The following is a 57,671-nucleotide window of genomic DNA, read 5'->3' as shown; positions in this document are numbered from 1 at the left end:
AGACGGCGAAGTTTGCGGATCAGCCATCGAAGCCCCCATGGAAATCCAATTACGCTTCAAACTTCACAAAGGAAAAACCATACAAGAACCACAATTCATCACACCAGGCCCACTAACACCAGGCTTAGACGAAAAAGGATACTACGTCACCACAGGCTACGGCGAAGACTTAATGAGCGCCGCCAAAAATTCCGTCCGCTACATGATCGAACACCTCGAAAAAACATACGGCCTCACACCCCAAGAAGCCTACGCCCTATCAAGCATCGCCGTCGACCTCAAAATCAGCGAAATCGTCGACGTCCCCCACTACCTCATCTCCGCCTATTTGCCACAAAGCATATTCAAATAAACACATCACAACCGTGGTGTGTTTTTCCTTTTAAGAAGAAGACAAGCCTTTCCGATCGATTGAGACTCGTTTTCACTTTCAGTACAATAAGTACAGACACGCAAAAAACAACGCCGAAAAAGGAGATATTATGAGTACATACATCGTCATCGGCGCCGGGATCCTCGGCGCAACAACCGCTTATCAACTCGCAAAAGCAGGAGAGACCGTCACACTTATCGACCGTTTTGATGACGGACAAGCAACGGAAGCCGCAGCTGGTATCATTTGTCCATGGCTATCGCAACGCCGCAACAAAGCTTGGTACCGACTCGCTAAAGGCGGCGCAAAATACTATCCAGAACTGATTGCTGAACTGGAAGCAGACGGAGAAACGGATACAGGATATCAAAAAGTCGGCGCGATTAGCCTTCATACCGACGAAAAAAAGCTCGATCAAATGGAGGAACGAGCTTACACCCGTCGTGAAGACGCACCAGAAATCGGGACGATCACTCGCTTGTCGCCAGAAGAAACACGCGCACAATTTCCCGCGTTAGCGGAAGAGTATGGCGCTGTTCACGTCAGCGGTGGCGCCCGTGTCAAAGGTGATGCGCTTCGTACATCACTCGTTCGCTCAGTGCAAAAGCATGGCGCCAAAGTCATCGATGGTGACGCCACACTCGCGTTTGAAGGCAACCGCGTAACTGGCGCAAAGGTAAACGGTGAAACGCTCCACGCCGATGAAACGATCGTCACAACAGGCGCTTGGGCGAAACCTTTGTTTAAACCACTCGGCGTCGATTTCAAGATCGAACCGCAAAAAGCGCAAATTGTTCACTTGAACATGCCTGATACGGACACGGGTGCCTGGCCTGTCGTGATGCCACCGACAAATAAATATATCTTAACTTTCGAAGCTGGCCGCGTCGTCGTCGGTGCGACACACGAAGATGACCTCGGGTTCGACGGGCGCATCACAGCAGGTGGGGTGCACGAGATTTTAGATAAAGTACTCGCAGTGGCGCCAGGGCTAGCTGATGCGACGATTGAAGAAACGCGCGTCGGCTTTCGCCCTGTTGCACCTGGGTTTCTCCCTGTTATCGGACGTTTGCCAGAGTTTGAAGGGATTATTGCCGCCAACGGACTCGGTTCTTCTGGTTTAACGGCCGGCCCGTTTCTCGGAAGCGAGCTCGCAAGGCTCGCTCGTGGCAAAGAAACGACACTCGACCTCAACGACTACGACATCTCAGGTGCCGTTGAGATGCTTTAGCGAAGTGAAGGGTAGGTGCTACCGAAGTAGCACCTACCCTTTTTCGTGCTAAAGTGAAAATGTGAAGGAGAGTCGGTCGTTTCGAGTAAATTTGTCTTATTACACAAAAACTAACCGCGAACGCTATGACGAAAGGAGATCGTGTATGGATCAAAGCATTTTGTCAGGGGAGGTTGACGCGCAGTCGAAAGAGTATGTGCTCAGGCGCGTGAAGCATTGCGAGACCCAATCCGTCCTTGATGCCGAGCAATTAGAGCACCTCAATCATCACATTGGGCAAGCGGTCGAAGCAGATGAGGAATACATTTTAACCGTCAATGACCAAATCCCGGTCCGTTTAAACCGAGAAGAAATGCAACAACTGCTTTTAGAAATAAGACAAATCGCCGAACACATCCAGTAATCCGTTGATTGTTCCACACTAAAGTGGTGAAGGGTAGGTGCTACCGAAGTAGCACCTACCCTTTTACCAACTAAAGCAAAGAGTACATAAAAATGCCATTGAACGGAAAATTTTATGTTACAATTAACTTGTTTAGGTTTGGACAAATTTGCTATTTTTAGATGAACGAAACATAGAGGGGGAAGAACGATGAAAACGTACTTATTGACGGCTTTGCTCGCTATCGGTTTGTTTCTGACAGGGTGTGCGCAACAGGATCTTGTCATGGAGGTATACGATAACGATTCGGCTGATGTTGAGATGAACGTTACCTTTGACACATCGTCACTTCCATTTGGCGTTGAAGAGATGCGTGAAGATCTCGAGCGGGAAATGGAAATGGCAGAGGAAGAAGGTGTAGAGGCTGAAATCATTGATGATGAAGAAGCTGAAAGGTTAGGTATCTCAATAAAAAAGCATATTACGGATGTAACGAGAGAAATGGAACCGCTTTTCGAAGATGACGATTTCGTTACAACATATAATGACGATACACTTGTGAGTAGGGTCAGTGATTCAACCCGAGTTATCGACATGCTCGTATCTCCACAGGAAGAGGCCGTCGACATGGGGATGGATATGGATATGATTGATGTTACGTTTACAGGGCATTTTCCGACAGAACCTGTGGACCATAATGCAGATTCCGTTGATGGAAACACGTTGACGTGGGATATCGATTATTCACAAGGTAGTGAAGTGTACGCTGAATATGAAGTTGATGGAGGAAGTGACGCGGTTGTTGCTTACGCGCTCGCGCTCATTATGGTGGCCGTAGTCGGTATATTTATCGCCGTGGTCGTTAGTCGTAAACGTTTAAAAGGTGATAAAGGTTCTGAATAAGCGTAACCTCTCAAAAATAAGCCAGTCGTGATCGCGTTTGCTGTCACGGCTGGCTTTCTTTTCGTTAACGACAAAAAAGAGCAGCTCAACATCGTTGAAGCAGCTCTTTTTAAATGAAGCACGTTAGATATTTTTACTAGATGGCTTGTCTATTTTGATTGCCTATGATTGCTCTACGGCTCGTTTTGCATCATATGAGGGGTGTGAAAGCGGCAACGGCGAAAGGGTACAAGGGGGAGTATATTTTGGTGTCGCGCTTTAGTGAGGTGAAGGGTAGGTGCTACTTCGGTAGCCACTACCCTTCAATACGCTAAAACGACAAAATGTAAAAAACTTCACGATTTACTGTTGAAAACAGTGCAAACGAGCGTTACAATAATTTGAACATATCTAATTTTCAGACAACTAAGGGAGTCAGAAGGGAGTTCATTTTATGCAAGCGTTAGAGAAAGTAAGTCAAGTTTTTAGTAAGTATTTTGCTCTTATCGTTATTCTTGTCTCGTTTGTCGCATTTGCAGCGCCTGAAGGGTTCACGTGGATTGGCGCGTACATCACATTATTGCTCGGGATTATCATGTTTGGCATGGGGACGACGATGAAGCTATCCGATTTTTCTGTTGTTGCAAAAAAGCCAGTCCCAGTGATCATCGGGCTTTTGGCTCAGTTTCTGATCATGCCGCTAGCGGCCTTTGTGATTGCTTATGCGATGGGGTTGCCACCAGAACTTGCAGCTGGTCTCGTTCTCGTCGGTGCGTGCCCAGGTGGAACAGCATCCAACGTGATGGTGTACTTATCGCGTGGTGATGTACCAGTATCGGTTGCGATGACATCGGTATCAACGATGCTCGCACCTATACTCACACCACTTATCGTGCTTTTGCTAGCTGGTCAATGGCTACCTGTCGGTGTTGGTGACATGTTCATGTCGATCGTGCAAGTGATCATTATTCCAATTGCCCTCGGGATTATTGTGAGTAGATTCTTCCCTAAAGCCGTCGAAAAAGGGAAGTCGGCACTCCCACTTGTATCGGTGCTGGCGATTATGTTGATCGTTGCAGCTGTTGTGGCGCTAAATGCTGACAATTTGGCTACAACGGGCGTGGCTGTATTTACCGCTGTCATCTTGCACAACGCATTTGGCCTTGGTCTCGGTTATTTGACAGCTAAATTTGCAGGCCTTGATGAAACCAAGAGACGCGCGATCTCCATGGAAGTCGGCATGCAAAATTCGGGGCTCGGTGCGGCACTAGCAGCCGCTCACTTCGCGCCACTTGCCGCATTACCAAGCGCTGTTTTCTCCGTTTGGCACAATATTTCTGGACCAATTCTCGTTTCAATATGGAACCGAGGTGGAGGAGAAGGAACATCAGCGTCTGAAAACGAATCCTCTTCCAAAGTACCGGTGGAAAACTGAAATGACACTTTAGTCAAGTAAAGGGTAGGTGCTACTTCGGTAGCACCTACCCTTTCGCACTTCACATCACTAAAACCCTCCCGCAAAATTTCATATTCAATTCCCGACACACATACAATGTTTTTAGCGCCTCGAAATGTTGCGAATAAGTGGTGATAAAATGAACGGATTTCAAATCATTCAACCGGTATTGATCATGGCAACGATCGTCGTTTTAGGATACATCATGACGTTTAAAATTCAAGCGACTCATCACGTAAAGGAATTTATCGCATTCGTCGTAATCAACTTAGCGTTACCAGGCGTCGTCGTTTATAGCATTTTTCAAGTTAATTTTGACGCGCAAATGTGGAGACAACTGGCCATCGTATTAGCATGCGCACTAGCGTTAAACGTCATCGGTATGGCTCTCGGCTACGGAACAGGAAAAACACTCAAATATACCGACAACGAAGCGAGACAACTGGCAATCATGTCAGGCATTGGCAACACCGGATTTATCGGCGTGCCGCTCATCATCATGTTATTCGGACCCGCCGCAGGGGTGTTTGCTGCAATTTATGATGCAGGCACCGTACTAACCGTGTTCAGCATCGGCGTCATCCTATTACAACAAGAAAAATTCCGTCTCCGCCAACTAAAAGCAATGATCAACCCACCACTTGTCACGTTAATCGTGAGTATAATGATCGTTTCACTTGGAGGAACAATCCCTACATACATCTTTGAATTGAGTGAAATTTTATCTAGTTTAGCCGCACCAATGGCGATGATTTACATCGGCATGCTCATCAGCGAATGGACCCCCGATCTAGCCGAAAAACTTAAACACGACTACTGGCGCTTTATCACAGCAGCGGTCACGATTAAAGCCATCCTCGCTCCAACGATCGCGTTTACATTCCTACTATTTATCGACCTTCCCTCACAAGTAAAACAGGTCATCGTCATTCAAGCATGTATGCCGACATTCATCACCGCAGCCGTTATCATCGCCCGTTACACCGCAAACGCCAAACTCGCCATGGTCACCATCATCACAACCGCAGCCGCCAGCCTATTCATCATCCCACTCGTCATTTATAGCTCCTTTTTACTTTAAACTTTAGGAAAACGTAAATTTGGACCCTTTACTATAGTAAAGGGTAGGTGCTACTTCGGTAGCACCTACTCTTCGTTACTTTAAAACAACAAAGCGCGAACCTATTGACATAAATGTCACCTCCTGTATAATACAGGAAATCGAAAAAAGAGGGTGAAGCCGGTGAAAGTAGCCTTGTTTCAAATGGACATTGAATTCGGAGACCCGAAAACGAACGTTGAAAAAATGGACCGACAGTTTGAGCAATTAACGAACATGCCAGATGTCGTCGTCCTTCCTGAACTTTGGACAACGGGCTATGACCTATCCCGTTTAGATGAAATTGCAGATAGGAACGCAGATCAAGTCTTTCAAACATTGTCGCAATGGGCGAAAAAGTACCAACTCCATATCATCGCGGGCTCAGTCGCAAAACAAACAGACGCAGGCGTCACAAACACGATGCTCGTCGTTGATGCACACGGTAACCTCGTTAAAGACTATGACAAAGTTCATTTGTTCCGTTTAATGAATGAAGAGAAATACTTGCTTTCTGGAAATAAAACAGGAACTTTTCAACTCGACCAGCAACCGTTATCAGGCGTCATCTGTTACGATATTCGTTTTCCTGAATGGACACGCACACAAATGTTAGATGGCGCGAAAGTATTGTTTGTCGTTGCACAATGGCCGAAGCCACGCATCGACCATTGGCGCGCGCTGCTCATGAGTCGCGCGATCGAAAACCAGTGCTTCGTGATCGCATGTAACCGGGTTGGATCAGACCCAAACAACACATTTGGTGGACAATCAATCATCGTCAATCCGTGGGGCGAAGTCATTTCCGAAGCAGGAGAAGAAGAAACAGTACTTTACGGAGACATAGACCTTTCAGAAGTCGACGATATTCGCAAACAGATCCCCGTTTTCACAGACCGACGGCCTTCATTATATAAATAAGAAAACTTTATCACAGTAAAGGGTAGGTGCTACCGAAGTAGCACCTACCCTTTAATACGGTAAAGCAAGAAATAAAAAGTTGACAGCGAATCAAATGCGATTTACCATATACCCTACACCGTATAAAAGAGAGTGTGTAGCAAGTCATTTTTTTGAACTTTATATACCTGTATACGTAGGAACGTGACGCTCATTTGCAAGTAAACAAAATAAATGTAGTGGAAATGTTGACATCCTACAGCAGTTGATTTATTATATACCTAACAGGGTATACAGACCTTAAATTTTACTTGCTCATAAAACCAATACGAAAACGCGATTATTTTTTTACACCTTTATATACCCCTACTTGTATATGTAACAGAAAAAAACAAAAACCTTTAAGGAGGAGTTCCGATGACGATCAACGTCAATTTGCAAGTTGATGCAAAAGGCCTCGCATGTCCGATGCCAATTGTGAAAACGAAAAAAGCGATCGACCAAATCGAAGCAGGAGAAGTATTAGAGATCGAAGCCACAGACCGTGGTTCACTCGCTGATATGAAAGGGTGGGCTGACAGCACCGGTCACCAATATATCGGCACGAAAGAAGAAGGCGAACTTCTCATTCACTACATTCGCAAAGCGGATCCGAGTGAAACGAAAGAGGTCACAGCATTTGAACCAGAAATCGACAATGACCAATTAAAAGAAGCGCTCAACGATGAGGAAACACTTGTCGTCGATGTACGCGAACCTGCGGAATACGCCTTTGGTCATATACCCGGGGCAGTTTCAATTCCGCTAGAAGATCTGGAAGAACGCATGAAAGAACTTGACGTAGCAAAAACGATCAACGTCGTTTGTCGCACAGGAAACCGAAGTAGCATGGCGGCGCAAAAACTGGCTGACCGCGGGTTTTCAAAAGTGCAAAACGTCGTTCCTGGCATGAGCCAGTGGGACGGAGATATTCAGTCCAAATAACGAAAACTTCACGTTTTCAATAAAAGTTAAAAAAAATAGAGGGGGAAACCAAAAATGGCATTACACATGATGGAAGCTTCAGAAGTTGCGAAAAAAGTGATCAACCAAGAAGAGTTATTCATTCTCGATGTTCGGAATGAAGCAGATTTCAACGACTGGAAAATTGAAGGGGAAACGATTGAAAGCATGAACACACCGTATTTCGATTTGATTGACGGGGTAGATGAGGTTTTACCGCAGTTACCCGAAGACAAAGACATTCTCGTTGTTTGTGCGAAAGAAGGTTCATCCGTATTTGTCGCTGATCAAATCGTGGAAGCGACTGGTCGCGACGTCTCCGCCCTCAAAGGTGGGATGAAGTCGTGGAGTGAGCATCTCGAGCCGGTGAAAATTGCTGACCTTGGTGACAACAGTGCACTGTATCAATTCGTCCGTCTCGGTAAAGGTTGCTTGTCGTACATGATCGTCTCTGGAAATGAAGCGGCGATGATCGATCCACTCCGTATGACTGATCAGTATCAAGCGTTTGCTGACAAAATCGGTGTAAACACGATTCACCTGATTGATACGCACTTGCATGCTGACCACATTTCTGGTGGCCGACGCCTTGCAGCGAACAACGAAGGTACGTACTACTTGCCTTCTAAAGACGCAGGTGAAGTGCAATTCGATTTCACACCCGTTGAAGACGGTCAAGAAATCGTCTTCGGGCAAGATGAAGTGACAATTCGCGCTGTATACAGTCCAGGGCATACGATCGGCAGCACTTCGTTTATTTTAAACGACACGTACTTGTTCACAGGCGACATTTTGTTCCTCGATTCCATCGGGCGCCCAGACTTGGCGGGTCTCGCAGAAGATTGGGTTGCCGATCTGCGCGAAACATTGTACGTGCGCTACAAAAAACTCGACCAAAACTTACAAGTCTTACCCGCGCACTTTGCGAAGTTGCATGAGCTAGCAAACGACGGCCGTGTCGTCGCGCGCCTTGGCGACCTTTACGAACACAACGAAGGGCTCAACGTCGACGACGAAGACGCGTTCCGCAAAATGGTGACTGAAAACCTACCACCACAGCCAAACGCGTACCAAGAAATTCGCGAGACGAACATGGGTAAATTGAACCCAGATCAAGAAGAAGAAACCGAAATGGAAATTGGACCAAACCGTTGTGCTGTCTCGTAAACAAGGTTACAGCACCACATTCATGGAAAGTCTGTTGAAAGAGGAACCATTCATTCATTAATAAAAAAAGGAGAGGTTAAACATGAACAGTGATAAATTATTAGATGCAAAGGGATTAGCTTGTCCGATGCCGGTTGTTAAGACGAAAAAAGAGGTGGATCAATTAGAGAGCGGGCAGGTGCTTGAGATTCACGCGACGGATAAAGGCTCAGAGTCCGATATGGTCGCATGGGCGAAGACTTCTGGCCATGAGCTGTTAGCGCAAGAGCAAGATGGGGAAACATTCAAGTTTTGGATAAGAAAAGCGTAGGTCGTTGACATGTGTTGATGTGAGCCGGCTTTCCGTTGAATGCTAGCTCGTTGAAATGGTGTAAAAGGAGCGAAGATGATGGCGAAAGGGTTAACAGGCTTTGAGGCGATGCGACAGGCGAATAGGCAAGACTTGAAGCAAGATGTGGTTGCGGGTTTAATCGTGGCGATTATGCTCGTGCCACAAGGGATGGCGTATGCGATGCTCGCGGGGATGCCACCTGTTACGGGTTTGTACGCGGCGACGATTCCGTTGTTGATTTATGCGTTGCTCGGGACGTCTCGCCAATTGGCGGTTGGCCCGGTGGCGATCGTCTCGCTCCTTGTATTTAGTGGGGTCTCCGAATTGGCAGAGCCGGGCTCGGCTGAATATGTCGGACTCGTGTTGCTGCTGGCACTGATGGTTGGGGTGATCCAACTCGTGTTAGGTTTTCTGCGCCTTGGTGCGGTGACGCGGTTGATGTCACATGCAGTGATCAGTGGGTTTACGTCAGCGGCGGCGGTGATCATTGCGTTTAGCCAGTTGAAGCACTTGCTAGGGTATGAATTTGTCCATGATGCAAGTCCAGTGTTGATGGCTGGTGAGGCCGTGACGCGTTTGGATGACATTCATGTATTGACGTTGTTATTGGGTGTCGCCGGTGTCGTTTTATTATTGTTGTTTAAACGAATACCGAAAATCCCGGGTCCACTCGTTGCCGTCGTGTTTGGAATTTTAACGGTTGCGAGTTTACAGTTGGCCGACAGTGGCGTGGATATTGTCGGTGATGTGCCGGCGGGTTTACCGCCAATAAGTTTTCCGACGCTTACGATGAGTGCGGTCGTTTCTTTGCTGCCAACAGCGGTAGTGATTGCGATTATCGGTTACGCTGAGTCTTATGCGATGGCAAAAATCATCGCTGCGCGAGAAAAGTATGCACTTGATGCGAACAGAGAATTGATCGGACTCGGTTCTGCAAATTTGGCGACGACGTTTTTTTCTGGATTTCCGGTTACAGGTGGTTTTTCTCGTTCGGCGGTGAATTACGAGTCGGGGGCGAAAACGCCGTTTGCTGGTATCGTCAGTGCTTTGTTTGTTTTGCTCGCGTTGTTGTTTTTCACATCGTGGTTTTATTATTTGCCACAGGCGATATTGGGCGCAATTATTATCGTCGCCGTTGTGAAATTGATCGACGTGAAAGAAGCGGTTCATTTATGGCGCATTCGTCGTAGTGATGCGGTCACACTCATGTTGACGTTTGTGACGACGCTTGTGTTAGGGATTGAGCTGGGGTTAGTGACAGGTATTATTTTTTCATTGTTGTTATTTGTTTGGAGAAATGCGTTTCCGGATATCGTGGAACTCGGTTACCGTGCCGAAGAGGGTGTGTACCGCAATCCAGAGCGATATCCAGATGTAGACATTGACCCGGAAGTGCTCGTTTGTCGCATGGATGCACCGCTATATTTTACGAATGTACCAGAGTTAGAAGAACAGTTGCAGAAACGGTTGGACGCCCGTCGGGAAATTCGTGGAATTGTGCTTGATTTCAGTGGGATCAATGATATGGACGCGGTAGCAGCTGATGAACTTAAGGCGTGGATGAAAGAACGAGTGGAGCAAGGTTATCAGATCGCGATTGCACGTGCGAAGGGACCGGTTCGTGACGTCATGAAGCGAGCGAGCTTTTCCGATGTGATCGGGGATGAGGCGATTGCGCATGTCACCGTCGACAGTGCCAAAGCTGAGCTCAAAGCGAAAGGAGGGGTTTAAGATGGGAGCGAGTCATGATGAAAAGATGAAAGGGCGCCTGCGTCGCGTTGAAGGACAAATTCGCGGTGTCATGAAGATGATGGATGAAGAAAAAGAATGTCGCGACCTGATCTATCAACTTTCCGCTGCGCGCTCGGCTCTAGATAAAACGATGGCACTCATCGTCGCACAAAACTTAGAACAATGCGTCCGCGACCGTATCGTTGACGGCGAAGACACAGATGACGTTATGGAAGAAGCTGTGAAACTACTCGTGAAGAGTCGGTAGAAAGAAGCGGGGCGCTTTAGCTAGGTGAAGGGTAGGTGCTACTTCGGTAGCACCTACCGTGCACCACTTTAAATCGTTAAAGTGGTGATCCGGTAAGAAACTGAACGTATTGAAAGGGTGGAGAGAAGATGACAACAGAAGTAGACAAAAATCAAAAGTTAACGATGATCGTCTTTGACGGTGATTTAGATAAAGCGATGGCTAGCTTCATTATCGCAACAGGAGCGGCTGCGATGGGCAAACAAGTGACGATGTTCTTTACATTTTGGGGACTAAACGTCCTGCGTAAAGACGAATCAGCCAATGTGAAGAAGCCATTTTTAGAAAAAATGTTTGAGCGCATGATGCCGCGCGGACCGAAAAAGCTCGGTCTCTCAAACATGAACATGGCTGGTATGGGGCCGAAAGTGATGAAAAAAATGATGAAGGAAAAGAACGTGTCCAGTTTAGATGAACTCATTGAAATGGCTCAAGACTTGGATGTGAAAATGGTTGCTTGCACGATGTCGATGGACGTTATGGGGCTTACACAAGAGGAATTGATCGATGACCTCGACTATGCTGGTGTGGCGTCGTACTTGTCCGAAGCAGATGAAGCAAATACGAATCTATTTATCTAGGAAAATATGCTTTAGTAAGGTAAAGGGTAGGTGCTACTTCGGTAGCACCTACCCTTCATTACGTTACACCGCAAAAGCAACTAGGTATACGCTCAAAAATTTTCGTAGGTTGTCAGAATGTCTCATGTGCCTATACCGTATACACACCCTTTTTGTCCTTTGCGAATAATTTACATAAGAAGGATAAAAGAAGAGGTGAAAGTTATGAAAGATGAACAGCAGAAGATGATGAGTCTTATGGTAAGAAAGATCCTCCAACGGCATAATGTTGACTCAACTAGTCAACTTGATGATTCGGAAAAAGAACAGTTGCAAGACATTGTGACAAAAATTCAAGGGCAAGTAGAACGTTTTCTTGAAGAACATGAGAAAAAGATAACGGAACAAGACTTCCCAGAGGAAAATCAAAGTTCAAACAATACAACTAGTCGCGGTGTTGAAATTACAGACGGTGATGATGAGGCGGAAGGAGAGAGTCAAGTAAATGTACAACAATCCCCGCCAAATAATGAGATCGTCAATCAACAAACGAGGAGCGGTGGGGCGCGATTTCAAGCACCTAACGACGTGAGCCAAGTGAAAATGTGGAAAGAAAGCAAGAAAAGAAGCAAAAGAAGAAGAAAAAAATAGATTGTTCTTGCTTTATCGTAGTAAAGGGTAGGTGCTACCAAAGTAGCACCTACCCTTTACCACACTAAACCACAAAATCACGCCTTTATTAAAAATAGACTCCTAACTTCAGCACTTTCCTATACGTTGTCCCCCTCATACACATATTGTGATATAGAACGATATGGAAAGGGGGATTCAAGGTGAATCAAGAAATGTATTATTCACCAAAAGATAAAAAGAAGCGTTGGTCAGCACTTGACCCGGATGCATGCCACCCAACAAAAAGAGTTGAAGATACCCAAGAAGCAAACCAACAAAACAAAACAATGCAGCTATCAGAGGAATATATCTATATTAAAGACTCTTGCGATGTAGCGATCAACTCAACGGACACAAAAGCAGCACTTTCATTACAAGCGTCACTTCAAGCAGCGATTGCTGTGATTATTAGCATTGCCGTTGCAGACAGTAATGAAGCTGAAGAAGTAACACAAGAGTTACTTCAAACATCAAAAATTAAACAAAAAACGTTCCAAAAAACTGTTGTTGAAAACTCTCGTAAAGTAGACGTAACAACAACAGACACGCAAGTAGCTGCAAATATCCAAATTCTTTTACAACTATTGGTCGCGCTCGTTGTAGAACTAGAAATTCTTTAATTTCTAGCTAAAAAGGAGGCGAACCTGTAGAAGGAATGCCTTCTACGAGGTAAGCCTCCTCTTTCGCAGACGAGCGTCCTGAAGATATCGACAATGAGGAAATCCTTGATGGAAAACAATTTGTCGGTGATTTATACGACCCAACTGTACGAGTTCGTTTGAAGTAGAAGAAGGGAATGGGAAGCGTTATTACGTTTCCATGATGGATGATGCAGTCTTAGAGGGACAACATGCGAGTATGAACCCTCACACATTAACGGTTGAAGCAAACGAAAACGTCAAGAAAAGTTACGAATCACAGATGCCTCTACGTGAAAACGTAGGGGCTTTTTATATCAGAAAAATTTGTAAAAAAACCGACGCATATCTTTATGCGCCGAGTCTTTGTTGAGTGAAACGAACTGATAGTTCGTGTTGACACTTTGTAATTTGAGTTTTACGATCACGTTCACAAGCGATTTAGTCGATCATTTTAAAACGGTCATCGAGCACTCTAGCAAGGAAGAGGGCAAGTTCACCGCGTGTTACTTCTTGGTTAGGAAAGAAATGTTCTCCAGCCTGTGTCGTGATGGCATTTTTGGATAAAATGTTGATATCCGTGTAAGCCCAATGATCCACCGAAACATCTTCAAAGCTGGCAAAACCATATGCTGGAGCTAGGTCATATGTACGGTTTAGAAGAGCGGCAACTTCACTTCTTGTCATCCCGTCATCTGGGCGCAAAGATTGGTGATCTCCTTGAAGCATATTATTGATGACAAGTGTTGCTAAAGCATTATAAGCCCAGTGCTCTTGATTTAAGTCATTAAAATCGTTTGCTAAATCAATCTCCGCACCTTGCTCGTAAAAGTTATCCCAATTTCTTTCTGTTACAATCATGTGTGCAACTTCTGCACGTGAAACGGGTGTATCTTTTTGAAAGGTGTTATGATCATATCCTTCAATGATTTCTCGTTCATATAGAAATTGAATTTCTTCATAAGCTTCATCATCTCGATTGATGTCTGTAAATGGCAGTTTATCTTCGTCAATTTCTTCTAAATCTTGGCTTGCTTCTTGTTCCTTATCAAGTTCAGTGTCGTTTTCACCATTTACTTCTTCAATTTTATCGCTAATTTCATCAACCTCATCGATTTCATCAATTTCATCAATTTCATCAATTTCATCGACGACTTCAACCTCGTCCTCAGCGTCTTGATCGTTATCCTCGGCGAACACAGGGGGGGTGATGAAGAAAGTCGAAAATAAAATCGTTACGCCTAACGCTATTTTTATTGCCTGCGTGTGCATGTGGAAACGAACCTCCTTAAAAGGGGGGGATAATCAATTTTCTCTTCTTTTACTATATAACATGAAAAGAAAGAATGATAGACGTGCTGACTAATATGTGTAAATGGCCGTTCGTCATAGCCCGAGATTACGAAATAGTACAAAAGTATAGGAAATTTGCAGATTCATATCTAACATTCCAGAAATCCGTCTCATCTTGTATAATAGTTTTGGAGATAAAGAGAGACGGAAAAGGTTCTGAAAAGCGATGAATGAATAAGTGATTCGCTAGAAAAGGAGAGTATCGCTCGTGAAAAAGACAGTATCGTTATTAATCGGAACGGCTTTTGTTATGTTTCCAATACAGACAATAAGTGCGGATACACCTAAGGACATAAAAGGTCATGTTTTGGAAGCGGAATTAGAAGAAGTGATTGATTTAGAGATTATGAAGGGCTATGGAGACGGACGCTTTGGTCCAGATGATGATGTTACTCGTGCACAGTTTGCCACCTTTTTAGCAAGAGGAATGGACCTTCCAGAAGTGACTGACCTTGATGAACGTTTTCCAGATGTCGACAGTCGATACGAGGAAGATAATGAACTTAAGCTGGGGATTTACAGTGCTCACGGGGCCGAGCTCATTCAAGGTTATCCATCAGGCGATTACCGTCCTGAAGAGAATATTTCTCGTCAAGAAATGGCCTTGATGATTGACCGTGCGTTAACGTATGAAGGTGTAGAAAGGGAAACGGCTTCTTTACAATTCATAGACCAAGGAGACATTCAAGAGGACTTTCTAGAAGCGGTCTCAACCAATGCGCATCATGAGATTATTTTAGGGCATGAGCTTAGTGATGGCAGCTTTGAGTTTGCGCCACAAGATGATGCGACACGGTCTCACGCTTCAGCTTTTATCGTCAGGATGCTTGATGTTGTCGAAAAGCATGGCTCAGCGGATGAAGAAGATGTTAAAGATGAGCATGAGTCTGATGAAGATGTTAAAGATGAGCATGAGTCTGATGAAGAGGAACTACATGAAGATGCCGTTTTTCAAATTGCCACTTTGAATGGTGATGGAGAGTATGTAAGAGGCAAAGAAATGTACGACACTTATGATACGGTGATGGAATATTATTCTGGCGATGATGAAGTGATTTACATAGGTTCAAAGATTGTCACAATGCCAGGAGGGTTAGTCACATCCGCGCCTTCGTCTGGAAACTTTATAACCGTCATCTACGGAGATGAACAATTGAATAATCAGCAAACGTACGTATCGTCAGGATCTGAAATGAAGTATTTAGAAGGAAATGATGAATGGATTCGTGTTCAGTATGGAACGGATGATTTCGTCGGCTATGTTCACCCTACAGAAGTAGAGCTCATCCCTGAACCAATCGTAAATGGAGAATCAACTTACGTGGTCGTAGATGGGATGATCCAACATCATGGCTATGACCATCGAGAAAACCGTACATGGCGTTATGAGGTCGGGCCCAAAGCTTCTGAAATGGAAAATGGAGAAACTTATAAAAGTTGGGATGGTTTCCATTTTGTCGGTATAGATAATGATAATGTTATTGACTATCCGTCTTACTTCAATGTCTTGCCTGTTCACGTTCCGACAAACTATACTGCCGATGACTTAGATCAGTACGTTGCCGAGGAAAAGTCGGAGGACAATCCGTTATATGGTCTTGGGGAAACATTTATTGAGACGCAAGAAAAATACGGCGTCAATGCATTATATATGTTTGCGAAAGCGATACACGAAGCTGATTGGGGAGAAAGTGAAATCGCTCAAGAAAACAATAACTTATTTGGTTTAAATGCCGTTGATAGTGACCCACGTGGGCAAGCAGATGAGTTTGAGAGTTTAGAAGATAACATCGATTACCTTGGAGACTTTATATCATCTCATTACATTGCGCATGGGAATGGTCGCTATAATGGCGCAATGCTCGGTAATAAAGGCGTAGGAATGAACGTTAATTATGCTTCAGACCCTTATTGGGGCAAAAAGATCGCTGGTCATATGTTCCGCGCGGACAAAGCGCTCGGCGAAAAAGATTACGGACAACAGCTCATCGGAATGACGACAGGAAGTAACTTAAATGTTCGTTCTGAGCCAAATGGAACGATCCAATTTCAATATGAACAAGCCGGAAAGTTCGTTGCAATTATTGATGAGGTAGAAGCAGGCGGCGATGTTTGGTATCAAGTGCATTCCGATGATGGAGAAGAAGAAAAAGCTTATATTCATGGAGACTTTGTTGAAACTTTTGAATATTAATCACATGAATGAATTTCATAAAAGATGATGTAAAGATCATTTCCGAACATGGATTGTGATTTTCACTGCAGGCGGACGCTTTCCCAAGGGCTTGTCTTCAGCTAAATTCAGCGCCAAAAACCGTCGCTGAATTGGATCTTTAGACTGCGCTTATCCTTTGGGCGTCGCCGCCTTTCGTTTCAATCACTCTTTTCCAAAACGAACGTTAACCTTTGCGATAACTATTACATTCGTGATGTTTGTTAAAAGCCTTCATTATGAAATTGGTTCACTAGAAAAATAAATAGAACGAAAAAAGATCGTCACTTTCTCATTTGCGTCACATTTGTTCTCGCACAAATTAACGTAAATGGGAAGTGACTTTTTTATTGAAGGAAGTTAGTAAGCGCATGTTTACATTCCTATTTAACATTCAGTACATCACGCTCCTGAGTAGGATCCTATAGGATCAATTTATTGATATATTTCAAATCAATTTCATCATTCAAAATAGGATATTGAAATCGGAACGAATAATGAAAGGGGCCTCCACTTCAGACGTACGCTTTCCCGGGGGCTTGTCTTCAGCTAACTTATGCTCGGTCAGGCCTTGCATAAGTGGATCTTCAGACTGCGCTCTATCCTCTGGGCGTCGCCGTCTTTCGTTTCAGACACCTGTTATGATCCGTATATGAAATGAAAATCAATAGATATTATTCGTTTTATTTCTCATAAATCGGCATGATCAAATTGATTCATTTCGATGAATAATTTCATTTTTCATTCATTTGTTGCATTTTTTCGACCTAAAGCACATGGAATTCTTAAAATATGATATATTTTTTATACGTACAATAACGATAATGGAAGTAGATCCATATTTTAGTTATTTCATAATCGTATATTAAAGGAGGTCTAAGCTTGAGAAAGCTTCGGGTTGTTTTAGCAACAGGAACGCTCACTTTTATTATGTTTTCTTCTTCAATCACCGCGGTTAGCGCACATGAAGAAGGGATGATCACAGGAAACAACGTTAATATTCGGGAAGCACCTTCTCTGGAAAGTCAAGTCATCGGTCAACTCCATGAGGATGACAAACTAGATGTTTATGAGGATGAGGATACTTGGGTTAAAGTTTCTTTTGAAGGCGAAGAAGCCTATGTACACGGGGACTACATAGCCGTTGAGGAAAGCGAAGAAGCAGAGCAAGATTCCAGCGATGAAGCTGACTCTTCGGAATCAGAACGAGAAGATGTTCCGGTTATTGTTAATGACGAACGCTTATCGCTTCAGAGAGAACCGGTATTTGATAACAATCGACTCGTTGTTCCGTTTAGAGCAATCAGTGAAGAACTGGGTGTAGATGTCGGATGGAAAGACGAGGAACGAGAAGTCCATGCCGAAAATGGCGACATGCATGTCGTATTTGATATTGATGAAGAAAAGACGTTCGTTAATGGTGAAGAAGATAAGAGTGTCGACCCACCACCACAGATCATCGATGATTATACGATGATTCCACTTCGCTTCTTTTCAGAAACATTCGGTGCCGATGTTAGTTGGGATGAGGACGAACGAATAGCAGAAATCACTTCTCCTGATTTCATTGATGAAGAAGAGGTGAAGTCGGCTGAAGAATGGGCATACGATGTTGAGGAAATGGTTGGTGAAGTCACGGCTACAGTGTTGAATGTCCGTGAAGGACCGTCACAGTCAGAGGAAGTCGTCGACAAAGTGGAAGAAGGTCAAGAAGTTGATGTATTGGCATTAGAAAATACTTGGGCGAAAGTCGATACTGATGAGGAAATCGGTTATGTACATACGAATTACCTAAATTTAGAAGAAGGTGATGAATCGGTTCGTATGTTAGGTGGCCTTGACATTAAAGAAAATGATGACAGATCCGTCCTTTCCTGGTTCAAAATAGGCGGCTTAGATATCGATGTTGAAGAAAAAGGTCAACAGTTATACATAGAGACAGATGCAACGGACGTACATGAAAGTACTTTCGACGGTGATCATATTAAAGATTTACGTGTTGATGAACATTCAGATGGAACGGACATCGTCGTCGAAGTAGAGGACAATCATTCGTTTGTATATAGAGAAACGTTAGGTGAACTGGTTGTCACCGTATTACCACCAGGTTTAGAAGGCAAACGAATCGTGATTGACGCTGGACACGGTGGCAGTGATCCAGGAGCGATCGCAAATGGCCTAGAGGAAAAAGAAATCGCCAAAGACGTTAGCCTTCGAATTGAAGATTTATTAGAAGATGAAGATGTTGATGTTATTATGACGCGAGATGATGATACGTTTGTCGAATTAAATGAACGGGCAAATATTGCCAACGATGAATTTGCCGATGCATTCGTTAGCATACATGCCAACTCAGCAGCTAATGAAAGTGCCCGAGGGTCGGAAACTTTTTGGAATTCACATTACAGTTCCCTCCAAAGTGAAGCGTTGGCAGCAGGGATTCAGCAACAATTAATCGACACTGTTGGAACAGCTAATCGTGGTGTTTTCGAAAGAAACTTCCACGTGGTTCGCTATTCGATGATGCCTAGTACATTAGTCGAATTAGGTTTTATGACAAACCCAGCTGATGCAGAAAAACTAGCAAGTGATTCTGATCGTCAAAAAATGGCTGAAGCGGTTGTTGAAGGCTTAGAAGAGTATTATGAATAAGTACGGTACGAAAAAAGGTCAGATCTTCCAACCTAGTAAATAGGTGAAGATCTGACCTTTTCTATGAAATGAGTGGTAGCAAACGGACATAGGTTCCGCTATTTGCTATAAAACTTACGAAATGAGAGGCAAAATGAGCGAATAACGGAACATAGGTCCGCTTCGCGCCTTATAATCTACGTTTTGACACAAATAACGGAATGAGTATCCGCACCCGCACCAGAAACCGAACTCTCCGCAAGGCTATGCTTTCTTTTGCGGAGGGTACACTTTCCAAGTACTTAAGTCTGGATCTTGTTTTTGAATTAATTCTGCAGGGAAGACAAATGTCCACGGTTTACTCGTATTCCCTTTAATACTAAATTCCTCAAGCTTGAAACCACCTTTAGCAATAACCTCACCAGATGCGTCTTCAACTAGTAAAGGGACTTGCTCAAGGTTGACGGTTTTCTGACTACCATTTCGAATTAATAGTGTAATATGCAAGGATCCTTCTTCTTGGAACTTTGCTTTTAATCCGAGGAAGTTTAATTCACCAGGCTTTGGTGGTTCCATCCCTTCGACCATCTCTTTCAACTTATCGAGGTCTTTCGTTGCAAGAGACTTTTCCCAACTATCTGCTAAGTCTAGGCTATGTTTACGAGAGGATGGTGTTTTTTGAAAGGCAAGCTTCCATCCTTCAGAAGGAACCTCGGTGCTGAACAATTCATCTTTCTTAAATTCAAATGTCCAAGGACGGCTACTCGTGGGTGGCAATTCACCTAAGTCTGTTAAGTCAAAGTTTTTGCGACCAAGCACTTCATCATTTTCACCAAGTAAAACGATCGTTGCATCCCAAAGCCTGATTGTTTTAGAAAGGCTTTGACGAATAAATACTGTAAACTGAAAGCTATCCTCTGTTTCTTCCGATTGAATCCCTGCAAGTGACAGTTGATTTGGTTTTAGATGGGGGCATTCCAAGTTGAGAAATTGGAATGCGTACACATCTTCTTTCGGCATTTGCCATTCAGGGTGAATGGAAAGATCAGTTTCAACGGCACCATTTTCATCCACGTTTGAATCGCTCTCTTCTACGAAATCCTCAGATGACACGGTGCTTTCTTTTCCCTCAAAGCGATGTTCGTTATCTTTGTTCTTTTTAAAAAATGGTAGCATTATTTTTCCCCCTTATCTGAGTCGAATAAAGGTCGAAGTACTTTCGTTAAGTGCATGCTGACGTCTTTTTCAAGGGACGCATACATTTTCTCAAAAAGCTCGTAACCTTCACGTTGATAAATGCGCATAGGGTCTTCTTGGCTGTAACTTCGTAAGCCGATACCTTCTTTTAGTCGCGTCATATCGTCTAAGTGACCGAGCCAACGCATGTCGATCGTCATGAGTAAGATCTGTTTTGTTTTTGCTTCAACTTTGCTGTTGATGTCCATGGCTTCGATTTGTGAAATATAACGCTCTGCACTTTCTTTTACCGTATTGACAACTTCTTTTCGTTCATCAACTTCTGTTGGCTCGATGTAAAACGACTCGTGAATGAACAAGTGGTTCAAGTCGCTATTTAAAGATGAAAGAGACCATTCTTCTGGGATTTGATAATCTGGGCAATATTGATCAACAATTTGCATTGCAGACGATTCAATCATTGGTTTTGCGATTGATAATGGTTCTTCTGATTCAAGCACTTTATTACGAAGTTCATAGATGACATGTCGTTGTGAGTTTACGATATCATCAAGTTTAAGCGTGTATTCACGAGCTGCGTAGTTCGCGTCCTCACAAAGACGTTGAATTCCCTCGACAAACTCACTTACTTCCTTATCTAAAATGAGGCCATTTTCATCAGACGTAAGTGATTTCTGCCATTCTTCGACTTCGTCGCGAGCGAAACGTTTCATCATATCGTCTTCGATCGATAAGAAAAATTGCGAAGAACCAGGGTCGCCTTGACGTCCAGACCGGCCTCTTAACTGGTTGTCGATCCGTCTGCTTTCATGTTTTTCTGTTCCTAAAACATGAAGTCCGCCGACTTCGCTCACACCTTCGCCAAGCATGATATCTGTACCGCGACCAGCCATGTTTGTCGCGATCGTAATTTGATTTTTTTGCCCAGCTAGTGAGATGAGTTTCACTTCATTTTCGATACTTTTTGCGTTTAAAATTTCATAAGGAAGTCGCATTTCATCAAGATAACGGGCAACAGTTTCCGATTGAATAATCGACGTTGTTCCAACGAGAACAGGTTGTCCGTATTCATGGCGTTTTGCGACTTCCTTGGCAACAGCAAGATACTTTTCGTCGACTGAGCGATAAATTTGGTCAGGGTAATCTTCACGGATTTTTGGTTTGTTCGTTGGAATTTGAATAACGTGCATGTTGTAAAGCATTTGAAACTCTTTTTCTTCCGTTTTCGCAGTACCTGTCATTCCTGAAAGGGCATTGTACATGCGGAAGAAGTTTTGAATCGTGATGGTCGCTTGCGTTTTGTTTTCTTCGGTAATCTCTAATCCTTCTTTTGCCTCAATCGCTTGGTGTAAGCCATCGCTGAGGGTACGACCTTCCATAATTCTACCTGTGTACATATCAACGAGCTTCACTTGTCCTTCATCGACGATGTAATCAACATCACGTTCAAACATCACACGCGCACGTAAACCTTGGAGAACAAAGTGGTAAAGCGTTTGGTGGTCAAGATCGTAAAGGTTATCGATGCCAAATGACCGCTCAATCTTTGTAATCCCTTGGTCCGTAAAGTTCACCGAACGCGCTTCACGGTCGTAAATATAATCCTCGTTTTCTTTGAAAGACTTCGCTACCTTTGCGCAAATATGGTAGAGCTTTGGGTTCACGGTCGTTTTACCAGCGATAATGAGCGGGGTTTTCGCTTCATCGATTAAAACACTGTCGATTTCATCAATAATCGCAAAGTTGTACGGGCGTTGACAGACGCGGTCGCCCAGTTTATAAACCATGTTATCGCGCAAGAAGTCGAACCCGAATTCGCTCCCAATTCCATAAGTAATATCGGCTAGGTAAGCTTGCTTTTTTTGAGCGGGTGAAAGGTTTGGTACATTCAAGCCAACAGTTAAACCGAGAAATTCATGCACTTTTCCGATCAAGTCTCGGTCACGTCGTGCTAAGTATTCGTTAACAGTAATGACGTGGACGCCTTTTTTCTCCAGGGCTCTTAAGTAACTTGGCAATGATGCAACTAGCGTTTTTCCTTCTCCTGTCGCCATTTCAGAGATGTTGTTGTCATTGATGGCAAGTCCACCGATCAGCTGTACATCATAATGGCGCAGACCTAATACACGCTCAGATGCTTCACGGACGACAGCGAAAGCTTCCGTTTTCAAGTCGTCAAGCGTTTCACCATTTTCTAAGCGCTCTTGAAATTGATTTGTTTTATTTTTTAGTTCATCATCAGAAAGCTTTTTCATGCTTGGTTCTAATTGATTAATTTCTTCTACAATACTTCGATATTTTTTTAACTTTCGGTCTTGCTCTTCACCGATGATTTTTTTCATAAAGCTTAGCATGCAAATTCGCTCCTTACTTCCAAATAAAAAGTAAACCTCTAGGCTCGCAGAGATCGTTATCATTTGCCGAATTCATTGACTTCGTTTTATAGATTGTTATTTTATGAATGTTGTCAAAGATATAGAAAGAATGCCGTTTTAAACCGACTCTATTTAATATGATTTCATCTTAATATCGTAATATACCATCGTCTAGTATAGCACGAATAAAAATAGATTTGGATAGGCGGAAAGAAAAGGAAGTGCAAAAATAAAACTCGTTTTGTCGTTTTTCTCTTGTTTCAATGATATTGAGGTATAAAATGGGAGGAGCAGTAGGTTTTTATGATGCCTGGGGTGAAGTAGCAACCCTTTATGTTAAAAAGGGCTGATTCCAATTGAAGTTGAATTTTGATATATTTAAGAAGTGAATGAATTTCATAATAGATGATGTAAAGATCATTTCCGAACATGGATGGTGATTTTCACTGCAGGCGGACGCTTTCCCAAGGGCTTGTCTTCAGCTAAATTCAGCTCCACAAACCGTCGCTGAATTGGATCTTCAGACTGCGCTTATCCTTCGGGAGTCGCCGCCTTTCGTTTCAATCACTCGTTTCAAAAAACGAATGTTAACCTTCATGATAACTGATTCCATTCGTGATGTTTGTTAAAACACTTCATTATGAAATTGGTTCAAGCGTAACAGTTAAAAGTTTGATTAAAAGTTGGTGAAAAGATGACAAAAGATCGCACAGTGTCGATTTTAGGTGTGAACTTTATACATATAAATTTACGTCAAATGATCGATCGATTGATGGAACATGTTAAAAATGAAGAAAAGAAGTTTGTCGTCACTGCAAATCCGGAGATTGTCCTCCATACATTAGAAGATGAAACATATAAGAAGAATGTTGAAAAAGCAGATTATGTTACCGCAGATGGGATCGGCGTTGTCAAAGCAGCACAGATGCTAGGACAACCTCTCCCTGAACGAGTGACGGGATTTGATATGTTTATGGGCATACTCGAAAAAGCTAATGAACAAGGGAGCTCCGTGTATTTGTTAGGGGCAAAAGACGAAGTACTCCAAAAAACGAAACAAAATATGAACAAACAATTCCCGAATGTTGAGATCGCAGGGAGTCACCATGGATTTTTTGATTGGGAAGACGATGCGATCATTCGCGATATTCAAGAAACGAAACCTGATTTCATTTTTGTCGCATTAGGTTTCCCTCGTCAAGAGCAGTGGATTGCCGAAAATATGCCCTATGCAGAAAAAGGGATATTCGTAGGGATTGGTGGAAGTTTTGACGTATTAGCAGGTGAAGTCAAAAGGGCGCCAGAAATTTGGCAAAAATTAAATTTGGAATGGTTTTACCGTCTTTCGAAACAACCAACACGTTGGAAACGAATGTTAGCTTTGCCGAGGTTTGTTGGTAAAGTGATGTACCAGAAAGTAAAGGGGTCAAAATGAGCAAAGGTTTTTTAAATGGTGCGATTATCATTAGTGTTGCAACACTTGTTTCTAAAATACTCGGTAGTGTGTTTCGAATCCCACTGCAAAATATCGCGGGAAATGAAGTATTTGGTATTTTCTCGCTCGTTTACCCTGTCTATATGGCTGTTCTCATTTTGTCTGTGGCAGGGATCCCGCTAGCGATTTCGAAACTCATTTCTGAAGCGCGTGTAAATGGTGATGAGAGGCAAATACGAGACATTTTCGTCACTGCAAGTATTTTAGGTGCTAGTTTCGGTTTGATTAGTTTTATTGTCATTTATGTTTTATCCGAACCGATTGCGGAGCTCCTAGGTGGTTCGTATGCGACACTATCGATCATCGTCGTTTCGGCTACGCTACTTGTTGCACCTTATATGGCCGTATATCGTGGTTTTTTTCAAGGGTACGATGATATGAACCCGACGGCCATTTCGCAAGTTTTAGAACAATTTGTTCGGGTCACCATGATCTTGGTGATTGCTTATGTCCTCGTCGCGCAAGGTTATTCTGAGGAAATCGTAGCAGCGGGTGTCATGATTGGATCGATTCTCGGGGCGTTATGTTCACTCATCTATTTAAGGTGGATTTTCCTTCGTTCAACGATTAAGCCAATCTCAAGCGAACCATACAAATTTCAAACGTTCCGCACGTGGGCAAAGAAGATTCTCGCTCTTTCACTACCCATTTGCGTGGGGGCGCTTGCGATGGCTTTGCTTAATTTCATCGATTCGATTACAGTTCCGCAACAATTGCAAGCGATTGGTTATCGCGAATTAGCGATTGCTGATTTATTCGGTATTTATGGTCGCGGAACGGCACTTGTACAAATTGCCGTTGTTTTCTCTAGTGCACTCATCTTACCGCTAATCCCTTTGATTACAGGTTCATTAGCCAAAGGTGAAATAGATCAGACGAGGTCGATGATCGAAAAAGCACTTAAATTTACGCACATGTTTTCTTGGCCAGCAGCGATGGGGTTATTTGCTTTAACATTACCGATTAACTTCGGCTTTTTCGGTGACTATGAAGGAAATCCCGTGATTGCGATCGTTCATTTTAGTGCCTTATTTACATCCTTTACAGTATTAACAACAGGCATCTTACAAGGAATGAACAAATCAAAACAAGCCGCATGGATTGTGACGATTGGTGCCGCTTTAAAAGTGATTTTAAACATTGTCCTTATACGTAACTTCGGTTTAATAGGCGTTGCGTGGTCTACACTTATTGTCTATGTCCTTGTATCAGTATTGAATATTTCCTGGATGTATAAAGGGATTCCTTTTAAAGTGTGGGCGAGAAGTCACACCGTTTTCGCGGTGTCATCGCTCATCATGGCGCTTGTGATTGTGGCACCGACATTTTTCATGGATCCAATGAATTGGTCCAGAGGTTTTGCGTTAGGATACGTTGTAATCATGGTTATGGTTGGTGCGCTTGTATATGGTGTGCTTATTTTAGCGTTAAAAGGGTTAGGTAAAGAAGAACTTCAATCATTACCTGTTGTCGGTAAATATTTTCGTTCAACAGTAGAGGAACAATAATAAATGAGATCGTCAAGGTTTTCATCTGAAAGGGAGATCAAACATGCTTAAAAAAGGATTATGGGGGATCGTGATCTTTGCCATCCTGATTTCCATTCCCTCTTTGTGGGAAAGGGTTCAAGTCGAATCGGCAAATGATCAGTATGAAGTCAGCATCCCGTATAACGATATTGATTCGATGATCCACGATGCGGGGCAAGATAAGGATCATGTTTATTCGCAGTTGCGATCTTCAGGGGTCGAGTCGATCAGTTTCGAACCATTAAGTTTAAGGGATTTAGAGAATAAATATTTACTACAATTTATTGATAAAAGAGATTTATTAACATCTCCTACAATTACAAACGATGATTTGTCAGACAAGCCTGGAGACTATATTGAGATTTTAGAAGAAGATCATCCATTGATAGCGCCTGTTGAGGACGTGATCAATGAAGAATTAGAAGAATATGATGAAGAGGTTGAGTGGTTAGAAGTAGAGGATCGTGAATTGCTGTTTGTCCCTTACGGTGTGAGTAGCAGATCAACCCCTGTCACTTACGATATGGTCGCGGTTGAACAGGCAATCGAGCATAGATTTTCCCTTGTTCCACGTTTGGAAAACAATTTTAACGATGCGAACGAAGACCACATCCTTTATCAACAGCTAGAAGAAATGAGCCCTTACGCTCATTACATGCTCTTTATTGACGATGAGGTTGTAGGGGTTCCAGGTGATACGCCAGAGAACCGGGTCGCATCCTTTGCCGAGAAGATGAATGACCTCAACCTCAGTGTACTCACGATTGAAGGTGTAGATCAACGTGGATTAACAACGCTAATTGAACATTTAGACAATGATCCTGTTCGTCTGCATAGTATGACTTTAGGTAAAGGTAGTGAAAACGAAGAGGATCTTCGAGCCGTTTTTCAAGGGGCAAGAGCGGTACATGAACGAAACATCGGCGTTTTATATATCAACCTTTTAAATAAGAGGAATAACGAAAATTATGAAAATCCGCTAGAAGCAGGAAATGCTTTAAATGCGTTTGCTGGTGATGATTCATTTATGGAAAGGCTTGAGCGAAGGGTAGGTGGTGAATTAGGTGCTGCCGAGCCATTCGAGCGTTTTGAGCAACCGTTGTGGCTAAAATTAGTTTCATTGGTCGCTGCTGTGTCATTTTTGGGTATTGTCGCGGATCGTTTACACCCGCGTCTTGCAATTCCTGTACTTGTTGTCGCAGGTTTAGGAACAGGAATGATCCTCCTTTCAGGTATCAACCTATTGTATAAGGCCATTGTACTAGGTTTAGCGGTCTTGGCACCGGCTTATGCAGTGTTATCAATAGGATCATTACATTCCCTCAAAGATGGAGCGATTGCACTAGCGAAGTCATTAGGGATTGCCTTAATTGGTGCATGGTTCGTTGTGACATTATTATATGGCTGGGAATTTGTCGTTCATATCGATAGCTTTACAGGTGTAAAGGCGTTAGCCGTTTTACCAATGTTGATTGTTGCAGCATTTATATTTAGCTATCACGTGTTAAAAGAAAAGGTTGCTTTTTGGCATTTAGTTGTTTTAACGGTTATCGCTGCGGTCGTTATGTTTTATGTCGGTCGGACTGGAAATGCGGGTATCGTCATTCCTTATGAATTAGAGGCTCGCCAGTGGCTAGAAAATACATTAGGGGTGCGCCCAAGAACGACAGAGTTTTTAATTGGCTACCCACTATTTACGTTAGGGATCTATTTAACGGCGGTGGGTCATCGTTATGGACGTTATTTATATATTTTCGGCGCGCTGGCATTTAGTTCAATGGTCGGAACGTTCACACACTTGCATACCCCGTTACTCATTTCCATGGAACGTACGGTTTATGGCGCAATGATTGGTGTCACGTTTGGGGTTATGCTTATTGTCGCTTGGTATCTACTGGAGCGTTGGGTGTTTCCGCAAGTGAAAGAGAAGGTGTTACGATGAAGGTCGTATTATCTGGTTATTACGGTTTTGACAATGTAGGCGATGAAGCGATTCTTTTTTCTTTGATCAGTGCGCTAAGAGAAGAAAATCAAGATATTCACATCACCGTGTTATCCAATGACCCTGAAAAGACCGCTCAACAATATGGTGTTGAAGCGGTCAATCGTTGGAAGTTAAAAGACGTAGCCAAAGCTATCCGGCAATCAGATGGGTTGATTAGCGGTGGTGGAAGTTTGCTACAAGATAAGACAGGCAACAAAAGTGTGATTTATTATAGCGGTGTGATGTGGATCGCTAAGCTCCTCGGAAAGCCGTTTGTCATTTATGCTCAAGGGATAGGTCCCATTAATCAACTGAAAAATCAACGAATTGTCAAGCATACGCTCAATCGAGCATCGCTGATTACAGTGCGCGATCGTGATTCCCAGGAGTTTTTAACATCGGTTGGTTTAAAGAAGGAATCTACAATTGTCCCTGATCCCGTTCTTGGAATGAACAAGCCGTCACTCGATGAGAGTCCTTGGCTCGCATCGGAAAATATACCTAGCGATTATATTGCGGTTTCAATGAGAGATTGGTCTGATGGGAGAGAGTACCTAGAAAAGACTGCTGCGGCGTTAGATGAATTACTGAAAAAAGGGGAAAAGATCGTCCTGTTGCCGATGCATGGAGAGCATGATTACAACACTTTAGAACAGCTGTTGTCGCTGATGGAAAAAAGAGACGGGGACATTTGGATGGCTCCATATGATGCGACGATACAGGAAAAAGTGGTGATTGTCGGACAAGCGAAATTGCTGTTAGGAATGAGACTTCATGCATTGATTTTTGCAGCAGTCATGAATGTTCCTTTTCATGCATTATCGTATGATCCTAAAATTGATTCTTTCGCTAACTTGTGTCAGCAACCGGTCGTAGGTCATGTGGAAAAAGATGATTGGTCTGCAGACGATATCGTGACCAAAGTCATCACGGCGGATTTGTCCGAACAAAACGATTACCTTCTTGAATATACGACAGAAGCGACGCAAAAAGCGAAACATACAGCACAGCAAACATTAGACATATTGGCAAAATAACGAAGTTAACAGACGATCATATCGATCGTCTGTTTCAGTTTATAAAGCTTTAGGTGCTCCGAAAACGAAAAAAAAATCCCTTCGACTGTCGATCAATCGAAGGGATTTGTACGATTCGTGATTTAAAAATCTGTTTCTAAAATGTGATCATAATAATGAGCGACAGGGCTTGTATCTTCAATTAAATTGCCTTCAATATACAAGCGTTGCGTCAAGTTCTGTAAATCGCTTAAAGGTTCTAACGTGTCAATTTGGTTATAACGCATGTTTAAATCTCTTAGAAGCGTTAAGTCTGCAAGTGGTGAAATATCTGAAATACTATTTTCACGAATGTTCAATTCACGTATGTTCGTTAATTCAGATAGGACAGAGATATCAGAAATACGGTTTCCGCGAACATTTAAGTCTTCAAGGTGTGTTAAATTTCCTAATGCACTGATATCGGAAATGCGGTTGTCACGTAAATCGAGGACCTCCAAATTTTCTAGTTCACCAATGAGTGTAATATCATCAATTTCATTCCCGCGCAGGTCGAGTTCAACGAGGTTTGTTAGTTTTTCAATCCCTTCGATTTGTTCTATACCTGCATCTCTGATTTCAAGAACGCGAATGTCTGCTAGATCATCCTTATGATATTGTTCGTTTGGAGCTAAATCTAACTCCTCGCGAATTGCATTTTCAAGTGAATGATCGGAAAGTGCTTCTCGTTCAGGTACGTATAAAAACGCCCCAACCCAAAGTAAACCTAATAGGAACAAAAGGATGATAATATTACGAAATTGTTTTGCTTTTTTCATTTAGACCCCTCCTGTGGATTCAGGAAAAAAAGTAACAAGAATATTTTAGATGATAAAACGCTATTTAGCAATCGAAGTTTGTAGTGGTGTAAATCATTTTGTCAAAAATGGGGACAATTGTAGTATACGGCAAAATCGGACAATGAATTCTACCTAAAATTGAGATTGCTTATCGAACAATTTAGGAATATAATGAAAAATGTTGTTATGATCTTTACCTACGATGTTTTTTTATTTTAACATAAACGTTAGACCTTTCTAAAATGAAGGGAAAGGGGGATAAACTGATGTCTAGAGAGATTTTTACACGTCGAGAATTAAAATATTTAATTCCATTTGACACGTACCAAGCGATCGTTGAAGACATGAAACCGTATATGCGCTACGACCGCTTTGGAGATGGCTTTGGGCGTTATAATATTGTTAGTCTGTATTTTGATTCACCAGATTATACCATTTATTATGAAACGAGAAATAAATTAAACTTTAGACAAAAATTACGTTTACGCGTATACGACAATGCTACTCAAGAAAGTACAGCATTTTTTGAAGTGAAACAAAAGTTTAACAATGTTGTCAATAAGAGGCGAACGATGTTGCCGTTAAAAGATGCTTACGAGTATGTGCAGTCAAACAAGATCAAAGAGCATTACAACCTGTCGAATAAACAAATTATGAATGAAGTTGATCATTTTAAGAACTTATATCACTTACACCCGGAAGTGGTTGTAAGTTATGATAGACAAGCCTTTCACGGTGTAGATGATGCTGATTTACGAGTAACATTTGATTATAATTTGCGTTGTCGAAATGATGACCTTTTTATTGAGAATGGACCACATGGGAATCATTTTGTTGATCAAAACTTAGTGGTCATGGAGGTCAAAGTAAACGACAGTGTACCACTGTGGTTAACTCGTTTGTTAAGTAACTATAAGTGTGAAAAGCGCGGTGTGTCCAAATATTGCACAAGTGTAGATACGGCAAATAACGCAAACAAGGCAGATAAACAATCAGTTCTTTTATAAGTATTAAATAATTCAAGGGGAAATGTATGATGCAAGAATTCTTACAGAATTATATGAGTTCGGGTAATGTAACGTCTGACTTCACAGTATTTGAAGCATTTATGGCAATCTTTCTAAGCTTTTTCTTAAGTGTTGTCATTACCCAAGTATATAAATTAACCCACCACGGGGTTCGTTATTCACAATCTTTTGTACAAACCGTGATTATTATGAGTGTGGTCGTTTCCATTATCATGATTGTTATCGGTAATAATATTGCCGTTGCATTCGGTTTGGTTGGTGCATTCTCGATCATTCGTTTTAGAAGTGCGATGGCTGATCCAAAAGATATCGCATTTATCTTTTTTGGTATGGCAGCAGGTATTGCTTCAGGTTTAGGCTTCTACTTATTAGCCGTTCTTTTCACTGCGTCTTTATCCGTTTTGATTTACATTCTTTATGTTGTCGATTATGGAAAGAGCAGTACAAACTATGAGAAGATCCTTAAAATCACAGTTCCTGAGAACATGAATTATGAAGGTATCTTTGATGACATTTTTGAAGAAAACATGAATTATTATAAGTTAACGAATGTTGAAACGACAAATCAGGGAACAATGTATCTTTTAGAGTATCGCGTGAGTACAAAAGAAGGTGTCCAAGATAAAGAAATTATGGACGCGATTCGTACGAAGAACGCTAATTTGAAAGTATCACTGAACTTATCACAAATGACTTATTAAAAATCAAGGCATCGAAGAAGTGATGTTGAAGCATATGATATGAGGACGAATTCGAAACGGGAATTCGTCCTTTTTTTATGATCGTGAACTTGATAGACATACTGTCCGCACACTGCACAAGAGAGCATAGAAAAAGCTACAGAGGGTTGAAGTGCCCCTGTAGCTTTTTTGTGTCTTAATGTGTAATGACGTACTGATTTTCACCTGTTAAAGATGTGTCGATGGTTAACTTGTTCGTGTAAGGATTAATGGTTGAATCTAAAGGCGTTGCTGTGGATCCGTCGTATTCAGCCAAGGTTAAATCCCATTGTTCGCCGATAGCGGTATTTTCCTTATACCAGTTACCGCCTGCAGGCCAACCGAGGTCATTTCGGTAGTAAATCGTTAAGGTCCCCTCGACTTCAGCATCCCCTGCGTTAACGGAGAAGGTTCGGTTCACGCCATCAATCTCTTGATTTTCCTCGACAGAGAAGGTAATGTCTCCTTCATTGACTACATTTGTAGGTTCAAATTTTGAAATCACCCAACCTTGGTCATCAGTAAAGTAAACAGGCCCTTCAGTGTCATCGTCAATCGTTTCTGTAGCTGTGAGCGTGCCTTCCGTGTCTAACGCACCAATTTGTGCTTTAATATACTGGTAACGAAGCTCGATAAAATCGAGGATCGCCTCAGATCGATATTCGTAATCACCTAACTCACCAAAATGGTTTTGTGGATGAAGGTCGAATGCGCCGCGATCACTTGGGTCTACCATGACGCTGTCGTAAATTCGGTCTTGATACGTATGGAACTTTTCTTCGAAGTAATCATAAGTAAACACGTCACCCATTAACTGGACGAGACGTTCGTCAAGTTTTTCTTTTAGTTCAGGTGTTTCTAGAAGTTTCATGAACAAATGGTTGTCCCAAGATCCAACGTCCATCGGGTACTCATAAGCAAAGTAATCATTTAAAACGCCGTAGTCTGAACGAGTATGAGAGCCGAACGTTAAGTTTTTATCCCAAGGGATGACCTCCCATTTCGCATCAGGGTCTTCGTGGTCTAAATAGAGCCAATAATCATCTCCGAAGGCATCAATGTCTCCGATTAAAAAGTGAACGGCGAGCCAATCAATAAAACGGTCGACATTCATTTCCTCTTGAAATTTTTCAGCAAATTCCGGTCCTGCAGGGGTTTGATAGACCCACTCTATTAAGGAAGTTAATTCGCCCCAATGAGGGTTTCCGCGATAACGGAAAATTTCTTCAAGAAAGTGAGGTTGGTCGTCAGCCCTTGTGATGTCAAAGCCGAAGGAAGAATAAACATCTATCGTGTCACCATTATAATGGCCGCGCATATCATCGCGAACTAAGGTTCCTTCCTCATTTAAGTCGTGGTTTGCTAATAAATCTTGATCGATACGCTCAATGTGAACGTAAAGCCCTTCAAAAACGTCATTGATGTATAAGTTAAAATACTCTGCACGCGGGGCAGGATGGTCTAATTCTGCGAACATATCCCAAGAAATTTTTTCGCGCATCATTGAAGGGTCCCGATACATCGCATTTAAATTCATTCGATTACTACCAAATAAAAAGTCTTGATCGTCTTCGAATCGAATATTAAATGATTTTTTATCAAGGCCACGCGCGGTGTTACCACGAAAACGAAGGCCATCTAGTTCAATGATTTCATCATCATCGGGGTCAAGTTTCATATGTCCATCTAATCGATCATCAGAATTGACATCTCTTGAGTAAAGTTCACTAACGTCAGTGTTGTCCATGTAAAGATAAAGATCTTGAACATCTTGTCCTTCAATCGCCTCATCTGATGGTTCTGTCAATTCTTCTTCAGGTTCCTGTTCGTTTTCCTCAACGTCAGGGTCGGCTGGATCTTCGGGTGAGCACGCCGCGGTGAAAACTAAAGCTAGTAAAGAAACTGGCAAAATGAAACGAAACTTCTTCATTTCTGATCCCTCCTATATGTCGAATTTAGCATCGAGGTATTCGAATTTTAATAAAGAGAGGGAGCAGTGTAAATCGTCCCTCTCCTTGATCAATGTTATTGATAATTTTTTAAAATTTGGGCTGCGATGTAATGGCCTTCTTTTCGTACTAATTCATCATCTTCAGGTATTCGATGGTAAACTTCTTCATCAATAAGGTTTAAATCTAACGCTTGTGCCCAAGGTTCGTCATCAATGGACGTATCTTCAAAGATCGAAATGATGTATTCGGCCATCTCATCTCGAGTGAACACGCCTTCGGCAAACTCGCTGTCATTAAATGGTGAACGAATCGCTTCGTGGAATTCGTGATAAGCATCTTCGTTCATTCGAGCAAGACCATTTGATAGTAAGTTAGCAAAGTGAGTGGTTGATAATGGTTCTTCTACTCTTAAATCATTATCATAACCTGCAACAACTAAACCGTAATCAATTAAGAATTGAATGGATTCATCAAACCATTTATTTTCATAAGGATAGGAGATGTCGAAATGTTCAACAAAAGCTCCTTGGTCGGCAAGGCGTTGACGTAATTCTTCAATGAGCTCCTCATCTTGAGAGAGTTCACGGAAGGTCATATCATTTTCAATCGCTAGTTGTGCCGCTAAGCCACCGGCTTCCCCTGCAGCCATTCCCGTCGGAATAATTCTAGCACTTCCGGAAGCTAATGAAGAGTAGCCAGCGGAACGACTGACGACGGAAATGTTTTCTACTTCTAGAGGAACTAATGAACGGAATGGAATCGCAAATTGTTCAGGGTCTGATAGGACATACCCGAAATCATTGACAGAAGTGGCTTGTACATCAACAGGGTATCCACCGTAACCAATGCTATCCCAGTGATCTGCATGCGCCCATACATCTGACATTGGTAACATGTATTCTGAGTATACGTGACGGGTTTCTCGGATGTATAACTCCTCAGGGTAGTCAATCACTTCTGCTTCCTCAAAACCAGGGAATTCCTCTCGCAAGTATTCCACAATGCGATCAGTTTCTCGTATTCCTTTTTCGATGGCTTCTTCAACTTCAGCTTCATCTAAACCGTCAACACCAAACAGTTGCAAAGCGTTAATGAAGAACTCTTCCTCTTGTCCTTCTTCGGCAATTCGAACAAGGTTTAAACCACGAAGGCGTGTATCTTCTTCGACAGTTTCGTATTCATAATGAAGATCGTTGAATCCCCAAGCAACGGTTTCGGTGACGCCTGCTTTATCAAAAATCTCTTCTTCTGCTGTTTGTCGGACACCATCCCAATCAACATTACGTAAGTGAATCATTAGTGTGACAGCTTGACGGCGGTCTTCTAAGTTTATATCGGCTCCTCCTACGAAGTATGGAGCGCCAGCCATGACAGCGAAGTCGGCATCTTGTGTTGCATCAACAAAACGTTGACCATATATGGTTTGTTCGCCGTCTTCATTTTCTAACGTCACACCAGTAACGGTTTGCTCATCTTCCACAACTGCATCGTTAATGTCTGTTTCTAATAAAAGCGTTAAGTTTTCTTCTTCTTCAACGAGCTCTAAAAAGGCTTGTTTTCCTACATCGATATCAAACGCATCATCTCGTCCGACCATATGATGCCATTCTTCAAAGATTCCACCAATCGCATGTTCGCCATCGATACCATAGACCATATCGATATAGTTTAGCATCCCGTATGTCATTAACCCACCGAGGCCATCTCGGCGTTCGACGAGTAGTGTTTCTGCACCATTACGAGCAGCGGAAACAGCGGCACTAACGCCTTCAGGTTCTCCGCCTAAAACAATGACGTCGTATTCCTGTTCTATATCGGGATTCTCTTCAGGTGGTTGATATGTGTCTGATGTTTCTTCCTCATTTTGTGTGATTTCATCATCGCCAGAAAAAAAGAAAACATTCACGGCCATGACAATCAGTACTAAAGGTACTAACACCATGAATAACTTTTTGTTCATCTTTTCAGCCCCTTTATCTTTTCATGATGCAAGTGATTTGCATAACTTATATTGTGACATAGAATGACAGACCAGGAAAGTGCGACGTGGTCTCATCTTGAGGGGGGAGTGATTTTTTTACAATTTTTCAATGAAATATGTGAAATCGTCAAATGTTCATATGCATTTTACAATTAAGGACTTCCTGGAATTTGTCTCCTTTTTAGCATTTCATTAACATTGTATGCCGATACGTAACACTTGGCGTTCATAATAACCCCCCTTAAAAAACGTATAACAGCCCATTTAACTCAAAGGTTCAGCAATGTCGAATCAATTAAAGATAGAAAACTGTTAGAGGTAACTATAAACAGTCGTAGATCGACTAACTTTTAATGAAGAGAAAGGAAACAATTACTGTCTATTTTTGGAGAAATATACGCATGATGAATCTATTTATTATCGACAAAATATATTATAATCATTTATGTGTATTTAATATTGTTTAGAGAATCAAAATATATGAAACGAGGAAACTGTTAAGGAGGAAAGTTTGTGGTTAGTGATATGTTCAGGAAAAGATCATTTTTTATGTCTATCAGTTTACTTTTGTTTTCAAGCTTGTTTTTTGTCCAAGGAAATACATATGCGAGTTTTGGTGAAACGACATATCAAGAAGATTATTCGATTGTGCCCGGAGTCACATTAACGAAAGAAAATTATACAAGTAATGGCGTGGACAGAGCTTTCAACCAAATGATGGTCGATTTAGACGCCTCGGATATATCTGTGCAGGTTGGCCATGCCGGTCCAACACACCAGCAGATGACGGTGACAGATTTAGCAGAGTATCATACGAATCCTGCAGCGAGTGAATATGTTGTTGGATCGATTAATGCATCGTTTTTCTATGCTGGTTCACCTGTAAATCTTGTTGTTCAAAATAATGAGATCGTGAACTTAGGGAGATATTCAGCCAACGCCAATAATCCGATCTATTATTCTTACGCTTTTGGTATCACGGAAGATGGACAGCCATTAATAGATTCTTACGATAAGAATGTTCAGCTTCGATTTAACGGGGACAGCGCCACAGCGCACGATTTTAACACAGGTAGAAGTGAGGGAGAAACGACCCTTTTTACACGTGGTTACGGTTGGAGCGTCCCATCAATTGACAGTGAGTCAACAGAAATTGTCGTGAAAGATGCTTCACCGACGCCGGAAACATTGATTTTTGGAGAAACCGTCACAGGCGTTGTAAGTGAAGTGAACAAAAGTGACGAAGGTGGAGACTCCTCGATTCCAGAGGGTGGCTTTGTGATCGCAGCGAGTGGTGAAGAGCAAGGAGAACAATTTGCTGATATTGATGTTGGCGATGAAATCTCTTATGAACTACAAATTGATGATCAGTGGATGGATAGTGAAACGATGATTACAACAGGACCGCTTCTTGTAGAAGGTGGTCAAGTTTCCGTTAGTATGAATGAGCGTAGCTCGTTTGCTAGTAGGCGAGAGCCACGTTCAGCGGTAGGAATTACAGCAGATGATGAACTTTTTATGGTTACGGTAGATGGAAGACAATCAGGATACAGCGATGGGATTTCGCTGACGGACTTAGCTGAACATATGATATCTTTAGGCGCAGAATCAGCCATTAATTTAGATGGTGGCGGCTCAACAACAATGGCGGCAACACTGCGTGGCCATCAATTGCCGAGTGTTGTTAACGCCCCGTCAGATGGCAGGGAACGAAGCATGCCAAATGCGATTCAAATTGTGAGTAACTCTTTGCCTAAAGACGTGTCTGAAAGTTTCATAGAGTTAGAGCGTTTTGCGAACTTGAAAAACTGGAATAGCACTTTTGCAAGAGCGGTAGGTGATCATTCTTTAAGTGGTTCGAATAGTGAAGGCGATGACGGTCAGTCTGCAAAGCTTACATATGACTTTTCTTCTGACCGACAAGAAGGAACGTCTGCAGCTTATTTAGAGCCGAAACAACCTCTTTTAATGGAAGGGACCCCTAAAAAAATCGGGATGTGGGTTCATGGAGATGGAAGAGAAAACTGGTTAAGGTTACAAATCACCGATCGTGATATGAACACACATTATGTGGATGTCACAGGTGAAAACGAAATGGATTGGTCTGGCTGGAATTATGTCACAGCTGAGATTCCGAGTGGCATTTCTTCACCTTATTCGCTTTCAAGAATCTACATCGCGCAAACAGATAAAAGCAAAAAATCGACAGGGACCGTTTACGTGAACAATGTCGAAGCGATCTACGACGCCGAACATCACGATACGCCAGAAAATGAACCGAGCCACAATCCATTGCGAGGGAAATTTACGGATGTGGGTGATGACCACTGGTCTGTAGAAGAAACATCTTATTTAGTTGATCAGCAAGTCATAAAAGGCTTTCCAGGTGGTGAATTTAAACCTAATGGTCAAGTCACAAGAGAACAAGTTTCAGCAATGCTTGTACGTCAGTTAAACATTGATAAATCAGATCGTGAAGAAGTGCCATTTGATGATGTAAGTGAAGATCGTTACTCATATGATTCGATTGCTGCAGCAACCGAAGAAGGATTATTTACTGGGCGACAGGAAGATCAGTTTGCACCAGAAGAACCGCTAACAAGAGCGGAAGCCGCTGCGGTATTAAAACGAGCATACGAATTATCTGGAGAGTCAGGTGTATCCTTTTCCGATGTAGATGAGTCCCACTGGGCGTATTCTTACATTGATATCCTTGAAAACAACCAAATTGCTGACGGTTTTCCAGACGGAACATTTGCCCCGGAGCAATCGGTAACGAGAGCAGAATTTGCGGCTTTCTTATATAATGCTTCAACCCGTGACTAATATTCGCTTTCAATGAACATCATTGTGGACGAGCTACTTGTCTTTCTTACCGAATTGTTAAAAACAGTGAATTTGTGAATTTCCTTATGTTTTTATACAAGCCTATATGGTATAATGCTTGTGATTGCCCATAAGGTGTATGGTGTAGTTTCATTTTAGGATTGAGTTAAAGAAGCATTATTCAATATATAATGGGAAAGGTAAGAAGAAGGGGTGACTTCATGTATATCGCAGTTTTGCTAATTAGTTTCTTAGCAGCACTCTCTCTCACACCACTTGTTAAACGATTCGCAATAAAAATTGGAGCGACAGATCAACCAAATAATCGAAAAGTACACCAAAAAGTCATGCCCCGGCTCGGAGGATTAGCGATCTATGCTAGTTTTATGATCGGGCTTCTGATACTACAGCCGGATAGCCCATACGTGTGGCCGATCGTGATTGGTGCAACGATCATTGTGGTGACAGGCGTACTTGATGATATGTATGAATTATCGGCAAAGTGGAAGCTTGTCGGTCAAATATTAGCAGCAGTATCAGTTATTGCTGGTGGGGTGCATGTCGACTTTATTAACATGCCATTTGACGGTCGCATAGACCTTGGGATCTTTGCAATTCCGATTACGCTACTTTGGATCATTGGGGTTACAAATGCGATTAACCTCATCGATGGTTTGGACGGATTAGCTGCTGGTGTGTCAGCGATCGTTTTACTCACAATTACGACGATGGCTGCAATGAACGGAGATATTTTTATCGTCGCGATTGCGAGCATCTTGCTTGTTAGTACGGTCGGATTTTTATTTTACAACTTCCACCCAGCAAAGATTTTCATGGGTGATACCGGTGCGTTATTTTTAGGGTTCATGCTTTCAGTCATTTCCTTATTAGGATTTAAAAATGTAACCCTGTTTTCTTTAATCATACCAGTTGTGATTTTAGCCGTACCGATTTCAGATACGTTTTTTGCGATCATTCGACGTTTTCTTAACAAAACACCGCTATCATCACCGGATAAATCACACCTTCACCACTGTTTGCTACGCTTAGGGTTTTCCCATAAGCAGACGGTGCTGTTGATCTACTTGATGAGTGGATTTTTCGGTACAGCGGCAATTTTATTGACGCAATCAACGCTTTGGGGTGCACTGATTATTATTACGCTCCTCATGATTGCTATCGAATTGATCGTTGAACTCGTCGGGCTCGTAGGAGACAAATATAGACCGCTTATGAACTTGTTTAGACGCGAATCCAATCCGAAGCGCCAATAATAGTATGTGGTGTGAATATAAAGTAAGCTGAATTCCGAATTGATGGAATTCAGCTTTTTTGTTTGTGCCCGGCGAGTGGCGAAATTTGTTTAATTATGTCGAATGTGGGGAGGAGGCGTTTTTTCGATGAAGTGGAGTAGGGGGTTATTCGTTCAGGTAAGTGAGAATTCGATTAGGTGGAGTGATAATTGCATCAGGAGACGTGATAATTGCATCAGGTGAACCGATTATTCGGTCAGGTGGAGTGACTATTCCATCAGGTGAATGGATAATTCGATCAGGTGGAGTGATTATTCCATCAGGTGAATGGATAATTCGATCAGGTGGACTAATTATTCCGTCAGGTGAATGGATAATTGCATCAGGTAGACGGATAATTCGATCAGGTGACACTATTTTTCCATCAGGTGGAGCAATTATTCCATCAGGTGAATGGATAATTCGATCAGGTGGAGTGATTATTCCATCAGGAGAACCAATTATTCCATCAGGTGGACTAATTATTCCGTCAGGTGAATGGATGATTCGATCAGGTGGAGCAATTATTCAGTCAGGTGAACCGATAATTCGATCAGGTGGAGTGATTATTCCATCAGGAGACGTGATAATTGCATCAGGTGGAGTGATTATTCCATCAGGAGAACCGATTATTCAGTCAGGAGAATGGATAATTCAATCAGGTAGACTAATTATTCCGTCAGGTGAACCGATAATTCCGTCAGGAGAATGGATAATTCAATCAGGTAGACTAATTATTCCATCAGGAGAACCAATTATTCCATCAGGTGAACCGATAATTGCATCAGGAGGAGCAATTATTCCGTCAGATGAGACGATAATTCGATCAGGTGAACGGATAATTCCATCAGGTAAGCTGATTATTCCGTCAGGAGAACTGATTTTTCCATCAGGTAAACCGATGATTCCATCAGCTAGAACATTTTCTGCACCACCACAACTAATAAAAAAGCTGATCCCATTAAGAGATCAGCTTCAAACTCATTCATATACTTATTCCTCATCTTCCAACATCACATTACGTCCAGCTTCATCTTCTAATCCTAGATGAATTCGTAATCGGTGTGACGTTTCATTTAAGGACTCTTCATCTAATTGGTAATACCAACGATTAGTCCTCAAACCATGTCCATCAAGCGACAAGGATGTAATCTCATCAAAATTACGCGCATAGCCGTGTAATGAGACAATATTGTTAAACGTTAAATTCGTCTTCATATGGTTCTCTAAACTTTCCATGACTGAACCAAAACTTGTAATCGATGATAATGAAGCAGATTCGCGAATTAAGGACTCGAGCACTTCCTTTTGGCGCTCCCCACGACCGATATCGCCTTGGGGGTCGCCTTGTCTATGGCGCACATATGCAAGCGCCTCTTCACCGTTTAACGTCTGCTCACCCTCAGGAATCCAAATCGCACCAGGATTATCGTAACTGTCCATTTCACTGATCTCAAATGGCGAGTCAACCTCAACACCACCGAGCTCATCAACAACTTCCATAAAGGCCATGAAATTCAACGTCATAAAATAATCAACCGGAATATCGAGCACATCTTCAACCGTTTCAATCGCTAAATCAATCCCGCCAAACGCATGCGCATGATTAATCTTATCCTGACCCCTACCAGGGATATTCACAAGCGAATCACGCGGAATATTTAACATCTTCACAGACTGATCCTCCGCATTGAACGTCGCCAATACAATCGCATCAGTCCGTCCCCGCAAGTTCCCGGTACGATCATCGACACCTAAAAACAAAATCGAGATACTATCCTGGCTTGGATTTACAGCCTCCTCACGCATATCAGAACGATCACCACGATCTAACTCCTGCTGCGCACCAGAAGTCACCTCTTCAAACTGCTGCCACATATAACCGAACCCAACACCAAGCACAAGCAGGAACACAAACAATGCAATCCCACCGCGGACGGCCCATTTCTTAAAACCCTTACGCCGCCGCTGCTGGCGCTTTTTATATTCTCGACGAGAGTAACTCATTTAAAGGCATCTCCTTTATTTATCCATATATAACCCGTGTCATCATTTGTCAATTTCACTCAACACATACTTCTTTATTATTTTACCGAACAACCCCCATTCCGTAAATGAATTTTTACAGGAATGAGAAAAAAGATATGGAAAAAACGCCAGCCCGAAAGACTCTTTCAAGAGAACGTACAGCTGTACGTTCATTAAAAAAAGCAATCGTTGATGCTGCCACATCGCAGATTGCTTTGCAGAGGTTACGTTTCGGTTACGTCGATTTCGAGGTAACTGTGTTCGCCGTCTTCGATGGTGGCTTGTCCGTTGGTGAGGTTGGTGATCCATTCGCGGAAGGCGTCTTCGTCGCCGTCTTCGATGTAGGAGTGGAAGATGACTTGTTCGGCGTAGTCGATGTTTTTCAAACGGAAGCGGGAGTTGCGCAGTTCGTTTTCGAGTTTGCCGAGCCAGCCGTAGTCGACTTTGACGGATAGGGTTTGGACGAGTCGTCTTTCGACGACGCCGGTTGCGTTGATGCCTTCGGTTGTTGAGCTTCCGTATGCGCGGATGAGTCCGCCTGCGCCTAGTTTGATGCCGCCGAAGTAGCGGGTGATGACGACGGCGGTGTCTTTGAGTTGTCGTTTTTTGAGTACCTCTAGGATTGGGACGCCTGCGGTGCCGCTCGGTTCGCCGTCGTCGTTGGCTTTTTGGATGTGGTCTTGTTCGCCGATCATGTAGGCGGAGCAGTTGTGTGTGGCGTTCCAATGTTTTTTCTTAATGTCGTTAATGAATGCTTGGGCGTCTTCTTCTGTTGTGACGCGTTGGACGTAGGCGATAAAGCGTGATTTTTGGATGACAATTTCGTGCTCGCCGTAGCCTTTTACAGTATAATAGGAAGAAAGCATAAATGACTGACTCCTTTCGTGAGTATATGAACATGTTGTGGATTGTTGTTTTATAGTGCCGCTCATTATGGACTGTGATCCGGGAATGGGGAGCGGGTTGAACGCAACGGACATTGATTCCGCTATTTCTCGAAAAATGGCCTTTTTTTGAGCCTTCGCGGACATAGGTTCCGTTATTTGGATAAAATCAAGGGAAATGTAGGGTTTATAAGCGCATTAACGGAACGTATGTCCGTTTCCAAGCGATTAAACGCCTTTTTGGCAGTAATAACGGAATGAATGTCCGCACAGCCTATATCGCCGATGTTCAAGCGCCTTCCACTTTTCTGTCGTCTAGCTTCAACGCCTACGAGCTCGAGGTTGCTTCAGGCCTTTTCTGAAGCCAAAAAGCGGCTTCAGTCAAAGTCCTTCCAGCACTTGTCGCTCGTAAGCAAGGCGTTTCAGCTTTTGTGTTAGCGTACGTGTTTCGTTGGGTGCTGTCAACTGATAAGCATTTGTGAGGGTTTTTGAATAGGGAGAAAGTATTAAAGAAATCGTATAAATAAACTTGTTAATAGACCGCAATGAAATTGTAAAGAATGTCATACTTTGTCGAAAAAACGCTGAAACCTTTTAAACTCAAGGTCGACGGGTGTAATGGGGACAAAAGTTTTAGGTCGTTTGGTGCTAGTGCAATGTATGTACGTTAGATACCGTAACTTGGGGGAATCAATCATGTCTAAACCAAATCTCGACGAAATTCTAGATAAAATGCTTGAAACTGTAGGTGATAGTAAAGAGCAAGTATATGACATTCACGAAGAAACCGAACGTGAATACAAGCAATTGCAACAAGAGTTGAAACAGGTTCAAGCCCAAGTCGTCGAGGTGATTGACGATGCAGAAAAAATGGAGGTGCATTCCCGATTCGCTCGCAACCGGCTTGCCGAAGTTAGTAAACAATTTTCAAATTACAGCGATGAAGATGTCAAAGATGCGTACGAACAAGCGAATGACTACCAAGTTCGTCTTGCCGTACTTCGGCAAAAAGAACAACAACTTCGCGAGCGGCGTGATTATATTGAAAGACGCTTGAAAAAGTTAAAAGAAACGGTAGAACGTGCCGAAGCGCTGATGAGCCAAATGACCATCGTCATGAATTATTTAACAGGTGACTTGCAAAATATTCAGGAAATGGTTGAAGACGCAAAAGAAATGCAAGGGTTCGGTCTGAAAATTATCGAAGCCCAAGAAGAAGAACGCAAACGATTGTCCCGTGACATTCACGACGGGCCAGCGCAAATGATGGCCAACGTCATGCTTCGCTCAGAGCTGGTCGAACGAATTTTTGAAGAAAAAAGTCCTGAGGAAGCGATGAATGAAGTGCGCGAGCTCCGTGAAATGGTGAAGAATTCGCTCACCGAAGTTCGTCGGATTATCTACGATTTACGTCCGATGGCCCTTGATGACCTCGGTCTCGTGCCAACATTAGCGAAATACTTGAAAAACATTGAAGAACGCGGGGACGTAACCGTCTCGTTCCAACACGTCGGTCGAGATCGCCGCCTGCCTACGAAAATGGAAGTGGCCCTCTTTCGCTTTGTTCAAGAAGCGGTGACCAACGCACTGAAACATGGCGAACCCAAAAAGGTCATCGTGAAAATAGAGTTAAAAGCGACAAAGGTGATCGTGGCGATTAAAGACGATGGAAACGGCTTCGACCCAGAAGATAAAAAAGAAGGGTCATTCGGATTAGTTGGCATGAAAGAACGGGTCAATATGCTCGACGGCGAATTTAGTATCGACTCCAAACTTAATAAAGGAACATTGATCGTTGTACAATTGCCGATTAAAAATGATTGATGTCAAGCAAAAATATGTCGATTCGCTTGCAAATGAGGTAGACGAGCATCGGTCGTGGCGTTAATATATAAGTAACGAATCATAATCTAGAAACACAAAACACTTAAAACGCAGTGAGCTGATATACATGACTGTCATAGTGAAAAGGCCTTAGTAAAGAGGGGTCATAAAGAACAGTTTAGGACGTGTATTAGAGGAGGAAACGAAAATGACAGATCAAATGGAAAATGTACGCATTATATTAATTGATGATCACCAACTTTTTCGCGAAGGGGTCAAACGAATTTTAGCGATGGAATCGTCGTTCTCAATTGTCGCCGAAGGAAACGATGGAGAACAGGCGATCGAACTCGTGAGGGAGCACCAGCCTGACGTCGTATTAATGGACATCAACATGCCCGGCATTAACGGCGTAGAAGCAACGAAAAACCTCGTCGACACGTTCCCGGAAGTGAAAGTGCTCATCCTGTCCATTCACGACGACGAATCATACGTTACCCATTCACTAAAAACAGGCGCCGCCGGTTACCTGCTAAAAGAAATGGACACAGCCGCACTCATCGACGCCGTCAAAGTTGTCTCATCAGGTGGGTCCTACATCCACCCGAAAGTCACACACAACTTAATCAACGAATATCGCCGCCTCGCTAACGAAGGAAGTGACAGCGCAGAAGTCGGATTCCGAGAAGTCGAATACCGCCGCCCACTCCACCTTCTCACCCGACGCGAATGCGAAGTACTACAACTGATGACCGATGGATACAGCAACCGCGCCATCGGCGAAGAACTGTACATCAGCGAAAAAACCGTCAAAAACCACGTCAGCAACATCCTACAAAAAATGAACATGAACGACCGCACCCAAGCCGTCGTCGAAGCCATCAAACAAGGCTGGGTCAAAGTCTACCAATCATAACGAGAAGCGCCATCACTCAACCACGAGCGGTGGCGTTTTTTCTTATCGGATGCTTTGCGTAAAAATGAGGGGTGTTTGCGTAAAAAATGGACGCCTTTGCGTAAAAATTAGCCCACATTGCGTAAAACGGATAAAACTTCCTTTTTTCATAAAAGAAAACAAATCGCGCACCCCAATCCGACCCTCCATGCCACGTCCACGAAACAAAACCTTGCCACCTCCTCACCCGACTAGACATCCCTACCTACTATTGATACGATATACGATAAGAATCCATCGCGCATTATGAACACCACTAGACAGAGAATGGAAGTGATCAACATGCGAAAAACCGCCTTCATCACAGACAGCACCGCATACATATCCGAAGAAACACGCCAACAAAAAGGCATCACAATGGTCCCATTAAACGTCACGTTCGGAAACGAAACCTACCAAGAACTCACCGAGCTCACAACCGACGACTTTTACGAAAAAATCAAACACGCCGACGAACTACCAACAACATCACAACCAGCCATCGGCATCTTCGTCGAACAACTCGAACAACTAGCCAAAGACAACGACGACATCATCATCGTCACCTTATCAAGCGGCATCAGCGGCACCTACCAAAGCGCCCACACCGCCGCCGACATGGTCGAAGACGCCAACGTCCACGTCTTTGACTCCGAAGTCAGTTGCATGCCACAAGGCTTTTACGCACTCAAAGCCGCCGACATGGCCCAACAAGGCAGCTCAGCCGAAGACATCATGCAAGCACTAGAAACGATGCGCGCAAACACCCGCGCCTACTTCATGGTCGACGACTTGAATCACTTACACCGAGGAGGACGACTTAACGGCGCCCAGAAAATCGTCGGAAGCCTCCTACAAATCAAACCCATCCTCCACTTCGAGGACAAAGTCATCGTCCCATACGAAAAAGTACGCACCGAGAAAAAAGCACTCGCCCGCATCTTCGACCTACTCGCCGAAGACGCACAAGACGACAGCGCACTCGACATCGTCGTCATCCACGCCAACCGCGAACAAAAAGCCGACGAACTCATCGACAAGCTCAAAAACCAATACCCAAACGCACACGTCCACAAGAGCTACTTCGGCCCCGTCATTGGCACCCACCTCGGCGAAGGCAGCCTCGGCATCGGCTGGGTCAAATCCTCTTAGAGAACGTACCATTGCCGTTTTCTCCACACAGCACGCCCTACTTTCTGCCACACCCCACGGCCGCCTCTTACGAGCGGCCTGGGTAAATCCATACAAAGGAGCACACCCCCTATGTTATTTGTCCTTGAACAAAACTGGCTTGTGCCAGTCACAGAAAACGACCCACCCGCCAATGCCCAACCACTTAGCGCCTTCACAAACCACACGATCCAATGGCCACAACCTGATCGGAACTTCTCCTTTAACACTGAGTTACAACAAATCCTCACGATGCGCAGACTCACCACCGACGAAATCAACCACTCCATTTCAACACTCTATGACCACGCCCGAAACGGCTACGTCCGTTTTGAAGCGGGTATCACATTTTCTGCAAGTGGTCGTCCGCACTGTGTGAGATGCGATAACACCGATCCAACGCGGTTCGCTTCCTTTTCATGCGCGCGATGTGGACAAGAATGCACCTATTGTCGGCGTTGTATCACGATGGGGCGCGTGTCCGCATGCACACCGCTTTGGACGTGGCACGGACCAGAAACTCAACCCGACTCAGCAAACCCGCACACCCTCGCTTGGGAAGGGACCTTGTCACCCTTTCAACAACAAGCATCGGATAAACTCGTCGCCCGTTTACACGAAGCCACCGCAGGAGAATTTCTACTCTGGGCGGTGTGTGGAGCGGGGAAGACGGAGATGCTTTTTCCTGCCATTGAACGCGCCCTCGCACTTGGAAAACGCGTCCTGATCGCGACACCACGGACAGACGTCGTCCTTGAACTTGCACCTCGGTTAAACGAAGCATTCCCTGAAGCGGAAGTCATCGCCCTTTACGGCGGCAGTGAAGACCGTTTCAAGCAAGGTCAGCTCGTCGTTAGTACAACCCACCAATTGCTTCGTTACAAAGATGCGTTCTCGTTTGTGATCATTGATGAAGTTGATGCGTTTCCGTATTCCGCAGATGCGATGTTGCATTTTGCAGTTCAAGAAGCGCGCACGCCTGACGCCGAGACAGTTTATTTAACCGCCACCCCGAGCCCTGACATGAAAACTCGCGCTCGCACAGGTCGCCTTCCATACGTTACCGTTCCGCGCCGCTATCACGGGTTTGATCTTCCTGTCCCATCATTTCGCTGGTGTGGAAACTGGCGCACCTCCCTCCAACGAGCGCAGATTCCAACCACCGTATCTACGTGGCTTCGTCCGTATGTAGACCAAGACGTACCCGTATTTTTATTTCTCCCATCGATTGTCCTATTAGAACAAATCCTGCCCACCTTTCAACAACAATACCCGTCCGTCGACGGTGTGCACGCCGAAGACGCTGAGCGTAAAGAAAAGGTGCAAGCGTTTCGCGATGGAACGACGAAAGTGCTTCTCACAACGACGATCCTCGAACGAGGCGTCACCGTCCCAGGTAGTCAAGTCGCTGTCGTCGGCGCAGACGCCCCGGTTTTCACCGAAGCCGCCCTCGTACAAATCGCTGGTCGTGCAGGGAGAAAAGCATCAGATCCAAACGCTGATGTCATTTATTTTCATTACGGCATCACCCGTGAAATGGCCGCAGCGAAACGTCACATTGAAGCGATGAATGAAAGTAAAATGTAAAGACTGTTTAGGATTTAGTTCGCACTCGGATACGCTACAGGTGGACATTGGTGATTTAGACCTCAGGTGAATGTGGCTCGCGGACATACGTTCCGTTATTTCAGCTAAATACGCCATTTTTTGGGGGTGAACGGACATATGTTCCGTTATCACTCACTTTTGTAGGCAATAAAGGGCGTTTTTTCACAAATAACGGAACTCATGTCCGAAAAACACTCAAAATTAGCTTCTTTTAAGTAAATAACGGAATCAATGTCCGCCACCCGAAAACGAAACAGTGAACGTGACCGCATTGAGCTAACCTGGTGTCGCACCTATCACTTCTCCAAGTTCATCAGAAACAACAAAGTATACGAAAAGAGCCAATTTAAAAGAGAGGAGCAAAATTGTATGCGCCAAGTCCGTTCTTTGATTGAAACGACGTCCCGTTGTTTGTATTGTCAAAACACGTTTTCAGAAAGGCCCGGTTGGAATTGGGTGTTTTCTTTTCACAAGCAAGAGCCGTTATGTCAACGCTGTCGGGACATGTTCGTTCGCATCGAAGGGGATGTGTGTCGTGATTGCGGTCGCCCGTCTGAGGAAAGCGCAGAAACTGACACGTGTCAAGATTGCCGCCAGTGGCAAACTGATTCCTTTTGGGAAAGCAATTCGTTTCAACATCGCGCTTTATATGCTTATAATGATTTTATGAAAGACGTGATCAAAACGTTGAAGTACACGGGAGACGTTGCACTCGTTGATTTGTTTGCCGAAGACTTACGAAAGCTCGTTGACAAACACGTTCGTCATACAGTCGCGATCCCGATCCCAATTACGAAAAAACGCGCCTTTGAGCGTGGGTTTAATCAAGCGGAACAACTAGGCCGCGCCTTCACGCTCACGCACGCCCTTGAGCGTGTTGATAGCGGAGAGCAACAAAGTAAGCGAACGCGCAAAGAGCGAATCGACGCGCTGGATGGTGCTTTTCAAGTGACGTCAACTTTAGACCCGAGTCAACTGAACAATCAATCCGTCGTGATCATCGATGACGTGTACACAACTGGTGCAACATTAAGAGCAGCTGCAAAACCGTTATTAGAAGCGGGAGCTGCACGCGTGTTCGCCGTCACCGTCGCCCGTAGTTAAGTTCGCCTGGCACCGTCGTTTGCGCTTCGTCTCGCTGTCATTCCGCTTAAGTCGCCGGGAATTCGTAATTTTTCGCTCAAAAACGTAAACAATCCCGTCTGATTAACCGATACTAAAAGTAGAAGATTAGAGGAGGAATTCAATATGGGGGAATTAGCTAATTGCCCGCGTTGTGGAGAAGTATTTGTGAAAGCACTTCGTAGTGTTTGCAGTAACTGTTATCAAGAAGTTGAAGAGATGTTTCGCACAGTCTTTAACTATATACGCAAGCGCGAAAATCGGACGGCGACGATGCGTCAAGTAGTGGAAGGTACCGGTGTGTCAGAAGATCAAATCATTCGTTTCATCAAAGAAGGCCGTTTAAAACTAAGCCAATTCCCGAACTTGACATATCCGTGTGAATCTTGCGGTAGCGAAATCCGCGAAGGACGAATTTGCGAATCGTGCCGCACTGGAATCAAATCAGATTTAAAACATGAAGAAGACTTAAAAGCCGTCGAAGAACGCCAAAAACAAGAAGAGCGAGACCGTAATAGGACGTACCATTCTTTAAACGGAAAAATTAACAGACCGAAGTACTAAACGTTTTCGTTATCACAACCGATAACAAAGACAACCAAAGAACGGCTCACATAGAAGAAAGCGAGGTGACTTGCAGATGAAAATTAATCCATTTCATAATGTGAACCAGATCTACCAAAAGCAAACTCAACAAAACAAGGTCGAGCAAAACGAACGCCCGAAGCAGCGCGACCAAATTGAAATCTCGTCAGAAGCGAAGCGAATGCAAGTCGACGCAAAGCGAGACCCAGAACGCCAAGAGAAGATTGATCAATTGAAACAAAAGATCAATGACGGAACATACGACGTGCCAAGTCAAGACGTCGCGAAGAAAGTCGCTCAGTTTTGGTCCGATGCCTAAATAGTAAACACATACCAACCCTAGGAGGGAAAGAACCATGTCTATTTATGAATTAAAGTCAACACTGACAAGTATGGTGACTGTTCACGAATCGTTATTAACGATTGCTAAGGAAAAACAAACGGTGGTGACTAATGGAGATATGCCCTCCTTAGAAGCGTTGATGAAAAAAGAGACGACGCACATTCATGGGCTTCGAAAACTGGAAGAAAAGCGGCAACAGGCGACCTATGCGATTCTGGCGGAGGAGGGACTTGTCAAAGAGAACGTAACGCTCACTGAATTGATGACGATCTTGCCTCCTGACGAGCAAGACGAGCTGCATGCGTTACAAAAGCAACTCACAGACATCATCACACCGTTACAGCAACAAAATGAACTGAACCAGCAGCTCATTGAAGAGTCGTTGCGTTTTGTCAACTTGTCCCTAGACATGGTGCGCCCAGAAACGGACCCAGGTAACTACAGCCGGCCAAACGCGCAAACACCACACCAAGACGAACCACCAGAACCAGGTCGCTCGCTCTTTGACTCGAAAGCATAACAGCCATAGACCTAACAAACAATCAAAGAACGTAGAGAAGCAGGGAGGACTTATGAGATGACATCAACTTTTCACGGTCTCGAGACCGCGCGCCGATCGATCGCCACGCAACAAGCGGCGCTCCATACAACCGGCCACAACATTGCCAATGCGAATACAGAAGGCTACTCACGCCAACGTGTGAACATGAGCCCAACCGATGCGATGTACGCGCCATCCTTTAACAAACCAGGTGGTGGCGCAGGTCAAATCGGAACCGGGGTTCAAGCCGGCGAAATCGAGCGTGTACGAGAATCATTTCTTGATGCGCAATATCGCAATGAAAATACGAAACATGGCTATTGGGCCGCACGTCACGACTCGCTAGAAAAAATGGAAGACATTATGAACGAACCGACTGACGATGGCATCGCCAACACGATGGACCAATTTTGGTCTGCCCTACAAGACCTATCCGTCAACCCTGAAGACTCAGGCGCACGCTCTGTCGTCAGGCAACGAGGTGAGGCAGTTGCGGAATCATTCAACTATACGGTCAGTTCTTTAGAAGCCATTCAATCAGATCTGCAAAGTCAAATTAATACAAATGTGGAAAATATCAACTCTCTTTCGCGGCAAATTAACGATATGAACCGCCAAATCGCAAGTGTCGAACCACACGGGGACTTACCCAATGACTTGTACGACGAAAGAGATCAACTCGTCGATGAACTCTCCGAATACGTCGACGTCCAAGTTGAAACGGTCTCAAGCGGCGGTGAAGCGAAAGAGAACGCCCTCGGCCAATATACGATCAAACTCTCCGATGAAGACGGTCGCGCCATCGGTGGCACACTCGTTGATGCCCAACGCCAAGAAGCGAACGAAATCGTCGTTGGTTACGATGATGATCATGGGCTTGTCGACCAACTCGCCATCGCGACACCGAAAGCATTACAACAAGCAGATGACATTGAGGACCTAGAAAATATCGGTGCTGTGACGACCTTTGAACCAGAATCATTCAAGAGTCTCGGAAAACTAAAAGCCGACATTGAAGCACACGGCTTCATCGATCGAGACGGTGACCAACAAGGCGATTTCCCAGATATGATCCACAACCTAGATGTCATGGTGCACAACTTTGTTGACGAATTCAATGATGTGCACAGCTCAGGTTGGAGTCTATCAGAAATTGAAAACGGCGAACACGTCGGTTACGACTTTTTCGACTATGACGGCGTCGAACCAAGTGAAGATGACCCGTCCGGAGCCGCAGTGAACTTAAAGGTTTCAAATGACATTCAAAATGAACTAGATCACATCGCAGCTTCTGCAGATGCAGAAAGCAACTACTTCTTAATGGACGCAGAAACGGACAACATCCCAAATGACGCGTCTCCACAAGTACGCGGCCAATATGAAGGCGATGACGAATACTTATATATTCGCCACGAAAATGGTGAGTGGCAATATGCCGAGACGGGTGAAGGCGACCCCGAAGAAGACGACTGGACAACCGTCGAAGAAGACGACATCGATGACGGTGAATTCGCAATCGAAGGTCAAAACATGACGATCAACATCAACGGTCTCGCCGACCAACTTGACCTCGACGACGACGAAAACGCCGATTGGTCGATCGACCTCCCACTCGACGAAACCGAAGCCTACGCCGGAGACGGATCCAACGCGCTTGCACTTGCGAACGTGAAAGACACCGAACTGAACTTCGACGGAACAACCGGCGACGTACAAAGCTTCTACCAAGGCGTCATCGGAGATATGGCTGTAGACACAAACGAAGCCGAACGACTGAAAAATAACTCAGATAGCTTACGAGAATCCGTCGACCAACGCCGCCAATCCGTGAGCGCCGTCAGTCTCGACGAAGAAATGACGAACATGATGCAATTTCAACACGCCTACAACGCAGCAGCCCGCAACATGACGATGATCGACGAAATGCTCGACACCATCATCAACCGCATGGGCGTTGTCGGCAGATAGGGCGCATAGGAAGTGGGACAGTTCGGCGTCGCGACCTTAGCCGAACATCCTTAAAGGGGTCTGACCCCATAAAAGTCCGAACAACGAATAACGATAGAAGGTGAAACCGATGCGCGTAACTCAATCCATGCTCACAAACAACTCACTGAACCACCTGAGCAACAGCAACCAAAAAATGAGCCAAATCCAAGACCAACTATCCACCGGCAAAAAAATCACACGGGCATCCCAAGACCCCGTCGTCGCCATGAACGGCATGCGCTACCGAACCGAGGTAGCTGAAGCCGGACAATTCAAGCGCAACGTCTCCGAAGTCTACAACTGGATGGACAACAGCGACGACGCCCTAGACGAAGCCACCAACGCCATGCACCGCGTCCGCGAACTCGGCGTCCAAGCAGCCAATGACTCTTATGAAGAAGGGCAGCGTGCCAACATCGCAAAGGAAGTTCGTCAATTGCGCGAACATCTCCAGTCAGTGGCCAACACGCAAGCGAACGGAAAGTATATCTTTAATGGCGCCGACACCACCACCGCCCCTGTCGATGAATCGCTACTAGATGTCGGGCTTGATGCGGACGGTTTTCAAAACCAACTAGAAGAAATGGCTGATGAAGAGCGCGATGCCGGTGACTTTCGTTACAACATCACGTACGACGGTGGGAAATACGAAATGGTCGAGCAAAACGGTGACAATGAATTCACATTTGCTCGAACAGACTTACCAGATGGTAAGCAAAAAGAATTGATTTTCAACAAAGAAGAGGGCACAGTGACGTATGAACATACGTACCTAGATGAAGAAGGCGAAGAAGTGACCGACAGAGAGGAACTGCCGGCCCGTCAAGTCGTCGTCTCCCATGAAGATGCCGTTTCTAATAACGATACGAACGTGGAAATCGAACTATTAAAAGGCGTCAACATGCCCGTCAACGTCGATGCGACAAACGTCTTTTCCAGTGACTTCTTCGGTGATATTAAACGTTTAGAAAACATTTTAGAAGACGAAAATGCCGAGACGAGTGAGATTAGTGCCGTCCTCGATAACTTAGACGGACAAATCGACAAAATCGTCGACGAACGCGCCGAACTCGGCGCCCGTTACAACCGTGTTGAAATGATGGACGAGCGTGTGCAAGACCAAGAGATTATCGCCAAACGAATCATGTCTGACAACGAAGACGCGGACATCGCCGAAGTCATCACCAACTTGCAAGAACAAGAAAACGTCCACCGCGCCGCGCTTTCGTCAAGCTCAAGAATCATTCAACCGACGTTAATGGACTTTCTGAATTAGAGGTTGTTTTTGAAATTTTTTTGGATGAAATCGGAGAAGCGAAAGGTGGCGACTCCCGCGGGAAAAGCAATAGCTGAAGACCCCGCAGTGAGCTTCTGCTCACGAGGAGGCTGAAGCATTGCCCGTGGAAAGCGTCCACCTGTAGCGAATCTGAGGAATAACTTATCCAAAGGCTAATCCTACTAGAACAAAGTCTAATTAAAACATAGGTGTTACGTGATGACTGCTAGGAGTGAACGAGATGCAAGTGCCGCAAATTCAAATGAATAGCCAAACTGCACAAATCGGGATGCAGTCACAACGCCCACAAATGCAGGTTCAACAACCAGAAGCGGACTTGTCGATCCAACAACAGCACGGCGGGATGACGATTCACAAACAAGACGGGCAATTGTCGATTGACCAATCACAAGCCTTTGCTGAAGCGAACTTAATCGGCCCACTCCGATCGAGCGATGAATTTGCCGCGCAAGCAAGTCAAGCCGCTTTCCAATACGCCGCCAAGGTCGCTCAACAAGGAGAAATGCTCAAGCAAATTGAAAGCGGTCAGCCCGCCATCCCAGAAATCGCTAGGCAAGACGGCATTTTAGATCCACCACCCCAAGTCACCCACGGGTGGATGCCATCAAGCGCATTCAGCGTCCAATTTGATTACAACGCCGGTGACATCAACGTCGACGCCCAACCAGATAACCTGGACATTCACGTAAACAAAAATGATCCCATGATCGACATCCCCCGCTGGCAACGCGACGTCTACCTTGAGCAGAAAAATAACTTGACGATAGACGTTGTTGGAACGAATGTGAATCGTCATTTGTAAAGGATGTTTTGTTATCGCTCGAATCCGTTGCAGGCGGACGCTTTCCGCGGGCAACGCCTCAGCCTCCTCGGGAAAAACGCCCTGCGGGGTCTTCATCTGTTGCTTATCCCGCAGGAGTCGCCGCCTTCCACTCCTTCAAGCTGATTTGTAATATAAACGTATTCCACAACTTACAAAGGCTGACTTGGTTAACTAAATTGATTTTGAAAAGACGGTGTTGTTCTGTTAAATGAGCGGAAATCAACGACACTCCAGCGGAAGAACGAGCCAAACGAGACCCCACAGGCGAGCGATACCGCCCTGATGGACTTCGGGTGAGGAGGCTCGTGGGCTCGTCCGCGGAAAGGGAGTTGATTGTAGCGAATGAATAGTACCAAAAGAGAAGCACCGTAGCTTCCCGGCGCTATTGTTATCAGCAATCATACAAGCTACAATAGGTATATATTATAAAAGCGTGGTGAACAACGTGAATATAGAAACGAAATACAATGGACAAGTTACCATCAACGAATCGCAAATCATCCAATTTCCACAAGGCTTACCGAGCTTTGAAGAAGAAAAGCAATTTGTCTTATTATCGTTAAAAGGGGAGGAGGGTCCCTTTTTCGCTTTACAATCTGTTAACACGCCTAATTTAGCATTCGTCGTCATTAACCCGTTTTCGTTCTTCCCGAATTACGAAGCGAAATTAACAGACGCGACCGTCGAACAACTTGAAATAGAATCAGGCGAAGACGTCGCCCTATTCGTGATTTTAACGGTTAAAGATCCATTCGAAGAAACGACAGCAAACTTACGTGGTCCAATCGTCATCAACCGTAAAAACCAACAAGCAAAACAAATCGCCTTAACGGAAAGCGACTATCATACAAGGCACCAAATCATTCAACCTCAAGCGGCGGCAACGGAAAAGGAGGGGTAAGCGATGCTTGTTCTCACCCGGAAAGCAAATGAATCAATCCAAATCGGTGATGATATCGAAGTGAAAATTCTCGCCATCGAAGGCGAGCAAATCAAACTCGGCATCAATGCCCCTAAAAATGTGGATATTCATCGTAAAGAAGTGTACCTCGCCATCCAAGAAGAAAATAACGTCGCCGCACAAGATGCTTCTCTTGACGCATTGACGAAACTTACTTTGCAACTAGAGACAAAACAAAATGATAAAGAATAGCCATCCGAAAGGGTGGTTTTTTTGTGGAACTATTTTTATAAATTTTTTCAAGGTAACTATTAAACATTGATGACTTTCGTCCGATATAAGATATGTAGCTGATGATCAGTGGGAGGGCGGCCGACTTTCGACTGACATCGCTTGAACGAACTTCTAACTACAAGGACGTGGGCAGAAGTAAAACACATATCTCAAGGAGGAATAGTATTATGATTATTAACAACAACATGATGGCGCAAAATGCGCACCGTCAAATGGGTATCAACCAAACAAACCAACAATCTGCAATGGAGAAACTTTCTTCTGGTCAGCAAATCAATCGTGCTGGTGATGATGCAGCAGGACTTTCCATCTCCGAAAAAATGCGTGGACAAATTCGTGGTTTAGAGCAAGCAAGTCAAAACTCGCAAGATGGTATTTCATTAATTCAAACAGCTGAAGGCGCATTGGATGAAACTCATAATATCTTACAGCGTATGCGTGAATTAACTGTACAAGCAGGTAATGAAGGTACGAACCAAGAAGAAGATTTAGAAGCGATTCAAGATGAAATTGAGGCATTGGTTGATGAAATTGATGGAATTTCAGATCGTACTCAATTTAATGGAAAAGATTTATTAGATGGTGACTTTGATGAAGATAGTGACAATCCTCTTATTTTCCAAATTGGAGCAAATGAGGACCAAAATTTGGAATTGCATATTGAAGATATGAGTGCGGATGCATTGGGAACAACAGGTGATGATGGAGCTACTGATATCCAAATGGATGATATTGATGTTAGGAAATTTGCTGACAATTCACCAGATGAGGACAATGATGGGTTTGATGATCAGTTAGAAGCTATCGATGCAGCAATTCAACAAGTATCGGATCAACGTTCTGAACTTGGTGCAACACAAAACCGCTTAGAACACACAATCTCTAACCTAGACAATGCAGCTGAAAACCTACAAGCAGCAGAATCTCGTATCCGTGATACGGACATGGCTGCGGAAATGATGGAGCAAACGCAAGCTAACATTTTAAATCAAGCTTCTCAATCGATGATGGCACAAGCAAATCAAGAGCCACAAAACGTTTTACAACTACTTCAATAAAATAAAGTAGAACTCTAACCACAAGGAAGTGGATAGAAAACATAATTTTTCAAGGAGGAATAGTATTATGATTATTAATAACAACATGATGGCGCAAAACGCACATCGTCAAATGGGTATCAACCAAACAAACCAACAATCCGCGATGGAGAAACTATCTTCAGGTCAACAAATTAACCGTGCAGGTGACGACGCAGCAGGACTTTCAATCTCCGAAAAAATGCGTGGACAAATCCGAGGTCTTGAACAAGCTAGCCAAAACTCACAAGATGGAATTTCTTTGATTCAAACGGCTGAAGGTGCGTTGGATGAAACTCATAATATCTTACAGCGTATGCGTGAATTAACTGTACAAGCAGGGAACGAAGGAACGAACCAAGAAGAAGATTTAGAAGCGATTCAAGATGAAATTGAGGCATTGGTTGACGAAATTGATGGAATTTCAGATCGTACTCAATTTAATGGAAAAGACCTGTTAGATGGTGACTTTGAGGATGATGATGGAAATGGAGACGCCTTAGTTTTCCAAATTGGAGCAAATGAGGATCAAAATTTAGAGTTGCATATTGAAGATATGAGTGCTGATGCTTTGGGATCAGATGATATAAAGATGGATGATATTGATGTTACTGACTTCGCCGGTACTGACCCAAGTGACACTGACGGTTTTGATAACCAGTTAGAAGCTATCGATGATGCAATTCAGCAAGTATCGGATCAACGTTCAGAGCTTGGTGCAACACAAAACCGCTTAGAGCACACGATCTCTAACCTAGACAATGCAGCGGAAAACCTACAAGCGGCAGAATCTAGAATCCGTGATACAGACATGGCTGCGGAAATGATGGAGCAAACGCAAGCTAACATTTTAAATCAAGCTTCCCAATCGATGATGGCGCAAGCAAATCAAGAGCCACAAAACGTTCTTCAGTTGCTTCAATAAAATTCTAACTACAGTATTTCAAAGAGGTTTGCTATTTTGCGAACCTCTTTTATTGTGTGCCCGGCATGTCTAACAGCTAGGTGGTGAAAGTCCACTACAGGCTTGGCAGTGGGAACTGTTAGCGAATGGCAAGGGTATCCACCGTGAGGTGGAATCTGAAGGAAGCC

Annotated in this window: 49 protein-coding genes (1 of these 49 running past the window's edge); 41 read left to right on the top strand and 8 right to left on the bottom strand. The window is 43.8% G+C overall.

Annotation, left to right across the window (positions count from 1 at the left end; translation table 11 throughout):
• The 15 genes from HNQ41_RS09760 to HNQ41_RS09690 form a co-directional block, all read left to right on the top strand.
• Positions 1–352, top strand: the final stretch of a protein-coding gene (locus HNQ41_RS09760) for an acetamidase/formamidase family protein (RefSeq protein ID WP_246421595.1). The gene continues 584 nt to the left of window position 1, outside the view; the window shows 352 of its 936 coding nt (coding positions 585–936); the start codon falls outside the window, past its left edge; the stop codon is at positions 350–352.
• A 130-nt stretch (positions 353–482) separates the two neighbouring features.
• Positions 483–1,604 carry an NAD(P)/FAD-dependent oxidoreductase gene (locus tag HNQ41_RS09755; protein WP_184664243.1) on the top strand — a complete coding sequence of 374 codons (1,122 nt, stop codon included), beginning with the start codon at positions 483–485 and terminating at the stop codon, positions 1,602–1,604.
• Positions 1,605–1,749: 145 nt separating this feature from the next.
• Positions 1,750–2,007 (top strand): hypothetical protein, encoded by a 258-nt coding sequence (locus tag HNQ41_RS09750; protein WP_184664242.1) that lies wholly within the window; start codon positions 1,750–1,752, stop codon positions 2,005–2,007.
• Positions 2,008–2,196: 189 nt separating this feature from the next.
• Positions 2,197–2,889 (top strand): LppM family (lipo)protein, encoded by a 693-nt coding sequence (locus tag HNQ41_RS09745; protein WP_184664241.1) that lies wholly within the window; start codon positions 2,197–2,199, stop codon positions 2,887–2,889.
• A gap of 433 nt (positions 2,890–3,322) precedes the next feature.
• Positions 3,323–4,303, top strand: coding sequence for a bile acid:sodium symporter family protein (locus HNQ41_RS09740; RefSeq protein WP_184664240.1), 981 nt, complete (start codon positions 3,323–3,325; stop codon positions 4,301–4,303).
• Between the two features lie 160 nt (positions 4,304–4,463).
• Positions 4,464–5,405: an AEC family transporter gene (locus HNQ41_RS09735; RefSeq protein WP_184664239.1), complete on the top strand. Its 942-nt coding sequence runs from the start codon at positions 4,464–4,466 to the stop codon at positions 5,403–5,405.
• 162 nt (positions 5,406–5,567) lie between these two features.
• A complete protein-coding gene (locus tag HNQ41_RS09730) occupies positions 5,568–6,344 on the top strand; it encodes a nitrilase-related carbon-nitrogen hydrolase (RefSeq protein ID WP_184664238.1) in 777 nt (258 codons plus the stop codon).
• 396 nt (positions 6,345–6,740) lie between these two features.
• Positions 6,741–7,307, top strand: coding sequence for a sulfurtransferase TusA family protein (locus HNQ41_RS09725; RefSeq protein WP_184664237.1), 567 nt, complete (start codon positions 6,741–6,743; stop codon positions 7,305–7,307).
• Positions 7,308–7,361: 54 nt separating this feature from the next.
• The gene (locus HNQ41_RS09720) at positions 7,362–8,492 is read left to right on the top strand and encodes an MBL fold metallo-hydrolase (protein WP_184664236.1); all 1,131 of its coding nucleotides are present in this window, start codon (positions 7,362–7,364) and stop codon (positions 8,490–8,492) included.
• Positions 8,493–8,574: 82 nt separating this feature from the next.
• The gene (locus HNQ41_RS09715; RefSeq protein ID WP_184664235.1) at positions 8,575–8,802 is read left to right on the top strand and encodes a sulfurtransferase TusA family protein; all 228 of its coding nucleotides are present in this window, start codon (positions 8,575–8,577) and stop codon (positions 8,800–8,802) included.
• 78 nt (positions 8,803–8,880) lie between these two features.
• Entirely contained in the window at positions 8,881–10,554 is a 1,674-nt protein-coding gene (locus tag HNQ41_RS09710; RefSeq protein WP_246421594.1) for a SulP family inorganic anion transporter, read from the top strand.
• 1 nt (position 10,555) lies between these two features.
• Positions 10,556–10,822 (top strand): metal-sensitive transcriptional regulator, encoded by a 267-nt coding sequence (locus tag HNQ41_RS09705; RefSeq protein WP_184664233.1) that lies wholly within the window; start codon positions 10,556–10,558, stop codon positions 10,820–10,822.
• Between the two features lie 128 nt (positions 10,823–10,950).
• Complete coding sequence (locus HNQ41_RS09700; protein ID WP_184664232.1) at positions 10,951–11,442, top strand: DsrE/DsrF/DrsH-like family protein; 492 nt, start codon at positions 10,951–10,953, stop codon at positions 11,440–11,442.
• A 204-nt stretch (positions 11,443–11,646) separates the two neighbouring features.
• A complete protein-coding gene (locus tag HNQ41_RS09695; protein ID WP_184664231.1) occupies positions 11,647–12,072 on the top strand; it encodes a hypothetical protein in 426 nt (141 codons plus the stop codon).
• 194 nt (positions 12,073–12,266) lie between these two features.
• A complete protein-coding gene (locus tag HNQ41_RS09690) occupies positions 12,267–12,713 on the top strand; it encodes a spore coat protein (protein ID WP_184664328.1) in 447 nt (148 codons plus the stop codon).
• 459 nt (positions 12,714–13,172) lie between these two features.
• On the opposite strand, the gene HNQ41_RS09685 is transcribed toward HNQ41_RS09690, so the two are convergent.
• A complete protein-coding gene (locus HNQ41_RS09685; protein WP_184664230.1) occupies positions 13,173–14,003 on the bottom strand; it encodes an S-layer homology domain-containing protein in 831 nt (276 codons plus the stop codon).
• 289 nt (positions 14,004–14,292) lie between these two features.
• Here HNQ41_RS09685 and HNQ41_RS09680 point away from each other — a divergent pair, with 289 nt between their 5' ends.
• Together HNQ41_RS09680 and HNQ41_RS09675 are read left to right on the top strand one after the other, a co-directional pair.
• Positions 14,293–16,278: an S-layer homology domain-containing protein gene (locus tag HNQ41_RS09680; protein WP_184664229.1), complete on the top strand. Its 1,986-nt coding sequence runs from the start codon at positions 14,293–14,295 to the stop codon at positions 16,276–16,278.
• A 900-nt stretch (positions 16,279–17,178) separates the two neighbouring features.
• Entirely contained in the window at positions 17,179–18,948 is a 1,770-nt protein-coding gene (locus HNQ41_RS09675; protein ID WP_184664228.1) for an N-acetylmuramoyl-L-alanine amidase, read from the top strand.
• Positions 18,949–19,191: 243 nt separating this feature from the next.
• Here the strand turns inward: HNQ41_RS09675 and HNQ41_RS09670 are convergent, their stop codons facing one another.
• Positions 19,192–20,103: an accessory Sec system S-layer assembly protein gene (locus HNQ41_RS09670; RefSeq protein WP_184664227.1), complete on the bottom strand. Its 912-nt coding sequence runs from the start codon at positions 20,101–20,103 to the stop codon at positions 19,192–19,194.
• On the bottom strand, positions 20,103–22,478 hold the full coding sequence (gene secA2 / locus HNQ41_RS09665; RefSeq protein WP_184664226.1) for an accessory Sec system translocase SecA2: 2,376 nt from the start codon (positions 22,476–22,478) through the stop codon (positions 20,103–20,105). Before secA2 ends, HNQ41_RS09670 begins: the two co-directional genes overlap by 1 nt.
• Before the next feature lie 715 nt (positions 22,479–23,193).
• Between secA2 and HNQ41_RS09660 the strand changes: the two genes are divergently transcribed.
• Genes HNQ41_RS09660 through csaB form a run of 4 tightly spaced genes read left to right on the top strand, consistent with a single transcriptional unit; the run spans position 23,194 to position 28,544 of the window.
• On the top strand, positions 23,194–23,934 hold the full coding sequence (locus HNQ41_RS09660) for a WecB/TagA/CpsF family glycosyltransferase (protein WP_184664225.1): 741 nt from the start codon (positions 23,194–23,196) through the stop codon (positions 23,932–23,934).
• The gene (locus tag HNQ41_RS09655) at positions 23,931–25,502 is read left to right on the top strand and encodes a putative polysaccharide biosynthesis protein (RefSeq protein ID WP_184664224.1); all 1,572 of its coding nucleotides are present in this window, start codon (positions 23,931–23,933) and stop codon (positions 25,500–25,502) included. Before HNQ41_RS09660 ends, HNQ41_RS09655 begins: the two co-directional genes overlap by 4 nt.
• A 43-nt stretch (positions 25,503–25,545) precedes the next feature.
• Positions 25,546–27,465, top strand: a complete 1,920-nt coding sequence (locus tag HNQ41_RS09650) for a DUF5693 family protein (protein WP_184664223.1) — start codon at positions 25,546–25,548, stop codon at positions 27,463–27,465.
• Positions 27,462–28,544: a polysaccharide pyruvyl transferase CsaB gene (gene csaB, locus HNQ41_RS09645; RefSeq protein WP_184664222.1), complete on the top strand. Its 1,083-nt coding sequence runs from the start codon at positions 27,462–27,464 to the stop codon at positions 28,542–28,544. Before HNQ41_RS09650 ends, csaB begins: the two co-directional genes overlap by 4 nt.
• A 122-nt stretch (positions 28,545–28,666) precedes the next feature.
• Here csaB and HNQ41_RS09640 read toward each other — a convergent pair whose 3' ends face one another.
• Positions 28,667–29,341, bottom strand: coding sequence for a leucine-rich repeat domain-containing protein (locus HNQ41_RS09640; RefSeq protein ID WP_184664221.1), 675 nt, complete (start codon positions 29,339–29,341; stop codon positions 28,667–28,669).
• Between the two features lie 287 nt (positions 29,342–29,628).
• Here HNQ41_RS09640 and HNQ41_RS09635 point away from each other — a divergent pair, with 287 nt between their 5' ends.
• A complete protein-coding gene (locus HNQ41_RS09635) occupies positions 29,629–30,369 on the top strand; it encodes a polyphosphate polymerase domain-containing protein (protein ID WP_184664220.1) in 741 nt (246 codons plus the stop codon).
• A gap of 29 nt (positions 30,370–30,398) precedes the next feature.
• Positions 30,399–31,091 (top strand): DUF4956 domain-containing protein, encoded by a 693-nt coding sequence (locus HNQ41_RS09630; protein ID WP_184664219.1) that lies wholly within the window; start codon positions 30,399–30,401, stop codon positions 31,089–31,091.
• A 175-nt stretch (positions 31,092–31,266) separates the two neighbouring features.
• Here the strand turns inward: HNQ41_RS09630 and HNQ41_RS09625 are convergent, their stop codons facing one another.
• Complete coding sequence (locus HNQ41_RS09625; protein WP_184664218.1) at positions 31,267–33,039, bottom strand: CotH kinase family protein; 1,773 nt, start codon at positions 33,037–33,039, stop codon at positions 31,267–31,269.
• 95 nt (positions 33,040–33,134) lie between these two features.
• Positions 33,135–35,021, bottom strand: a complete 1,887-nt coding sequence (locus tag HNQ41_RS09620; protein WP_184664217.1) for an FAD-dependent oxidoreductase — start codon at positions 35,019–35,021, stop codon at positions 33,135–33,137.
• Positions 35,022–35,555: 534 nt separating this feature from the next.
• Here HNQ41_RS09620 and HNQ41_RS09615 point away from each other — a divergent pair.
• The 3 genes from HNQ41_RS09615 (at position 35,556) to HNQ41_RS09605 (ending at position 40,211) form a co-directional block, all read left to right on the top strand.
• Complete coding sequence (locus HNQ41_RS09615) at positions 35,556–37,868, top strand: S-layer homology domain-containing protein (protein WP_184664216.1); 2,313 nt, start codon at positions 35,556–35,558, stop codon at positions 37,866–37,868.
• 221 nt (positions 37,869–38,089) lie between these two features.
• Positions 38,090–39,142 carry a glycosyltransferase family 4 protein gene (locus HNQ41_RS09610; protein ID WP_184664215.1) on the top strand — a complete coding sequence of 351 codons (1,053 nt, stop codon included), beginning with the start codon at positions 38,090–38,092 and terminating at the stop codon, positions 39,140–39,142.
• Positions 39,143–39,323: 181 nt separating this feature from the next.
• Entirely contained in the window at positions 39,324–40,211 is an 888-nt protein-coding gene (locus HNQ41_RS09605) for a hypothetical protein (RefSeq protein WP_184664214.1), read from the top strand.
• On the opposite strand, the gene HNQ41_RS09600 is transcribed toward HNQ41_RS09605, so the two are convergent.
• Together HNQ41_RS09600 and HNQ41_RS09595 are read right to left on the bottom strand one after the other, a co-directional pair.
• Positions 40,154–41,167: an LCP family protein gene (locus HNQ41_RS09600; RefSeq protein ID WP_184664213.1), complete on the bottom strand. Its 1,014-nt coding sequence runs from the start codon at positions 41,165–41,167 to the stop codon at positions 40,154–40,156. The two genes, HNQ41_RS09605 and HNQ41_RS09600, sit on opposite strands and share 58 nt — an antisense overlap.
• A gap of 245 nt (positions 41,168–41,412) precedes the next feature.
• Entirely contained in the window at positions 41,413–42,054 is a 642-nt protein-coding gene (locus HNQ41_RS09595) for a YigZ family protein (protein ID WP_184664212.1), read from the bottom strand.
• Positions 42,055–42,768: 714 nt separating this feature from the next.
• Between HNQ41_RS09595 and HNQ41_RS09590 the strand changes: the two genes are divergently transcribed.
• From HNQ41_RS09590 to hag (HNQ41_RS09520), 15 genes are all read left to right on the top strand, one after another.
• Positions 42,769–43,896, top strand: a complete 1,128-nt coding sequence (locus HNQ41_RS09590; protein ID WP_184664211.1) for a sensor histidine kinase — start codon at positions 42,769–42,771, stop codon at positions 43,894–43,896.
• A gap of 208 nt (positions 43,897–44,104) precedes the next feature.
• Positions 44,105–44,812 carry a response regulator gene (locus HNQ41_RS09585; protein WP_281394005.1) on the top strand — a complete coding sequence of 236 codons (708 nt, stop codon included), beginning with the start codon at positions 44,105–44,107 and terminating at the stop codon, positions 44,810–44,812.
• 321 nt (positions 44,813–45,133) lie between these two features.
• Positions 45,134–45,982, top strand: a complete 849-nt coding sequence (locus tag HNQ41_RS09580; protein ID WP_184664210.1) for a DegV family protein — start codon at positions 45,134–45,136, stop codon at positions 45,980–45,982.
• A gap of 111 nt (positions 45,983–46,093) precedes the next feature.
• Entirely contained in the window at positions 46,094–47,587 is a 1,494-nt protein-coding gene (locus tag HNQ41_RS09575; RefSeq protein ID WP_184664209.1) for an ATP-dependent helicase ComFA, read from the top strand.
• A 390-nt stretch (positions 47,588–47,977) separates the two neighbouring features.
• On the top strand, positions 47,978–48,712 hold the full coding sequence (locus HNQ41_RS09570; protein ID WP_184664208.1) for a ComFC family protein: 735 nt from the start codon (positions 47,978–47,980) through the stop codon (positions 48,710–48,712).
• Between the two features lie 144 nt (positions 48,713–48,856).
• Entirely contained in the window at positions 48,857–49,294 is a 438-nt protein-coding gene (locus HNQ41_RS09565; protein WP_184664207.1) for a TIGR03826 family flagellar region protein, read from the top strand.
• Positions 49,295–49,370: 76 nt separating this feature from the next.
• Positions 49,371–49,634, top strand: a complete 264-nt coding sequence (gene flgM, locus HNQ41_RS09560) for a flagellar biosynthesis anti-sigma factor FlgM (protein WP_184664206.1) — start codon at positions 49,371–49,373, stop codon at positions 49,632–49,634.
• 37 nt (positions 49,635–49,671) lie between these two features.
• Entirely contained in the window at positions 49,672–50,178 is a 507-nt protein-coding gene (locus HNQ41_RS09555) for a flagellar protein FlgN (protein ID WP_184664205.1), read from the top strand.
• Positions 50,179–50,235: 57 nt separating this feature from the next.
• A complete protein-coding gene (gene flgK, locus HNQ41_RS09550) occupies positions 50,236–52,167 on the top strand; it encodes a flagellar hook-associated protein FlgK (RefSeq protein WP_184664204.1) in 1,932 nt (643 codons plus the stop codon).
• A gap of 109 nt (positions 52,168–52,276) precedes the next feature.
• Entirely contained in the window at positions 52,277–53,464 is a 1,188-nt protein-coding gene (gene flgL / locus HNQ41_RS09545; protein ID WP_184664203.1) for a flagellar hook-associated protein FlgL, read from the top strand.
• A gap of 241 nt (positions 53,465–53,705) precedes the next feature.
• Positions 53,706–54,287 carry a DUF6470 family protein gene (locus tag HNQ41_RS09540; RefSeq protein ID WP_184664202.1) on the top strand — a complete coding sequence of 194 codons (582 nt, stop codon included), beginning with the start codon at positions 53,706–53,708 and terminating at the stop codon, positions 54,285–54,287.
• A gap of 466 nt (positions 54,288–54,753) precedes the next feature.
• Positions 54,754–55,209 carry a flagellar assembly protein FliW gene (gene fliW, locus HNQ41_RS09535; protein WP_184664201.1) on the top strand — a complete coding sequence of 152 codons (456 nt, stop codon included), beginning with the start codon at positions 54,754–54,756 and terminating at the stop codon, positions 55,207–55,209.
• Between the two features lie 3 nt (positions 55,210–55,212).
• On the top strand, positions 55,213–55,461 hold the full coding sequence (gene csrA, locus HNQ41_RS09530; protein WP_184664200.1) for a carbon storage regulator CsrA: 249 nt from the start codon (positions 55,213–55,215) through the stop codon (positions 55,459–55,461).
• Between the two features lie 209 nt (positions 55,462–55,670).
• Positions 55,671–56,561, top strand: coding sequence for a flagellin Hag (gene hag, locus HNQ41_RS09525; protein WP_184664199.1), 891 nt, complete (start codon positions 55,671–55,673; stop codon positions 56,559–56,561).
• Between the two features lie 67 nt (positions 56,562–56,628).
• Positions 56,629–57,504: a flagellin Hag gene (gene hag, locus HNQ41_RS09520; protein ID WP_184664198.1), complete on the top strand. Its 876-nt coding sequence runs from the start codon at positions 56,629–56,631 to the stop codon at positions 57,502–57,504.
• The last annotated feature ends 167 nt before the right edge of the window (positions 57,505–57,671 follow it).

Source organism: Texcoconibacillus texcoconensis (assembly GCF_014202575.1).
GTDB classification, from domain to species: Bacteria; Bacillota; Bacilli; order Bacillales; family Salisediminibacteriaceae; genus Texcoconibacillus; species Texcoconibacillus texcoconensis.
Note: the sequence above shows the minus strand (reverse complement) of the source record. Positions and strands in the feature narration are given on the sequence as shown.

Bases quoted from the DNA above. Each gene is read 5' to 3' on its own strand.
- HNQ41_RS09635 (WP_184664220.1), top strand. From the start codon at position 29,629: ATGTCTAGAGAGATTTTTACACGTCGAGAATTAAAATATTTAATTCCA.
- HNQ41_RS09755 (WP_184664243.1), top strand. From the start codon at position 483: ATGAGTACATACATCGTCATCGGCGCCGGGATCCTCGGCGCAACAACC.
- HNQ41_RS09695 (WP_184664231.1), top strand. From the start codon at position 11,647: ATGAAAGATGAACAGCAGAAGATGATGAGTCTTATGGTAAGAAAGATC.
- HNQ41_RS09750 (WP_184664242.1), top strand. From the start codon at position 1,750: ATGGATCAAAGCATTTTGTCAGGGGAGGTTGACGCGCAGTCGAAAGAG.
- HNQ41_RS09630 (WP_184664219.1), top strand. From the start codon at position 30,399: ATGCAAGAATTCTTACAGAATTATATGAGTTCGGGTAATGTAACGTCT.
- HNQ41_RS09540 (WP_184664202.1), top strand. From the start codon at position 53,706: ATGCAAGTGCCGCAAATTCAAATGAATAGCCAAACTGCACAAATCGGG.
- hag (WP_184664198.1), top strand. From the start codon at position 56,629: ATGATTATTAATAACAACATGATGGCGCAAAACGCACATCGTCAAATG.
- hag (WP_184664199.1), top strand. From the start codon at position 55,671: ATGATTATTAACAACAACATGATGGCGCAAAATGCGCACCGTCAAATG.
- HNQ41_RS09580 (WP_184664210.1), top strand. From the start codon at position 45,134: ATGCGAAAAACCGCCTTCATCACAGACAGCACCGCATACATATCCGAA.
- HNQ41_RS09620 (WP_184664217.1), bottom strand. From the start codon at position 35,021: ATGAACAAAAAGTTATTCATGGTGTTAGTACCTTTAGTACTGATTGTC.
- HNQ41_RS09670 (WP_184664227.1), bottom strand. From the start codon at position 20,103: ATGCTACCATTTTTTAAAAAGAACAAAGATAACGAACATCGCTTTGAG.
- HNQ41_RS09650 (WP_184664223.1), top strand. From the start codon at position 25,546: ATGCTTAAAAAAGGATTATGGGGGATCGTGATCTTTGCCATCCTGATT.
- HNQ41_RS09715 (WP_184664235.1), top strand. From the start codon at position 8,575: ATGAACAGTGATAAATTATTAGATGCAAAGGGATTAGCTTGTCCGATG.
- csrA (WP_184664200.1), top strand. From the start codon at position 55,213: ATGCTTGTTCTCACCCGGAAAGCAAATGAATCAATCCAAATCGGTGAT.
- HNQ41_RS09555 (WP_184664205.1), top strand. From the start codon at position 49,672: ATGTCTATTTATGAATTAAAGTCAACACTGACAAGTATGGTGACTGTT.
- HNQ41_RS09595 (WP_184664212.1), bottom strand. From the start codon at position 42,054: ATGCTTTCTTCCTATTATACTGTAAAAGGCTACGGCGAGCACGAAATT.
- HNQ41_RS09660 (WP_184664225.1), top strand. From the start codon at position 23,194: ATGACAAAAGATCGCACAGTGTCGATTTTAGGTGTGAACTTTATACAT.
- HNQ41_RS09590 (WP_184664211.1), top strand. From the start codon at position 42,769: ATGTCTAAACCAAATCTCGACGAAATTCTAGATAAAATGCTTGAAACT.
- HNQ41_RS09705 (WP_184664233.1), top strand. From the start codon at position 10,556: ATGGGAGCGAGTCATGATGAAAAGATGAAAGGGCGCCTGCGTCGCGTT.
- HNQ41_RS09710 (WP_246421594.1), top strand. From the start codon at position 8,881: ATGGCGAAAGGGTTAACAGGCTTTGAGGCGATGCGACAGGCGAATAGG.
- flgM (WP_184664206.1), top strand. From the start codon at position 49,371: ATGAAAATTAATCCATTTCATAATGTGAACCAGATCTACCAAAAGCAA.
- HNQ41_RS09700 (WP_184664232.1), top strand. From the start codon at position 10,951: ATGACAACAGAAGTAGACAAAAATCAAAAGTTAACGATGATCGTCTTT.
- HNQ41_RS09585 (WP_281394005.1), top strand. From the start codon at position 44,105: ATGACAGATCAAATGGAAAATGTACGCATTATATTAATTGATGATCAC.
- HNQ41_RS09600 (WP_184664213.1), bottom strand. From the start codon at position 41,167: ATGAGTTACTCTCGTCGAGAATATAAAAAGCGCCAGCAGCGGCGGCGT.
- secA2 (WP_184664226.1), bottom strand. From the start codon at position 22,478: ATGCTAAGCTTTATGAAAAAAATCATCGGTGAAGAGCAAGACCGAAAG.
- HNQ41_RS09735 (WP_184664239.1), top strand. From the start codon at position 4,464: ATGAACGGATTTCAAATCATTCAACCGGTATTGATCATGGCAACGATC.
- HNQ41_RS09690 (WP_184664328.1), top strand. From the start codon at position 12,267: ATGTATTATTCACCAAAAGATAAAAAGAAGCGTTGGTCAGCACTTGAC.
- csaB (WP_184664222.1), top strand. From the start codon at position 27,462: ATGAAGGTCGTATTATCTGGTTATTACGGTTTTGACAATGTAGGCGAT.
- HNQ41_RS09720 (WP_184664236.1), top strand. From the start codon at position 7,362: ATGGCATTACACATGATGGAAGCTTCAGAAGTTGCGAAAAAAGTGATC.
- HNQ41_RS09725 (WP_184664237.1), top strand. From the start codon at position 6,741: ATGACGATCAACGTCAATTTGCAAGTTGATGCAAAAGGCCTCGCATGT.
- HNQ41_RS09655 (WP_184664224.1), top strand. From the start codon at position 23,931: ATGAGCAAAGGTTTTTTAAATGGTGCGATTATCATTAGTGTTGCAACA.
- HNQ41_RS09610 (WP_184664215.1), top strand. From the start codon at position 38,090: ATGTATATCGCAGTTTTGCTAATTAGTTTCTTAGCAGCACTCTCTCTC.
- flgK (WP_184664204.1), top strand. From the start codon at position 50,236: ATGACATCAACTTTTCACGGTCTCGAGACCGCGCGCCGATCGATCGCC.
- HNQ41_RS09745 (WP_184664241.1), top strand. From the start codon at position 2,197: ATGAAAACGTACTTATTGACGGCTTTGCTCGCTATCGGTTTGTTTCTG.
- HNQ41_RS09685 (WP_184664230.1), bottom strand. From the start codon at position 14,003: ATGCACACGCAGGCAATAAAAATAGCGTTAGGCGTAACGATTTTATTT.
- HNQ41_RS09640 (WP_184664221.1), bottom strand. From the start codon at position 29,341: ATGAAAAAAGCAAAACAATTTCGTAATATTATCATCCTTTTGTTCCTA.
- HNQ41_RS09740 (WP_184664240.1), top strand. From the start codon at position 3,323: ATGCAAGCGTTAGAGAAAGTAAGTCAAGTTTTTAGTAAGTATTTTGCT.
- HNQ41_RS09575 (WP_184664209.1), top strand. From the start codon at position 46,094: ATGTTATTTGTCCTTGAACAAAACTGGCTTGTGCCAGTCACAGAAAAC.
- HNQ41_RS09625 (WP_184664218.1), bottom strand. From the start codon at position 33,039: ATGAAGAAGTTTCGTTTCATTTTGCCAGTTTCTTTACTAGCTTTAGTT.
- HNQ41_RS09570 (WP_184664208.1), top strand. From the start codon at position 47,978: ATGCGCCAAGTCCGTTCTTTGATTGAAACGACGTCCCGTTGTTTGTAT.
- HNQ41_RS09565 (WP_184664207.1), top strand. From the start codon at position 48,857: ATGGGGGAATTAGCTAATTGCCCGCGTTGTGGAGAAGTATTTGTGAAA.
- flgL (WP_184664203.1), top strand. From the start codon at position 52,277: ATGCGCGTAACTCAATCCATGCTCACAAACAACTCACTGAACCACCTG.